Origin of the sequence: Neorhizobium galegae, assembly GCF_021391675.1 — a bacterium.
Taxonomy (GTDB): domain Bacteria; phylum Pseudomonadota; class Alphaproteobacteria; order Rhizobiales; family Rhizobiaceae; genus Neorhizobium; species Neorhizobium galegae_B.
This window is the reverse complement of the sequence record NZ_CP090095.1, coordinates 855,087-912,757: the sequence shown is the minus strand read 5'-3', so window position 1 is coordinate 912,757 and position 57,671 is coordinate 855,087. Positions and strand designations below refer to the sequence as shown.

The 57,671-nt window shown below is 60.9% G+C and carries 48 protein-coding genes, 1 tRNA gene and 1 pseudogene (2 of these 50 cut by a window edge); 20 read left to right on the top strand and 30 right to left on the bottom strand.

Annotated features, from left to right (window positions below; translation table 11 throughout):
- Nucleotides 1–669 carry the 5' portion of a TIGR01459 family HAD-type hydrolase gene (locus LZK81_RS04430; protein ID WP_233955307.1) on the bottom strand. The gene continues 180 nt to the left of window position 1, outside the view, so 669 of the gene's 849 nt are visible here — the first part of the coding sequence; its start codon is at nucleotides 667–669; its stop codon lies beyond the left edge, outside the window.
- A 451-nt stretch (nucleotides 670–1,120) separates the two neighbouring features.
- Here LZK81_RS04430 and groES point away from each other — a divergent pair, with 451 nt between their 5' ends.
- The 3 genes from groES (at nucleotide 1,121) to LZK81_RS04415 (ending at nucleotide 4,792) form a co-directional block, all read left to right on the top strand.
- The gene (gene groES / locus LZK81_RS04425; protein ID WP_007752582.1) at nucleotides 1,121–1,417 is read left to right on the top strand and encodes a co-chaperone GroES; all 297 of its coding nucleotides are present in this window, start codon (nucleotides 1,121–1,123) and stop codon (nucleotides 1,415–1,417) included.
- 59 nt (nucleotides 1,418–1,476) lie between these two features.
- Nucleotides 1,477–3,120 carry a chaperonin GroEL gene (gene groL, locus LZK81_RS04420; protein ID WP_046603363.1) on the top strand — a complete coding sequence of 548 codons (1,644 nt, stop codon included), beginning with the start codon at nucleotides 1,477–1,479 and terminating at the stop codon, nucleotides 3,118–3,120.
- A 130-nt stretch (nucleotides 3,121–3,250) separates the two neighbouring features.
- Nucleotides 3,251–4,792, top strand: a complete 1,542-nt coding sequence (locus LZK81_RS04415; protein WP_233955306.1) for a cation:proton antiporter — start codon at nucleotides 3,251–3,253, stop codon at nucleotides 4,790–4,792.
- 128 nt (nucleotides 4,793–4,920) lie between these two features.
- On the opposite strand, the gene LZK81_RS04410 is transcribed toward LZK81_RS04415, so the two are convergent.
- A complete protein-coding gene (locus tag LZK81_RS04410) occupies nucleotides 4,921–5,235 on the bottom strand; it encodes a hypothetical protein (RefSeq protein ID WP_052758986.1) in 315 nt (104 codons plus the stop codon).
- 271 nt (nucleotides 5,236–5,506) lie between these two features.
- Between LZK81_RS04410 and LZK81_RS04405 the strand changes: the two genes are divergently transcribed.
- Nucleotides 5,507–5,956: a DoxX family protein gene (locus LZK81_RS04405; RefSeq protein WP_046603359.1), complete on the top strand. Its 450-nt coding sequence runs from the start codon at nucleotides 5,507–5,509 to the stop codon at nucleotides 5,954–5,956.
- Between the two features lie 65 nt (nucleotides 5,957–6,021).
- Here the strand turns inward: LZK81_RS04405 and LZK81_RS04400 are convergent, their stop codons facing one another.
- The 4 genes from LZK81_RS04400 to hisS form a co-directional block, all read right to left on the bottom strand.
- Nucleotides 6,022–6,426: a GFA family protein gene (locus LZK81_RS04400; RefSeq protein WP_037085509.1), complete on the bottom strand. Its 405-nt coding sequence runs from the start codon at nucleotides 6,424–6,426 to the stop codon at nucleotides 6,022–6,024.
- A gap of 22 nt (nucleotides 6,427–6,448) precedes the next feature.
- Nucleotides 6,449–7,147, bottom strand: a complete 699-nt coding sequence (gene hisG / locus LZK81_RS04395) for an ATP phosphoribosyltransferase (RefSeq protein WP_233955305.1) — start codon at nucleotides 7,145–7,147, stop codon at nucleotides 6,449–6,451.
- Nucleotides 7,144–8,265, bottom strand: coding sequence for an ATP phosphoribosyltransferase regulatory subunit (locus LZK81_RS04390; protein ID WP_233955303.1), 1,122 nt, complete (start codon nucleotides 8,263–8,265; stop codon nucleotides 7,144–7,146). Before LZK81_RS04390 ends, hisG begins: the two co-directional genes overlap by 4 nt.
- Nucleotides 8,266–8,445: 180 nt before the next feature.
- A complete protein-coding gene (gene hisS, locus LZK81_RS04385) occupies nucleotides 8,446–10,062 on the bottom strand; it encodes a histidine--tRNA ligase (protein WP_233955301.1) in 1,617 nt (538 codons plus the stop codon).
- Between the two features lie 125 nt (nucleotides 10,063–10,187).
- On the opposite strand from hisS, the gene LZK81_RS04380 reads away from it, so the two are divergent.
- Entirely contained in the window at nucleotides 10,188–10,961 is a 774-nt protein-coding gene (locus LZK81_RS04380) for a hypothetical protein (RefSeq protein WP_233956467.1), read from the top strand.
- A gap of 96 nt (nucleotides 10,962–11,057) precedes the next feature.
- Nucleotides 11,058–11,762 (top strand): HAD family hydrolase, encoded by a 705-nt coding sequence (locus tag LZK81_RS04375; RefSeq protein WP_233955300.1) that lies wholly within the window; start codon nucleotides 11,058–11,060, stop codon nucleotides 11,760–11,762.
- Here LZK81_RS04375 and LZK81_RS04370 read toward each other — a convergent pair.
- The gene (locus LZK81_RS04370) at nucleotides 11,749–12,378 is read right to left on the bottom strand and encodes a DNA-3-methyladenine glycosylase I (RefSeq protein WP_233955299.1); all 630 of its coding nucleotides are present in this window, start codon (nucleotides 12,376–12,378) and stop codon (nucleotides 11,749–11,751) included. The two genes, LZK81_RS04375 and LZK81_RS04370, sit on opposite strands and share 14 nt — an antisense overlap.
- Nucleotides 12,379–12,623: 245 nt before the next feature.
- On the opposite strand from LZK81_RS04370, the gene LZK81_RS04365 reads away from it, so the two are divergent.
- The 3 genes from LZK81_RS04365 to LZK81_RS04355 all read left to right on the top strand — a co-directional run bounded on the left by LZK81_RS04365 (nucleotide 12,624) and on the right by LZK81_RS04355 (nucleotide 15,137).
- Nucleotides 12,624–13,379 (top strand): L,D-transpeptidase, encoded by a 756-nt coding sequence (locus LZK81_RS04365; protein WP_418936467.1) that lies wholly within the window; start codon nucleotides 12,624–12,626, stop codon nucleotides 13,377–13,379.
- Between the two features lie 198 nt (nucleotides 13,380–13,577).
- Complete coding sequence (locus tag LZK81_RS04360) at nucleotides 13,578–14,234, top strand: L,D-transpeptidase (RefSeq protein WP_233956465.1); 657 nt, start codon at nucleotides 13,578–13,580, stop codon at nucleotides 14,232–14,234.
- 183 nt (nucleotides 14,235–14,417) lie between these two features.
- Nucleotides 14,418–15,137: an outer membrane protein gene (locus LZK81_RS04355; protein WP_255394893.1), complete on the top strand. Its 720-nt coding sequence runs from the start codon at nucleotides 14,418–14,420 to the stop codon at nucleotides 15,135–15,137.
- Between the two features lie 59 nt (nucleotides 15,138–15,196).
- Here the strand turns inward: LZK81_RS04355 and glcF are convergent, their stop codons facing one another.
- The 3 genes from glcF to LZK81_RS04340 all read right to left on the bottom strand — a co-directional run bounded on the left by glcF (nucleotide 15,197) and on the right by LZK81_RS04340 (nucleotide 19,364).
- Entirely contained in the window at nucleotides 15,197–16,501 is a 1,305-nt protein-coding gene (gene glcF, locus LZK81_RS04350; protein ID WP_233955298.1) for a glycolate oxidase subunit GlcF, read from the bottom strand.
- Between the two features lie 230 nt (nucleotides 16,502–16,731).
- Entirely contained in the window at nucleotides 16,732–17,928 is a 1,197-nt protein-coding gene (locus LZK81_RS04345) for an FAD-binding protein (protein ID WP_046603349.1), read from the bottom strand.
- The gene (locus LZK81_RS04340) at nucleotides 17,925–19,364 is read right to left on the bottom strand and encodes an FAD-linked oxidase C-terminal domain-containing protein (RefSeq protein WP_233955297.1); all 1,440 of its coding nucleotides are present in this window, start codon (nucleotides 19,362–19,364) and stop codon (nucleotides 17,925–17,927) included. Before LZK81_RS04340 ends, LZK81_RS04345 begins: the two co-directional genes overlap by 4 nt.
- 100 nt (nucleotides 19,365–19,464) lie before the next feature.
- On the opposite strand from LZK81_RS04340, the gene LZK81_RS04335 reads away from it, so the two are divergent.
- The 6 genes from LZK81_RS04335 (at nucleotide 19,465) to LZK81_RS04310 (ending at nucleotide 25,954) form a co-directional block, all read left to right on the top strand.
- Complete coding sequence (locus tag LZK81_RS04335) at nucleotides 19,465–20,238, top strand: FadR/GntR family transcriptional regulator (protein WP_233955296.1); 774 nt, start codon at nucleotides 19,465–19,467, stop codon at nucleotides 20,236–20,238.
- 214 nt (nucleotides 20,239–20,452) lie between these two features.
- The gene (locus tag LZK81_RS04330; protein WP_157885071.1) at nucleotides 20,453–20,959 is read left to right on the top strand and encodes an NUDIX hydrolase; all 507 of its coding nucleotides are present in this window, start codon (nucleotides 20,453–20,455) and stop codon (nucleotides 20,957–20,959) included.
- 143 nt (nucleotides 20,960–21,102) lie between these two features.
- Entirely contained in the window at nucleotides 21,103–22,608 is a 1,506-nt protein-coding gene (locus LZK81_RS04325) for an inorganic phosphate transporter (protein ID WP_233955295.1), read from the top strand.
- A 118-nt stretch (nucleotides 22,609–22,726) separates the two neighbouring features.
- Nucleotides 22,727–23,464, top strand: coding sequence for a 16S rRNA (uracil(1498)-N(3))-methyltransferase (locus LZK81_RS04320; protein WP_233955294.1), 738 nt, complete (start codon nucleotides 22,727–22,729; stop codon nucleotides 23,462–23,464).
- A 127-nt stretch (nucleotides 23,465–23,591) separates the two neighbouring features.
- Nucleotides 23,592–24,965 carry a glutamate--cysteine ligase gene (locus tag LZK81_RS04315; protein WP_233955293.1) on the top strand — a complete coding sequence of 458 codons (1,374 nt, stop codon included), beginning with the start codon at nucleotides 23,592–23,594 and terminating at the stop codon, nucleotides 24,963–24,965.
- A gap of 89 nt (nucleotides 24,966–25,054) precedes the next feature.
- Complete coding sequence (locus tag LZK81_RS04310; protein WP_046603344.1) at nucleotides 25,055–25,954, top strand: DUF937 domain-containing protein; 900 nt, start codon at nucleotides 25,055–25,057, stop codon at nucleotides 25,952–25,954.
- 81 nt (nucleotides 25,955–26,035) lie between these two features.
- On the opposite strand, the gene LZK81_RS04305 is transcribed toward LZK81_RS04310, so the two are convergent.
- The gene (locus LZK81_RS04305; RefSeq protein ID WP_052753467.1) at nucleotides 26,036–26,335 is read right to left on the bottom strand and encodes a DUF1127 domain-containing protein; all 300 of its coding nucleotides are present in this window, start codon (nucleotides 26,333–26,335) and stop codon (nucleotides 26,036–26,038) included.
- A gap of 195 nt (nucleotides 26,336–26,530) precedes the next feature.
- On the opposite strand from LZK81_RS04305, the gene LZK81_RS04300 reads away from it, so the two are divergent.
- Genes LZK81_RS04300 through LZK81_RS04290 form a run of 3 tightly spaced genes read left to right on the top strand, consistent with a single transcriptional unit; the run spans nucleotide 26,531 to nucleotide 28,130 of the window.
- Nucleotides 26,531–27,481, top strand: coding sequence for a LysR substrate-binding domain-containing protein (locus tag LZK81_RS04300; RefSeq protein WP_046603343.1), 951 nt, complete (start codon nucleotides 26,531–26,533; stop codon nucleotides 27,479–27,481).
- Nucleotides 27,482–27,537: 56 nt separating this feature from the next.
- The gene (locus LZK81_RS04295; protein ID WP_046603342.1) at nucleotides 27,538–27,816 is read left to right on the top strand and encodes a CopG family ribbon-helix-helix protein; all 279 of its coding nucleotides are present in this window, start codon (nucleotides 27,538–27,540) and stop codon (nucleotides 27,814–27,816) included.
- A complete protein-coding gene (locus LZK81_RS04290) occupies nucleotides 27,816–28,130 on the top strand; it encodes a type II toxin-antitoxin system RelE/ParE family toxin (protein WP_233955292.1) in 315 nt (104 codons plus the stop codon). Before LZK81_RS04295 ends, LZK81_RS04290 begins: the two co-directional genes overlap by 1 nt.
- A 71-nt stretch (nucleotides 28,131–28,201) precedes the next feature.
- Here the strand turns inward: LZK81_RS04290 and LZK81_RS04285 are convergent, their stop codons facing one another.
- From LZK81_RS04285 to LZK81_RS04270, 4 genes are all read right to left on the bottom strand, one after another.
- Nucleotides 28,202–29,086: a dienelactone hydrolase family protein gene (locus LZK81_RS04285; protein WP_233955291.1), complete on the bottom strand. Its 885-nt coding sequence runs from the start codon at nucleotides 29,084–29,086 to the stop codon at nucleotides 28,202–28,204.
- Between the two features lie 248 nt (nucleotides 29,087–29,334).
- Nucleotides 29,335–29,754, bottom strand: a complete 420-nt coding sequence (locus LZK81_RS04280; protein WP_046603339.1) for an MAPEG family protein — start codon at nucleotides 29,752–29,754, stop codon at nucleotides 29,335–29,337.
- A gap of 179 nt (nucleotides 29,755–29,933) precedes the next feature.
- The gene (guaB, locus tag LZK81_RS04275; protein ID WP_046603338.1) at nucleotides 29,934–31,436 is read right to left on the bottom strand and encodes an IMP dehydrogenase; all 1,503 of its coding nucleotides are present in this window, start codon (nucleotides 31,434–31,436) and stop codon (nucleotides 29,934–29,936) included.
- A gap of 180 nt (nucleotides 31,437–31,616) precedes the next feature.
- Nucleotides 31,617–32,606, bottom strand: a complete 990-nt coding sequence (locus tag LZK81_RS04270; protein WP_233955290.1) for an MBL fold metallo-hydrolase — start codon at nucleotides 32,604–32,606, stop codon at nucleotides 31,617–31,619.
- A 195-nt stretch (nucleotides 32,607–32,801) separates the two neighbouring features.
- On the opposite strand from LZK81_RS04270, the gene LZK81_RS04265 reads away from it, so the two are divergent.
- Nucleotides 32,802–34,205, top strand: coding sequence for a DHA2 family efflux MFS transporter permease subunit (locus tag LZK81_RS04265; RefSeq protein ID WP_233955289.1), 1,404 nt, complete (start codon nucleotides 32,802–32,804; stop codon nucleotides 34,203–34,205).
- On the opposite strand, the gene LZK81_RS04260 is transcribed toward LZK81_RS04265, so the two are convergent.
- Nucleotides 34,206–35,015: an RlmE family RNA methyltransferase gene (locus LZK81_RS04260; RefSeq protein WP_233955288.1), complete on the bottom strand. Its 810-nt coding sequence runs from the start codon at nucleotides 35,013–35,015 to the stop codon at nucleotides 34,206–34,208.
- On the bottom strand, nucleotides 35,012–36,595 hold the full coding sequence (locus LZK81_RS04255) for a Ppx/GppA phosphatase family protein (protein WP_233955287.1): 1,584 nt from the start codon (nucleotides 36,593–36,595) through the stop codon (nucleotides 35,012–35,014). The genes LZK81_RS04260 and LZK81_RS04255 overlap by 4 nt, the downstream gene beginning before the upstream one ends.
- Before the next feature lie 277 nt (nucleotides 36,596–36,872).
- On the opposite strand from LZK81_RS04255, the gene LZK81_RS04250 reads away from it, so the two are divergent.
- Nucleotides 36,873–36,946: transfer RNA gene (locus tag LZK81_RS04250), tRNA-Gln, on the top strand.
- A 154-nt stretch (nucleotides 36,947–37,100) separates the two neighbouring features.
- Here LZK81_RS04250 and LZK81_RS04245 read toward each other — a convergent pair.
- The 13 genes and pseudogenes from LZK81_RS04245 to LZK81_RS04185 form a co-directional block, all read right to left on the bottom strand.
- Entirely contained in the window at nucleotides 37,101–40,133 is a 3,033-nt protein-coding gene (locus tag LZK81_RS04245; protein WP_233955286.1) for a helicase-related protein, read from the bottom strand.
- A gap of 29 nt (nucleotides 40,134–40,162) precedes the next feature.
- Nucleotides 40,163–41,278: a phospholipase D family protein gene (locus tag LZK81_RS04240; RefSeq protein WP_233955285.1), complete on the bottom strand. Its 1,116-nt coding sequence runs from the start codon at nucleotides 41,276–41,278 to the stop codon at nucleotides 40,163–40,165.
- Between the two features lie 114 nt (nucleotides 41,279–41,392).
- A complete protein-coding gene (locus LZK81_RS04235; RefSeq protein ID WP_233955284.1) occupies nucleotides 41,393–41,968 on the bottom strand; it encodes a hypothetical protein in 576 nt (191 codons plus the stop codon).
- On the bottom strand, nucleotides 41,965–43,140 hold the full coding sequence (locus tag LZK81_RS04230) for a DUF6361 family protein (RefSeq protein ID WP_233955282.1): 1,176 nt from the start codon (nucleotides 43,138–43,140) through the stop codon (nucleotides 41,965–41,967). The genes LZK81_RS04235 and LZK81_RS04230 overlap by 4 nt, the downstream gene beginning before the upstream one ends.
- Before the next feature lie 405 nt (nucleotides 43,141–43,545).
- Nucleotides 43,546–44,280 carry an IS21-like element helper ATPase IstB gene (gene istB / locus LZK81_RS04225; protein WP_046611191.1) on the bottom strand — a complete coding sequence of 245 codons (735 nt, stop codon included), beginning with the start codon at nucleotides 44,278–44,280 and terminating at the stop codon, nucleotides 43,546–43,548.
- 5 nt (nucleotides 44,281–44,285) lie between these two features.
- A pseudogene (istA, locus tag LZK81_RS04220) lies at nucleotides 44,286–45,779 on the bottom strand (IS21 family transposase); the annotation flags it as partial.
- A gap of 33 nt (nucleotides 45,780–45,812) precedes the next feature.
- On the bottom strand, nucleotides 45,813–46,724 hold the full coding sequence (locus LZK81_RS04215) for a restriction endonuclease (protein WP_233955281.1): 912 nt from the start codon (nucleotides 46,722–46,724) through the stop codon (nucleotides 45,813–45,815).
- Nucleotides 46,725–46,749: 25 nt separating this feature from the next.
- Entirely contained in the window at nucleotides 46,750–49,851 is a 3,102-nt protein-coding gene (locus LZK81_RS04210) for a type III restriction-modification system endonuclease (RefSeq protein ID WP_233955280.1), read from the bottom strand.
- Between the two features lie 64 nt (nucleotides 49,852–49,915).
- On the bottom strand, nucleotides 49,916–51,571 hold the full coding sequence (locus LZK81_RS04205) for an RNA-binding domain-containing protein (RefSeq protein ID WP_233955279.1): 1,656 nt from the start codon (nucleotides 51,569–51,571) through the stop codon (nucleotides 49,916–49,918).
- A gap of 10 nt (nucleotides 51,572–51,581) precedes the next feature.
- Complete coding sequence (locus LZK81_RS04200; RefSeq protein ID WP_233955278.1) at nucleotides 51,582–53,597, bottom strand: site-specific DNA-methyltransferase; 2,016 nt, start codon at nucleotides 53,595–53,597, stop codon at nucleotides 51,582–51,584.
- A 3-nt stretch (nucleotides 53,598–53,600) separates the two neighbouring features.
- On the bottom strand, nucleotides 53,601–53,879 hold the full coding sequence (locus LZK81_RS04195) for a hypothetical protein (RefSeq protein WP_233955277.1): 279 nt from the start codon (nucleotides 53,877–53,879) through the stop codon (nucleotides 53,601–53,603).
- Nucleotides 53,863–54,612, bottom strand: a complete 750-nt coding sequence (locus LZK81_RS04190) for a DUF4391 domain-containing protein (RefSeq protein WP_233955276.1) — start codon at nucleotides 54,610–54,612, stop codon at nucleotides 53,863–53,865. The genes LZK81_RS04195 and LZK81_RS04190 overlap by 17 nt, the downstream gene beginning before the upstream one ends.
- Nucleotides 54,609–57,671, bottom strand: partial view of a helicase-related protein gene (locus LZK81_RS04185; protein WP_233955275.1) — the 3' portion only. 228 nt of this gene lie beyond the right edge of the window; 3,063 of the gene's 3,291 nt are visible here — the last part of the coding sequence; the start codon falls outside the window, past its right edge; its stop codon occupies nucleotides 54,609–54,611. Before LZK81_RS04185 ends, LZK81_RS04190 begins: the two co-directional genes overlap by 4 nt.

The following is a 57,671-nucleotide window of genomic DNA, read 5'->3' as shown; positions in this document are numbered from 1 at the left end:
GCCGATCGCCAGCACCCGGCTCATCGGAAAATCGCCGCGCACTTCGCGGGCAGCCTCGATCGTCGCCTCGTAGATCGGGCGGTGCGGCTTGCCGGCAACGCGGGTCTTGCCGCCGAACTCTTCGTAATAGGCGGCGACCGCGCCGGCGCAGGGGATGATCTTGTGGCCGCGCTCGACGACGAGATCCGGGTTGGCGCAGATGAAGGGAACGTCGCGCTTGGCAAACGCCGCCAGCATGTCGGTATAATCTTCCGGGACTTCCTTCTCGTCGTCGAAGAAACCGGTGCAGACGATGCATTCTGCTTCGTCGGCTGAGACCACCTCGACTCCGAGCCCGTCGAACAGGTTGAGATCGCGGTCGGGGCCGATCAGAAAAACCTTTTTCGGGCCGTCGACGATCAGGTGCTGAGTGACGTCGCCGGATGTGACGATCCGGTCATAGGTGCCGTCGGGCACGCCGAGCGCGCGCATCTGCTCGATGACGCCTGGAGCCGTGCGCGGCGAATTGGTGATCAGCACGACCGTGGCGCCGGCTTCGCGGGCCGCGGCGAGCGCCTTGCAGGAATGCTGGAAAGCCTCGACACCGTTGTGAACCACACCCCAGACGTCGGAAAGGACCACGTCGTAGTCGCCGATCACTTCGCTAAGATTGCCGATGCGCTTTGCCATGTAACCTTCCCGTCTCGCAAGTCCCGGGTCACATGACAAACCCGGTTCAGGATTACAAGAGATATTCGGGAGAAAAGCCGCGACCGCATCGGCGACGTCCGCAAGGGCAACTCTTCGCGCCAGTCCCTGGATCGCAGCCGCGTCGGCGCCATTCTTCCACCAAAGTCCCGTGCAACATGCCGACCGGCGCGAAGGGGTGGCCGAAAGCGAACACCCCGAAGTGGCCGAAGACGGTCGTCAGTTCCGCCGGGCAACAGGCGTTGCGCAGCATCCGTATCGTTAAGCGTATTTCGTATGAGGTTCCGGGCCGTCTCGAAAATTTTACGGCCGTTCTTGACTCATTCGCCGGCCGCCCTTATCTCGACGCGGCTGGCACTCTCCAACCGGGAGTGCTAACAGCACCGAGATACGGGTTTCACCCGTCCATGTCATTTGATCGAGGGATTAGACAATGGCAAGCACCAATTTCCGCCCCCTTCATGACCGCGTCGTCGTTCGTCGCGTCGAATCCGAAGCCAAGACCAAGGGCGGCATCATCATTCCTGATACCGCCAAGGAAAAGCCGCAGGAAGGCGAAATCGTCGCCGTCGGCACCGGCACCCGCGACGACAAGGGCAACATCACCGCTCTCGACGTCAAGGCTGGCGATCGCGTCCTGTTCGGCAAGTGGTCGGGCACCGAAGTCAAGCTCGATGGCGAAGACCTTCTGATCATGAAGGAATCCGACATCATGGGCATCATCGGCTGATTTCCGGCCGTTTGCTCTTCCTCCAAAATCGCTGACACCCCTTTTCAGGAGTTATCAAAATGGCAGCCAAAGAAATCAAGTTCGGCCGCACCGCGCGCGAAAAGATGCTGCGCGGCGTCGACATTCTCGCTGACGCAGTCAAGGTAACGCTCGGCCCGAAGGGCCGTAACGTCATCATCGACAAGTCCTTCGGCGCTCCGCGCATCACCAAGGACGGCGTATCCGTCGCCAAGGAAATCGAACTTGAAGACAAGTTCGAAAACATGGGCGCCCAGATGGTCCGCGAAGTTGCTTCGAAGACCAACGACATCGCCGGCGACGGCACCACGACTGCTACCGTTCTTGCCCAGGCAATCGTTCGCGAAGGCAACAAGGCCGTTGCAGCCGGCATGAACCCGATGGACCTGAAGCGCGGCATCGATCTCGCCGTTGCAGACGTCGTCAAGGATCTCCAGGCCAAGGCCAAGAAGATCTCGACTTCGGAAGAAGTCGCACAGGTCGGCACGATCTCGGCAAACGGCGACAAGCAGGTCGGTCTCGACATTGCTGAAGCCATGCAGAAGGTCGGCAACGAAGGCGTCATCACGGTTGAAGAAGCCAAGACCGCCGAAACCGAACTCGAAGTCGTCGAAGGCATGCAGTTCGACCGCGGCTACCTGTCGCCCTACTTCGTCACCAACCCGGAAAAGATGGTCGCCGACCTCGACGACGCTTTCATTCTCCTCCACGAGAAGAAGCTCTCGAACCTGCAGGCGATGCTCCCGGTTCTCGAAGCCGTCGTCCAGACCGGCAAGCCGCTCCTGATCATCGCTGAAGACGTCGAAGGCGAAGCTCTTGCAACGCTCGTCGTCAACAAGCTGCGTGGCGGCCTCAAGATCGCTGCTGTCAAGGCTCCGGGCTTCGGCGACCGCCGCAAGGCCATGCTCGAAGACATCGCCATCCTGACGGGCGGCACTGTCATCTCCGAAGACCTCGGCATCAAGCTCGAAAATGTCACGCTCGACATGCTCGGCCGCACCAAGAAGGTCTCGATCTCCAAGGAAAACACCACGATCGTCGACGGCGCCGGCTCGAAGGCCGACATCGAAGGCCGCGTTGGTCAGATCAAGGCTCAGATCGAAGAAACCACTTCGGACTACGACCGCGAAAAGCTGCAGGAACGTCTGGCCAAGCTGGCCGGCGGCGTTGCCGTGATCCGCGTCGGCGGCTCGACGGAAGTCGAAGTCAAGGAAAAGAAGGACCGCATCGACGACGCCCTCAACGCGACGCGCGCTGCCGTTCAGGAAGGCATCGTACCGGGCGGCGGCGTTGCCCTGCTGCGTTCCTCCGTCAAGATCACCGCAAAGGGTGCCAACGACGACCAGGAAGCCGGCATCAACATCGTTCGCCGCGCTCTGCAGTCGCTGGTTCGCCAGATCGCTGAAAACGCTGGTGACGAAGCTTCGATCGTGGTCGGCAAGATCCTCGAAAAGAACGAAGACAACTACGGCTACAACGCCCAGACGTCTGAATATGGCGACATGATCGTCATGGGCATCGTCGATCCGCTCAAGGTCGTTCGCACGGCTCTGCAGAACGCAGCTTCGGTTGCTTCGCTGCTGATCACCACCGAAGCCATGATTGCCGAACTTCCGAAGAAGGAATCGGCCGGCGGCGGCATGCCTGGCGGCATGGGCGGAATGGGCGGCATGGACATGATGTAAGACCTCCGGGTCTTCACATCTGAGCCAACCGGTTCAGTTGAGAAAAGGGCGGTCTTCGGATCGCCCTTTTTGTTTGTCTGCGGGATGGAGCCCGGCTGACAAAGACGCAGACCGCAATTACAGTCGGGCCATGAGTTTCTTCGAGAGCCTGCTCGTCCTGCTGCTTGTCGCGATCGTGCTTCTGCAGATCTCGCGCCGGCTTTCCGTGCCCTATCCGTCGATGCTGGCGCTGGCGGGTGCTGCGGTCGCGCTGGTGCCGGGCATGCCCTATATCTCGCTCGATCCGCACACCGCGCTCGCGCTGTTCATCGCGCCGGCGCTGCTCGATGCCGCGTTCGATTTTCCGCTCGGGACGGCCCGCAGGTTCTGGGTTCCGCTGCTTGTCTTTGCGATCGGCGGCGTATGTGCGACGGCGGCCGTCGTCGCCTTTGCGGGATGGGCTTTTGCCGGATTGCCGATTGCAGCGGCGCTGGTGCTCGGTGCGATCGTCGCTCCCCCGGATGCCGCAGCGGCGACGGCGGTGCTGTCGTCGATGTCGATCCCGCGCACCACCGATACGGTCCTTCGGGGCGAGAGCCTGTTCAACGACGCAGCGGCGCTGCTGATATTCGATGCGGCGCTTTCGGTGCAATCGGCCGGCAGCCTCGATACGGGCGTCGCGTTGCATCTTTCCGTCGCGGTCCCGGGTGGCATCCTGCTCGGCGTCCTTGCCGCCTGGGTGGTCCGGCACCTCACGCGCTTCGTTGCCGGCACGCTCGGCGGCATCCTCCTGCAGTTCGTCCAGACCTTTCTTCTGTGGATCGTCGCAGAACGCCTCGGCCTGTCGGCGGTGCTCGCCATCGTCGCCTTCGCGATGACGCTTGCGAGAAGCAGCGAAGCGCGCTCCTCGGCCCGCATGCGGGTGCAATCCTATGCGGTCTGGACCGCGGTCGTGTTCGTGCTCAACGTCATGGCCTTCCTGCTGATGGGCATGCAGGTTCGCGATATCGTCGGCGGGATGCCGGCGGATCACCTTTGGGATGCCGCGCAGTTTTCGCTGATCACCATCGTGATCGTCGTCGTGGTCCGCTTTATCGTCTGCGTCGGATACAATCGCCTCACCGCCTGGCACGAGCGCAGCCGCGGCAGGCCGGAACCCGCGACGACGACGCAGGCGCTGCTGGCCGGCTGGTGCGGCATGCGCGGGCTGGTGACGCTTGCGACCGCCTTTGCCCTGCCGATGGACTTTCCGCAGCGCGACGTGGTGGTGCTGACCGCTTTTTCGGTGGTTCTTGCGACCCTCGTCGTCCAGGGGCTGACGCTCACGCCGATCATCCGCTGGCTCGGCCTCGACCGCCGTGCCGAGGGGCATGGCGAACTCGCCGTCCTGCGCGGCAAGATCGCCCTCGCCGGCCTTTCCAGGCTCGACGGCGCGACCGAGACGGAGGCGGAACTGCTGCGCTCCAAGTTCCGCATCGAGCAGCTGGCCGCCTCCCGTATCGAGGATGCCAACGCGCTCGAGACCTACCGGCGGCTGGCCCTGACGGCGATTGCCGCGCAGCGGGAAGAGTTGGAAAAGCTTCGCTCGGTGCACAAGGTCAATGTCGACGAATACAATCTGCTGCTCGAGGAGATCGACTGGCGCGAACTTTCGGTCCTACCGGAAGACGCGCGCCGGATCGAGGAGAGCTGATCCGCCGTCCCGTCAAGATTTGTGGCGAGCAGCGGAAATGCCGATGCAATCGGCGTTTCAGGTCTTTCTCCTTTACATGCGAAGGGCGGCCCGAAAGCCGCCCCGTGACCCAGGCTCTATAGCCGTAATCAGTAGATATCGCGGCCATTATTGCTCTTGCGGTAGATGTTGCGCGAAGCGCGGTCCTGCATGCGCTCGATCCGCTGACGCTCCCTATAGGAGATGTAGCCATCACGGCCGGCACGGGACTGCGCCCTGTCGATGCGATGTTGCTGGCGGGCGAGGTTGCGCAATTCGCGCGGTGTCAGTTCACCCCGGGCCGTGCCGCGATAGATGCGGTATTCCTGGCGGTTTTCCCGCGCCTCGCTGCGGTAGGTCTGGGCAAGGCTCGGCACGGCGGACGCGACCAGGAGGGCGAGCGCGGTGATGATGATCTTCTTCATGAGGGGCTCCTTTCATCGGCAATGCTCGCATCATGATGGGGAAACGATGAACCTTCGCTGAAGGTTGCGTTCAGCAAAGAGGAGCATCCGTGGAGTTCTCTGCCGTCTGGAGCAGGAGGCGGCGAGCATCGGCCGCGCGAAGGATTGTCTCCTTTTATCGAACAAACCGTCAATCATCGTTCATCTTCCGGATACGGATAAAATGATGCACATAGGTCCCAGAGAATTTAACCCGCGTGTCCAACCAGAGACACTGATCCGGAGATTTGAAATGTCCACCACCGCTACCAATACCCTGCTTCTCGTCGGCCGCGTCCTCCTGTCCGGCATGTTCGTCATGTCCGGTTTCCAGAAGCTGATCGATCCCGCCGGCACCGCCGGCATGATCACCGGTGCCGGCCTTCCGGCTGGCATGCTGCTCGCCTATGTCGCAGGCCTGTTCGAACTGGTCACCGGCCTTGCCGTGCTGACCGGCTTCCAGACGCGCATCGCAGCGCTGCTGCTGGCTCTCTTCTCGGCCTTCACCGCGTTCGTCTTCCATTCCGGCGCCATCAACGTCCCGAACTTCCCGGAGGCCGCCAACGGTCTGCTGACGCTCTTTAACAGCCTGATGATGATGAAGAACCTGACGATTGCCGGTGGCTTCCTGGCTCTTGCCGCCGTCGGCGCCGGTGCATTTTCTGTCGATGCCCGCCGCGGTTCTGTCGCAATCGCTGCCTAAGCTTTCGAAATTCCCTGCCCAAGACTGCCCGCCGGATGAAAAGTCCGGCGGGTATTTTTTTGATCTCAATCGGTCTGAACGGTCGGCAGTTCGCTCATTTCGGGCAGCCAGGAAACGGCCGAGCGACACCAGATCTGGCGCTGCGGCTTCAACTCCGCCCTCTGGTCGATACTGCCCCAGCGGATGCCCCAGATCCTGGCCGCCTCACCTTCGCCATTGACGAAAAGCGGCGAGCCGCATTCGGGGCAGAAATACTGCTGGCGGACGCGGCCGCTCTCGGCCACCTTGCGATAGAGCTTTGGTTCGTGCCCGGTAAGCTTCAGATCGCTTTCCGGGACGACGGCGGTGACACGAAACGGCGAGCCGCTCAGCGTCTGGCAATCGGTGCAATGGCAGATACTGATCCGTTTCGGATCGAGTTCCGCCTCATAGGTCACATAGCCGCAATGGCATCGACCGGTCACGTGCATCGTGCTTCCTCCTCTTCAAAACTCAGAGCGCGGCGCGGACTGCCTCCACGATCCTGGCGATCCGCGGATCCTCTTCGTGAGCCGGCTTGCGGGCCCTGACCAGGCAGGCTTCCGACTTCAGGATCACGCCATCCGACAGGATCTTCAGGTGGTTGGCCCTGAGCGTCGATCCCGTCGAGGTGATATCGACGATGATATCCGCCTGGCCGGCGGCCGGCGCTCCCTCGGTGGCGCCGAGGCTTTCGACGATGCGGTAGAGCTGGATGCCGTGCTGGCTCGAAAAGAACTGCTGGGTGAGCCGCCAGTATTTGGTGGCGATGGCCAGCCGGCGGCCATGACGGGCACGGAAATCCGCCGCCACGTCGCCAAGGTCGGCCATGGTCTCGACGTCGAGCCAGATTTCCGGCACGGCGACGACCACATCCGCCTGGCCGAAGCCGAGGCGGGCGCAGAATTCGACGCGGCCGTCAGCGCCAGCCATGCCTTCGCGCACCAGATCTTCACCGGTGACGCCAAAATCGACGGCGCCGCTGGCAAGCTCGCGGGCAATCTCGGAGGCCGAGAGATAGGCGATCTCGACGCCTTCCATTCCCTCGATGCGGCCTCGATAGGAGCGGTCGTTGCCGACGGCGGAAATGGCAAGCCCGGCGCGCTCGAAAACCTCGGCGGTATCTTCCTTGATACGGCCCTTGGAGGGCAGAGCAATGGTGATCGTGCTCATCTGGATGCCCTCGCAGCTTCGATGCGGTCGAGCCAGAGCGAGAAACCGACCGCCGGGATATGTTCCCTGGCGCCGAGCAGGGTCAGCAGCCGGTCGAAACGGCCGCCGCCGGCGAGCACCGCAGACGACCCCGCCTCGGTCACTTCGAAGACGAGGCCGGTATAATAGTCGAGCGGACGGCCGAAGGCGGCGCGGTAGGTCATGGCCGAGAGATCGGCGCCGGCATTGGCGAGCGCCGCCAGCCGGGCATCGAAGCGGGAAACCGCCGCGCCGAGCTTCAGGCCGGCGGCATCGGCAAAGCCGGCCAGAGCGGCGGGCGCTTCGGCAAGCGGCAATTGCAGTGTCAGGAACTCGCGCAGCAGCAGCAGCGCGGTGCCGTCCAGCCGGGTTTCGGCCAGTTCCAGCTTTTCCTTGAGCCTTCTCGCGATCTCGGTCGGCGAACGGCTGGCATTGGTGGAATAGCCGGTTTCCTGCATGGTGCGGTCGATGCGGGCGACGAGATCCGTCTCGTTGTCCGAAGCAATCAGTTCGGCGATCTGCGGATCGAGGCCGGTGACCGGCTGCGGCCGGGCGAGCCGTTCCAGCAGCGCTTCGAGATGGGCCATGTCGCCGAACGCGTGGATCAGCCGCCGCTGCCAGCCGAACGGCAGGCCGAGCGCCTTGACGACCGCCTCGAACACCGCCTGGTCGCCAAGCGTGAGCGCGAGCTTGCGGCCGGGCAGCAGCGCTTTCAGGATGCCGGTCGCATCGCCGATGGCGCGGGCGTCGGAACTGGCGATATCCTTATTCCCGAGATCCTCGATGCCGGCCTGGTAGAATTCATGGGAACCCTCGCGGCGCTGGCGGAAAACTTCGCCGAGATAGGAATACCGTTTTGGGGTGCCGGTGGCGGTTTCGATGTGGCGCAGGCAGACCGGAATGGTGAATTCCGGGCGCAGGCAAAGATTGGCGCCGGTCTCGCTTTCGGTGAGGAAAATGCGGCGGCGCAGATCCTCGCCGGCCATGTCGAGGAAGGGTTCGGCCGGCTGGATGACCGGCGTGTTGACCCGCTCGGTGCGGCGAGCGGCGAATTCGGCGAGGAGGTCGGTAGAGAAATCGGGCATGTCGATCAGGGGCATGGGATCGCTCCGGAGACAAGTCCCCTCCCCAACCCCTCCCCACAAGGGGGAGGGACTAACCCGCGACACTCGAAGAGCGCGATCACCGACGTCACCGAATGTGGGCGGGCTGATTTGGGCAGGCCAGCGCGGCGCGAAGCCCCTCCCCCTTGTGGGGAGGGGTTGGGGAAGGGTCTACGACTACGCATTGCCCGCCCTTTTCCGATCCTCCGCCTGCGCGGCCAGAATCTCCTTCACCTTGGCCACCAGATCCGCCTCCGGAACGGTTTCCTGCGCTACACGCGCCTCGCGCCAGCTCGCATTGTCCTCGATCTCGCCGGAGAGGCGCTTGCCTTCGATCAGGTCCTTCAGCTGCACGACGCCCTGCGCCCGCTCGTCGCCGCCCTGGATGATGGCGATCGGGCAGCCGCGGCGGTCGGCATATTTCAGCTGGTTGCCGAATTTCTTCCAGTTGCCCTGGTACATTTCGGCACGGATGCCTTCGTTGCGCAGCGCCTGAGTAAAACGCTGGTAACGGCCCATGCTGTCGACATCGCCATCCATCACGGTCACGAGAACCGGGGCTATCACTTGGTCCTGGCCGAGCTTGCCGAGGTTCTTCAGCGCCGTCATCAGGCGGGAAACGCCGATTGAGAAACCCGTCGCCGGGACCGGCTGGCCCATGAAGCGCGACACGAGGCCGTCGTATCGTCCGCCGCCGCCGACGGAACCGAAGACGACCTTTTCGCCTTTTTCATTGGTGACGTCGAAGAGGAGTTCGGCTTCGAAGACCGGGCCGGTGTAGTATTCGAGACCACGGACGACGGATGAATCGAAAAAGATCCGACCTGGACCGTAGCCAGCGGCTCTGCATATCCCAGCCATCAATTCCAGTTCGGCTACACCTTCGGTTCCAACGGAGGAACCTTCCGTGGCTTGACGCCAAAATCCGAACGTCATTGCATCATCGGGAAAAGTGTTTTCTCCCTCAATGTTGGCAATCGGGGACTTTTCGCCTGCAGCTTCCGCTTTCTGCGTTGTCTCGGCTGAGCCGCTTCGAAAGCTTGTACCAAGATACGACGAGAGAAGACGTGTAATCTGATCATCACCGAGGCCCGCGCCCTTGGTGAAGTCTCCCGATTCATCCTTGCGGCCCGCGCCGAGCAACAGCCTGACCCCTTCCGGACCAAACTTATCGAGCTTATCGATGGCACGCAGCACGTTGAGCCGCTGGCCTGCCTTATCCTCGCCGCCAAGCCCGATCGCCTCCATGACGCCGTCCAGAACCTTGCGGTTGTTGACGCGGATCACGTAGTCGCCGCGCTTGATGCCGAGGGCTTCCATCGTGTCCGCCATCATCATGCACATTTCGGCATCCGCCTGGACGCCCGGCGCGCCGACCGTATCGGCGTCGAACTGCATGAACTGGCGGAAACGGCCCGGGCCTGGCTTTTCGTTACGGAAGACGTAGCCGGCGCGGTAGGTGCGGAACGGCAGCTGGATCTCGTTGAAATTCTCTGCGACATGGCGGGCGAGTGGCGCCGTCAGGTCGTAGCGCAGGCTCATCCACTGGTCGTCATCGTCCTGCAGCGAGAACACGCCCTCGTTCGGGCGGTCGCTGTCGGGCAGGAATTTTCCGAGCGCATCGGTATATTCGAACAGCGGCGTCTCGACCGGATCGAAACCGTAGCGCTCGTAGACCTCGCGGATCTTCGCGGTCATCTCGTTGGTGGCATGGATATCGGCGGCGGAACGATCGACGAAGCCGCGCGGCAGACGGGCCTTAAGTTTCTGGGGCTTCTTGCTCTTGTCGTTCATGATCGGAATTCCATTGCCAAAGGCCCCGGAGAGGCCGGATTTGTGTGCGGTTTCTTAGAGGATAGAGGCCGGAGCGGCAAGGGCGGCGGCTGGTGAAGAATCGCTTCGGCTGCTATCCGTGCCCCATGCTCACCGAAGCCATCCAATACGTCGCGACCTCGCTGGTCACGCCGAAGCAATTCCGTCCCTTCATCCGTTCGTCCGTCAGCCTATGGTCGCGGGCCGGGCGGTGCGCGAAGGATTGGGCAGCGCATGAGGAGAACTGCAAGACCTTCATTCGCGAGACGGTCGCCGGGATGAAGCAGCGGCGGACCTGCGTCGTGCTGGGTTCGGGCCTGCTGCGCGACGTGCCGATCGACGATCTTTCGGCAAAATTCGATACGGTGGTGCTGGTCGATCTCGTGCATCTGGCGAGCGTGCGGATGCGGCTGAAGGCGAAGCGGTTCGCGAATGTCCGGCTGATTTCACGCGACCTCTCCGGCTTCGACGATGCGGTCGCTGCCAAAGATCCCGAGCCGCTGTCGTTCCTGCGGCAGGTGCCGTATCTCGATCTCGTCGTTTCGGCCAATATCCTGTCGCAGATCGGGGTGGGTTCGAAACGCCGGCTAGAGGCCGAAAACAGTTCCGCGCGCGAGGAAATCTTGTCCGCGCGCGAGGAAATCTTGCAGCGACTGGTCCGGGCGCATCTCGATGGCCTCATCGCACTGCCCTGCAAAACGGCTCTGATCACCGATACCGCCTATCGCGTCACCGATCGGGCGGGCCAGGTGCTGGAAGAGGCCGACCTGTTCTATGGCGTGCCGGCGCCGGCGGCGAAACGGGCTTGGACCTGGCCGGTCGCGCCTTATGGCGAGCTCAGCAAGGAGTATCAGGCGGTGCACGATGTCATCGCCTTGTGATGTCGGCGCGGTTGATTTCTTTACAGACGCGCCGGGCAGGCTTTCATCTTGCCCGGCGCCCCCTTTTTCGCCATATGAGCGGATGGAGGCAGATCCATGCGCCCTATTACCGCCATCGGCTTCGATGCCGACGATACGCTCTGGCAGAACGAACAGTATTACCGGCTGACGGAGGAGCACTTCGCCAAGCTGCTCGGTGAGTTCGCCGAAGGCACGCATATTGCGGAGCGGCTGCTGGAAGCGGAAAAGCGCAATCTTTCCCATTACGGTTTCGGCATCAAAGGTTTCACCCTGTCGATGATCGAGACGGCGATCGAGATCACCGACGGCAAGGTGCCGACCAGGACGATCAGCGAGATCCTCGATATCGGCCGCGACCTTTTGCGCCATCCGGTCGAGACCCTGCCGCATGTGGAAGAGACGCTTCAAGCTCTGAACGGCGAATATCTGCTGGTGCTGATCACCAAGGGCGACCTGTTCGACCAGGAGCGCAAGCTTGCCCAGTCGGGCCTCGGCGATTTCTTCGATGCGGTCGAGATCGTCAGCGAGAAGAACGCCACCACCTATCGCCGCATCTTCTCGAAAGTGGCGGACGGGCCTGAACGGGCGATGATGGTCGGCAATTCGCTGAAATCCGACATCGTGCCGGCGATCGCGGCCGGGAGCTACGGCGTGTTCGTGCCGCATGCGCTGACCTGGGTTCTGGAACATGTGGACGCGCCGACCACAGCGCCGCGCTTCCGCCAGATCGAACATCTGGGCGAACTGGGATCGGTGCTGTCGGAAATCACGGGCGCCTGAACTTCAGCCTGAGTTCATCGACTTCGCGCCGGCAAAAGCAGCCGTCGAGATGGTCGTTGACCATGCCCATGGCCTGCATGAAGGCGTAGACGGTAGTCGGTCCGACGAAGGACCAGCCGCGCTTCTTCAGGACTTTCGACAATTGTACGGACACGGGCGTGGTGGGGTTAGCCCTCAGCGTCGCGAGATCCATCACGGCCGGACGCAGATGCGGGCCTGGCTCGAAGCTCCAGAAGAACTTGGCGAGCGAGCCAAACTCGTCTCGCAGTTCGATGGCACGGGCGGCGTTGTTGATGGTCGAGACGATCTTGCCGCGATGGCGGATGATGCCGGCATCGGCCAGGCAGCGGGCGATATCCGCCTCGCCGAACCGCGCGACCTCGACGAAATCGAAACCGGCAAAGGCGGTGCGGAAATTCTCGCGCTTCCTCAAGATCGTCAGCCAGGACAGGCCGGACTGGAAACCTTCCAGGCAGATCTTCTCGAACAGGCGGATATCGTCGGTCACCGGCCGGCCCCATTCCTCGTCGTGATAGTGCCGGTAGTCTTCCAGGCCGCCATGCCAGGCGCAACGCCCCTTGCCGTCTTCGCCGACGATGATGCCCGCCTTTTCCATTCCCGATTCCCTTTGACTCGACCCCTGCGATTAACGGGTTTTGGCCGGCTTTAACATTGGTCAACCATGTTTCAAAACCGGGCGGTAACCCTGCCAAAAGGTTTATAGGCCGGCCGGCTTTGAATGTTCCACCCGTTTACCATTCGCTTTCACCTCGCGGTCACCATGTTCGTCAACACCGACGCCAAATTATCCAAGTGTTTGAGGGGCGTCCGGTCGGTGATTTGTAACGTGTGGATCCGATCATGAAGAAAACCCTTTTCCTGGCCTTCGGCCTTGCTGCCGCCTTTTCCAGTTCCGCCGCTCTTGCCCAGGACCGCTATCGCGAGCGCCCGCCCGTGGTCGTCAGCCCCGATCTCGCAGCCCCATGGGTGATGCAGCTTGCCGGGCCGAACGGTCGCCCGGTCGTCTATCCTCGCCAGGCCGCCCAGCAGCGCGCCATCTATCAGCAGCGCGAGCAGCAGCCCGTGGTTCGCCGCGGCATCTTCGACCGCTCCACCGTGCAGCCGGTCGCCATGCGGCCACAGCCGATCCGCGGCCAGATCGAACCGCAGTTCCTGCCCCAGACGGTCGCCTACGACAGCAAGGAAAAGGCCGGCACCATCATCATCGATACCAATAACCGTTTCCTCTATCTGGTCACGGGCAATGGCCAGGCGCGGCGTTACGGCGTCGGCGTCGGCAAGCCGGGCTTCGAATGGGCAGGCGAGCACCGGGTGACCCGCAAGGCCGAGTGGCCGGACTGGACGCCGCCTTCCGAAATGATCCAGCGCGAAGCCGCCAAGGGGCATTACCTGCCGGCGCGCATGGAAGGCGGACCGGAAAATCCACTCGGCGCCCGCGCCATGTATCTCGGCTCGACGCTCTACCGCATCCACGGCACCAACGCCCCCTGGTCGATCGGCAGCGCCGTCTCTTCCGGCTGCATCCGCATGCGCAACGAAGATGTCACCGACCTCTACGAGCGAGTGAACATCGGCACCAAAGTCGTCGTCATGTAACGCCGGCAAATGCCAAAGGTGAGGCGGCGGAGACACAGTACCGCCGCCTTTTTGCCATCACATCTTCTTTATTACATCTATCCCGGCTTGCTTTGATGCCCGAGTCGGTTAGCCTCCGCCGTTCAACAGAGCGGAGAGGATTTGGGAATGAAGACAGGGGGAATGGGGGCAGGCAAGACCTTCGCGATGGCCGTGGGAATGGCTGGCGCGATCTTCTTTAGCGCCGGACATGCAAGCGCAATCAGCCCGGCGGCAACGTCTATCGAACGCCCCGCGGGCGACGTGACACTTGTCGCGATGCCACGGGAAGTTCCCGAACAATTCAAGCGCCGCATGGTGCGCTTCTCGACGACCGAGAAACCCGGCACGATCATCGTCGATACCAACAACAAGTTCCTCTACTATATCGAAGGCCCCAACCGGGCGACCCGCTACGGCATCGGCGTCGGGCGCGAAGGGTTCGGCTGGTCGGGCGTGGTCAATGTGGGCCGCAAGGCTGAGTGGCCCTCCTGGACGCCGCCGGCCGAGATGCGCGTTCGCGAACGCCGCGCCGGCCGCATTCTGCCGGCCGTGCAGGAAGGCGGCATCGACAACCCGCTCGGCGCCCGTGCCATGTATCTCTACAAGGGCGGCCGCGACACGATCTTCCGCATCCACGGCACCAACCAACCCTGGACGATCGGCCTCAACATGTCGTCAGGCTGCATCCGCATGATGAACAAGGATGTCGAGCATCTTTATTCGCGCGCCGACATCGGCACGAAGGTGATCGTCATCGGCCCGGGCAACCGGCAGGGGAACGTCGACTTCAAGGATCGCGGCATCGATATTTTCGGCACGATTTTCGGCGGCTGAGACACCCGGCCAAAGGTCAAAAAGGGCAGCAAAAGCTGCCCTTTTCAGGGGTTTAGACTTCGTTAACCATAAATCGCCTAGCTTCGTCGGTGACTGATGCAGAAAAGGCACAGACCGCCGATGCATCCGCCGCTAAACATTGAGTCATCAAAAAAGCCAACGTTCTTCCCTGCAGGCTGATTCATGCGCAAAATTCTTTCTTTCGCCTTCGCTTCCACGCTTCTCACCGCTGGTCTTGCTTATATTGCTCCGGCTCAAGCGGCAGACATGACCCCCGCGACCCAGGCCTATGTGGCTCCGGTTCACACCGGCGGATTTGAAATCTCCGGTTACGGCGGTTACCAGTTCGCGCCGCACTCCGATGTCGATGTCTCGGACGGACCTGATTTCGCAGCCGGCTGGGATACCAAGCCCTTCGCGATGCCGCCCTACTGGGGCGTCCGCGGCACCTATTGGTTCGATGGCGGTGCCCTCACGAACTGGGGCGTTTCGCTCGATTACACCCACGCCAAGGTTTATGCAGACGACGAAAGCATGGCCAAGGCCGGCGGCTGGAGCGTCTTCGAATTCACCGACGGCCTGAACCTGCTGACGCTCAACGCGCTCTACAAGTTCCCGATCGAAGGCAGCAAGTGGACGCCTTATGTCGGCGCCGGTGTCGGTATCAACGTGCCGCATGTCGAAGTGACCCGCGCTTCCGGCCGCACCTTCGAATACCAGTTCGGTGGCGCGACGATCCAGGCCCAGGCCGGCGTAAAGTACCAGCTCACCGAAAAGTGGTCGATGTTCGCCGAATACAAGGGCAACTACTCGTTCGTGGATGTGGATATCGACAGCGGCGCTTCGCTGAAGACCAACATCCTGACGCACGCCATCAACCTCGGCGTCTCCTACAAGTTCTAAGGCTCAGGCCTTTGACGAAAAAAAGCCGGCGATTTCGCCGGCTTTTTTATTGGGCATATTTATCTGGCCGGGATCTTTTCCGGCTTCGGGCCGCCATAAGCCCAATCCAGAAGCTCCACCGTGTGCAGGATCGGGATCGCTGTTCCGGAGGCGATCTGGGTGATGCAGCCGATATTGCCGGTGGCGATCACGTCCGCCTTGGTGGCCTCGATATTCTTGACCTTGCGAGCCTTCAACTGCTCCGAGATTTCCGGCTGCAGGATATTGTAGGTGCCGGCCGAACCGCAGCAGAGATGCCCCTCCCCCGGATCGCGGACGGTAAAGCCCGCAGCCTTCAGGAGATTCTTGGGTGCCATGGTGATCTTCTGGCCGTGCTGCATCGAACAGGCGGAGTGATAGGCGACGTTGAGCCGCTTCGGCTCCAGCGTCGGCAGGTCGAGCATCGACAGATATTCGGTAATGTCCTTGGCAAGGCTCGAGACCCTTGCCGCCTTGTCCGCATAGGCCGGATCGAGGCGGAGCATGTGGCCGTAATCCTTGATCGTCGTGCCGCAGCCCGACGCGGTGATGATGATCGCATCGAGGCCGCCTTTGTCGATCTCGCGCGTCCAGACATCGACATTGCGGCGGGCAAAATCGAGCGCCTGCTCTTCACGGCCCATATGATGGACGAGCGCGCCGCAGCAGCCCTCGCCTTCCGGTACCACGACTTCGACGCCGAGCCGGGCCAGAAGCCGGAGCGTAGCTTCGTTGATGCCCGGATCGAGGACAGGCTGGGCGCAGCCCGACAGGATTGCGACGCGGCCCCGTTTCTCAGTCTCGGGCGCACGAGTGCCGGGGTTTGCGGCGTCGGAAACCCTGGCGGCGGATTTCGGCGCGAGATCCAGCATGGCACCGAGCGGCTTCAATACAGGGACACGCTTGAGAAGCGGTGCGAAGGGACGGCCGAGCTTTGCGAGACCGAGCGCTGTGCGGAAGCGGGCCGGATAGGGCAGCACGGCGGCGAGCAGGCTGCGAATCAGGCGGTCGACCAGCGGGCGCCGGTAGGTGTTCTCGATATGGATGCGGGCATGATCGACCAGATGCATGTAGTCCACGCCGGAGGGACAGGTGGTGACGCAGGCAAGGCAGGAGAGACAGCGGTCGATATGGGTGACCACTTCCTCATCCGCCGGCCTGCCGTTTTCCAGCATGTCCTTGATCAGGTAGATGCGTCCGCGCGGGCTGTCGAGTTCGTTGCCGAGGGTCACGTAGGTGGGACAGGTGGCGGTGCAGAAGCCGCAATGGACGCAACGGCGGAGGATCTTTTCGGATTCGGCCACATGCGGATCGGCAAGCTGAGCGAGGGTGAAGTTGGTTTGCATTTATTGGGTATCCCTCGCATTTCGGCCGATGGCTTTGCGTTCCGCCAGCCCCCCGCTGTCCTGCCGGACATCTCCCCCACAGGTGGGGAGATCGGCAAGACGCGCGGACATCACTTTATCGGCTACCGTCGAGATGGGCGCAACGTTCCTCCGGGTCGATCTCCCCCCTTGTGGGGGAGATGTCCGGCAGGCCAGAGGGGGGTAAGACCGGAAAACTACCATGGCCGTAATCACCCCATCTTGCCCGGGCAAAAAATGCCGGCCGGGTCAAGCTTCTGTTTGACGCGCGCCGAAAGCGCCGCGACCGCATCCGGCTGCGGCTCGAAAGCCTGCGTCTGCGCGCGCACCGTATCCGATGCCCGCAGAAGTGTCGCGTGGCCGCCACCGAGAGCGCGGATATAGCGGCGCAGCAAATCCGCTTCCGGGTCGGCTTCCATGCGCATCCAGACCAACCCGCCCTGCCAGTCGTAGAAGGCATCGACGCCGGTTTCGAGCCGGAGGGCGGCGACGAGCTGGTGGCCCGCAGATGGAGCGATCGAGACGCGCCAGACGGGTTTCAGGGTCCCATCCGAATAGGGATAGACATCGCGGATCTGGCGCCAGAGCGTTTGGCTCTCCTCCAGGCCGAGCCGGGAGACCGGACCGAATGCCTCCATCACGGCGGAGAGTTTTTCGGCACGCACGGAAACCGACGCGGCAAGGCCTTCGAGGCGCAGGACGGTCGCCTCACCGCTCGGCAATGCGCCGCCGAGGAAACGGAACCGGACGGTCTGCGGCAGGTGGGCGGCGCCCGATACTTCGACCGGCAGCGCCATCGCCGCCGCCATCGCCTTTGCGGCAGCCGCGTCGTCGAGCCCGGAGATGACGATGGTCTCCACCGTCTGCGGCACCGGCAACACCCGGAAGGTCACTTCAGTCAGGAACCCGAGCGTGCCTTGCGAGCCCGCGAGCAGTTTGACGAGATCGAGGCCGGTGACGTTCTTCATCACCCGTCCGCCGGCGCGGATCGCTTCGCCCCGGCCATTGATGAAACGGATGCCGAGCAAGCTGTCGCGGGCGGCGCCAGAGACGAAACGGCGCGGGCCGGACACATTGGCGGCAAACACGCCGCCGATCGTCGGTTCGCCGAGCGTGCCCATGACGCCGCGGTGGTCCATCGGCTCGAAGGCCATCATCTGCCGGTTGGCGGCAAGCGTCGTCTCGATCTCGGCGACCGGCGTACCGGCTTTGACGGTCATCACCATTTCGGCCGGCTCGTAGTCGACGATGCCAGAAAGGCCGGTGGAGTTCATCATTTCGGCAGGCCCGGCGGAGTTGCCGAAACCGGCGCGGGTATTGCCGCCGCACAGCGCAAGCTTCTTGCCGTCGCCGGCGGCATTGCGGATGATATAGGCGGCGTCCGCTTCGGAATTCGGTATCAGCGTCATGCGGCGGGCCGTCCATCCAGCGGGAAAACTTTCGACGGATTGAGGATCCAACCTTCGTCGAACGCGTAACGCACCGCCATTTGCTGGTTGAGATCGGCCTCCGAATACTGATGCCGCATCAGGTCGCGTTTCTCGATGCCGACGCCATGCTCGCCGGTCAGGCAGCCGCCGGCATCGACGCAGAGTTTCAGGATCTCGTTGCCCGCCTCCTCGGCCCTGGCCGCATCCTCGGGATCGTTGGCGTTGAACAGGATCAGCGGATGCATGTTGCCGTCGCCGGCATGAAAGACGTTGGCGACCCTGAGCCCGAAACGCTCGACGATCTCGGAGGTCTTGTTCAGCACATAGGAGAGCTTGCCGAGCGGCACCGTGCCGTCCATGCAGATGTAGTCGGCGATGCGGCCGGTTGCGCCGAAGGCGGATTTGCGGCCTTTCCAGATCAGCGCCGCCTCGGTCGCCGACTGGCTTTCGCGCACCGTCTTGACGCCATGGCGACCGGCGATCTCGACGATCGCCTTCAGCATCGCGTCCATTTCGGCCTCGGAACCTTCGACTTCGACGATCAGCAGCGCTTCCACATCGAGCGGGTAACCCGCATGGGCGAACGCTTCGCAGATCTCGATCGCCGGCTTGTCCATGAATTCGATGGCGACCGGGATGATGCCGGAACCGATGATATCGGCGACGCAGGCGCCCGCATGCTCGGACGTATCGAAGCCGAACAGGACCGGGCGGGCGCCTTCAGGCTTGGCGATCAGCCGCACCACCGCCTCGGTGACGATGCCGAGCTGGCCTTCCGAACCGCAGACGAGGCCGAGCAGGTCGTAACCGGCCGCGTCGAGATGCTTGCCGCCGAGATCGATCACCGTGCCGTCGACCAGCACCATCTTCACGCCGAGCAGATTGTTGGTGGTAACGCCGTATTTCAGGCAGTGGGCGCCGCCGGAATTCATGCCGATATTGCCGCCGATCGTGCAGGCGAGCTGCGAGCTTGGATCCGGCGCATAGAAAAAGCCGTCGATGCCGACCGCTTCGGAAATGTTGAGGTTGGTGACCCCGGCCTGGACGGTGGCGGTGCGGTTGGCGTAGTCGACTTCCAGGATGCGCGACATCTTGGACAAGCCGAGCACGACCGCATCCTCCTGAGGGATGGCGCCGCCGGAAAGCGAGGTTCCGGCCCCGCGCGGCACGACCGGAATGCCGTAGCGATTGCAGTATTTCATCACGGCCGACACCTGCGCCGTGGTCTTCGGCAGCGCGACAGCAAGCGGCAGGCGGCGGTAGGAGACGAAGGCATCGGTCTCGAAAGGCACCAGCTCGCGCGCCTCATGGACCAGGCATTCGGGCGGCAGAAGCTCGATCAGATCGGCAATGATCGCCGCCCGGCGCGACAGCACCGCCTCGCGAGGCTTCAGAAAACTGATCGTATCGGCCACCGGATCCTCCTAAAGACATTCAACTGGTATACTTTTTTTACCAGTGATACAAGAAGCCCGAAACGCCCGGCTGGCATGGCCCGACTTGGAGAGAGCAAAGTTGACGCATGAGCTTTTCGCGCCGGTGCCGCATGGTCGAACTGCGGACGAAGTCATTCTTCAGATCGAAAGCCTGATCCTGAACGGCGTGCTGCGCGACGGCGACCGCCTGCCCGGCGAGCGCGAGCTGGCGCAGAGGTTCGACGTTTCCCGGCCGATCCTGCGGGAGGCGCTGAAAGAGCTGGAGGCACGTGGGCTGCTGGTGAGCCAACATGGCGGCGGCACTTACGTGGCCGATATCGTCGGCCAGATCTTCTCGCCGCCGCTGGTCGCCCTGATCCGGCGGCACCAGCGGGCGGTTCACGACTATCTGGAATATCGTCGCCAGCTCGAAGGCATGACGGCGGAGCTTGCGGCCGAACGAGCGACGGACACCGACAAGCAACTCATCGAGCGCATCCTGGAGACGATGCGCCGCGCGCATCGGGACGGGCGTTTCGAAGACGAGCTGACATCTGACGTCGAATTCCACAATGCCGTCGGCGATGCGGCGCATAACATCATTCTCATGCACACCCTGCGCGCCTGCTACCGGCTGCTCAGCGACGGGATCTTTTACAACCGCCGCATCATCTTCAATGTCGGTGGCGCCCATGATGCCGTGATGACGCAACACGAGGCGATCGGCCAGGCCATACTGGACGGTGATCCTGCCAAAGCCCGAAAGGCGGCGGAAGATCATATCGACTTCATCTCCAAGGTCACCAACGAGGCCGAACGCACGGGAGAATGGAGCCGAATCGCACAACTCAGGATGATTCAGACCAAGATCTGAGGCCCCTTCTGCGGATGGCCGGACGTCATGCACAATTACAATTGAACACCTGTGCAAATTTCTATTGACCTGAAACCAAGTGGCCTCACAATGGTTATCGCTTCGATGGTCGTTATCCACTGTGATTCTTGTCAAAAGAAGCCGCTGAGGGTCGTTAATCCTCGCGCAAGCATTATATTAGTAAATTACCATTTGCTGGAGGACGAAACAGAAATTGGGCTTGATGGATCGGGTTACGAGCAATCTCAGGTTGATGCTGCAGCGGCCTCCGCGGCAGCAATATGCTGCGCTTTGCTACCGGATAAAAAAGAAGCCGGGACAACTCGAGGTTCTCGTTGCGACCAGCCGCGATACCGGCCGCTGGGTCGTGCCAAAGGGCTGGCCGATGACCGACAAGAAAGCTCACCAGGTCGCCGAACGCGAAGCGTTCGAAGAGGTTGGCGTCAAGGGCAAGGTAGAGAAGGAACCGCTGGGTTTCTATCACTACCGCAAGACCCTCGATAACGGCCTGAAGATTCCTGTGCGGGTGCAGGTCCACGCGCTCGAAGTGGAAGAATGCCTCAAAAGCTATCCGGAAAAGGGCTCTCGAACACTGGAATGGGTTTCCTGTGAAGAGGCGGCGATGCGCGTCAATGAACCGGAACTGAAGATTCTCTTCCTGCAGTTCGCCGAACGAATGCAGCCGCGCGTTCCGCAGCTTGCAATCAAGGCTGCAAGTTAGAGCGCTTCGAAGCACCTTCGCAATTCCGCAATATTGCCTTCGCCTACGCACGCTATTAAGCGATAGGCCTTGATTTCTTCCAGGAGGCGGAGACGGCAGGCAGTTCCGTTCTCGCGCCTCACTTTTCACCCAAGGATGGAGATATGGGCCAGAGAAGGCCGCGCCTGGCGAAGCCGACGCTCGACAAGGATCTGGAGAAATTCTCCTCCGTGGAGGAAGCCGCCCGACAGATGTCGCGCGGGCTTGCCGCACCGGGAACGGCACTGCTGTTCATCATCCTCGTCGCCATCTTTGCGGCCGCCTATGTGACGGGCAAACCCGGCGCCGTCGTCGTCATCGCCGCCTCCGGCCTTGCTGCCTACATGGCGATGAACATCGGCGCCAATGACGTCACCAACAATATCGGCGCGGCCGTCGGCGCCCGCGCCATGACCATGACCTTCGGTCTCGGGCTCGCGGCCATCTTCGAAGTGGCAGGTGCCGTGATCGCCGGCCGAGGTGTCGCCAACACGATCGCCAACGGCATCATGCAGGGCGGCATGATCACCAGCCCCGACGTGTTGATATGGGCGATGATGGCAGCGCTCCTCTCGGCCGCGGTGCTGATCAATGTCGCGACCTGGCTCGGCGCACCGATTTCCACCACCCATTCGATCGTCGGCGGGGTCATGGGCGCCGGGATCGCGGCAGCCGGACTTTCCGCGGTCAACTGGGGAACGATTGCGGGCATCACCGCAAGCTGGGTCCTTTCGCCGATCCTTGGCGCCGTCATCGCTGCCGCCTTCCTGTTCTTCGTCAAGGAAACCATCATCTACCGCGAGGACAAGATCGCCGCGGCGAAAAAATGGGTGCCGGTGTTGATCGGCGTGATGACCGGCGCCTTTGCAGGCTATCTGGCGCTGCTCGGGCTGGGGGAACTGGTGGACGTTTCGGCGCCGGTTGCGACGCTGGTCGCCCTCTTCGCGGGCGTCGCCGCCTGGCGCCTGCTGATCCCGGTGATCGCCCGGCAAGCCGAAGGGCTCGAAAACCGCAATCAGTCGCTTCGCACGCTCTTCCGTATTCCGCTCATCCTTTCTGCGGCCCTGCTCTCGTTCGCGCATGGCGCCAACGACGTTTCCAACGCCATCGGTCCGCTTGCGGCGATCGTTTCTGCGGCCCAACGGGGCATTTCGACCGGCGTGCGCATCCCGCTCTGGGAACTGATCATCGGCGGCCTCGGAATCTCGCTGGGCCTGCTGCTCTATGGCCCGAAGCTGGTCCGGCTGGTCGGCGCCGAGATCACCAAGCTCAATCCGATGCGCGCCTATTGCGTCTCGCTGTCGACGGCGCTGACGGTGATCGTTGCCTCCTGGATCGGGCTGCCGGTCTCCTCGACCCATATCGCCGTCGGTGCGGTGTTCGGCGTCGGCTTCTTCCGCGAATGGTACACCCGCCATTCCCGGCGGCGCTTCGAATACATGCGGGTGCGGGCCGGCAAGAATCTCGATACCACCGAGCCCTTCGAGCGCAATGACGACGAACTGAAACGGCGTTACCTGGTGCGGCGCTCGCATTTTCTCAGCATCATCGCGGCCTGGATGATCACCCTTCCGGCGGCCGCAACCCTTGCGGCGCTGATCGCCACGGTTATGTTCGCGCTGTTCGTCTAAAGCGTCGGGATCTTTGAGATCTCGCCGGTGACGCTTTAGATTCGTGTTTTTTTCGCATGTCGTCGTCACAAAACCGCTGCACACTTTTGCGCGACATGCTCTGGGCTTCGAGGTTTCCATGCGCGCCAATTTCCGGATGCAGAGGCTGTTCATCGAGGCGCCGCTCGGCGCCGGTGCCCGCCATGAGGTTTCGTCGGAGCAGTTCAACTATCTCGCCAACGTGCTGAGGATGGAGGAAGGTTCGGCAATCCTGCTCTTCAACGGCCGCGACGGCGAATGGAAGGCGAAAATCACCTATCCGACCCGCAAGAAGATCGTGCTGGAGGCGATCGAGGAAACCCGGCAGCAGCCGCCTGCCTCCGACCTGCATTATCTCTTCGCGCCGCTGAAGGTCGGCCGTCTCGACTATCTGGTGCAGAAGGCGGTCGAGATGGGCGCAGGGTTCATCCAGCCGGTCATGACCCAGCATGTGCAAGGCAAGATCACCAGCATGGATCGGCTTCAGGCGAACGTGGTGGAGGCCGCCGAGCAGTGCGGCATTTTGTCGGTGCCTGAGGTGGCGTCGCCGAAGAAACTCGGCGACCTGCTCGACACCTGGCCCCGAGATCGGCGCATCATCTTCTGCGACGAAGGCGACGAGGGTCAGAACCCGCTGCCGATCCTCTCGGCGATCAAAGAGAGCAGGCTGGCGCTGCTGGTAGGCCCGGAGGGCGGATTTTCGGACGAGGAAAGGGAAAGGCTGCGTTCGCTTTCCTTCGTCACCGCGATACCGCTCGGGCCCCGGATATTAAGGGCGGATACGGCCGCGGTTGCAGCGCTTGCGGTCATCCAGGCCGCGGTCGGCGACTGGCGGTGACCCGCTTGACATGACGGTCTTGAAATTCTGAATCTATCTTGAAAGAAATTCACTTGCAGCGCACATCAATCCGGTCCAATCAGCCGGCTATCCGTCCATATCAGGCATTCCGAGCAAGGTAATTTTCATGGCCCGCGATACGACCGACCAGACACCGCTTACCTCGGTGTCCGAGCTTTCCGCCTACCTGGCGAAGGGACCTCGGCCGAAGGAAGATTTCCGCATCGGCACGGAGCATGAGAAATTCGCCTTTTTCCGGGCGGACAACAGCCCGGTCCCCTATTTCGGCGATGCCAGCATTTCCGCGCTGCTGAAAGGCATGGAAAAGAAGCTCGGCTGGGAGCCGATCCTCGACGGCGAGAACATCATCGGGCTCGGCGAACAGTCCGGCATGGGCGCGATCTCCATCGAGCCAGGCGGCCAGTTCGAGCTTTCCGGCGCGCCGGTCGAGAGCATCCACCAAACCTGTCGGGAATCGAACCACCATCTCGCGGTCTTGCGCGAAATCGCCGAACCGATGGGCATACGCTTCCTCGGCATCGGCGGCAGCCCGAAATGGACGCTCGCGGAAACCCCGCGTATGCCGAAATCCCGCTACGACATCATGACGGGCTACATGCCCAAGGTCGGTTCCAAGGGCCTCGACATGATGTACCGCACCTGCACGATCCAGGTGAACCTCGACTTCTCCTCGGAAGCGGATATGGCCGCCAAGATGCGCGTGTCGATGAAGCTGCAGTCGATCGCGACCGCGCTGTTTGCGTCCTCTCCATTCACCGAAGGCAAGCCGAACGGGCTGGTCTCCTGGCGCGGCGACATCTGGCGCGACACCGACAACCAGCGCTCCGGCGTGCTGCCCTTTGTGTTCAGGCCAGATTTCGGCTTTGCCGACTATGTGGAATGGGCGCTCGACGTGCCGATGTATTTCGTCGTCCGCGACGGCAAGTATCACGACTGCACGCATGTCACCTTCCGCCAGTTCATGAACGGTGCGCTGAAAGGCGAGATCAAGGACTGGGAGCCCACCATGGGCGACTGGACCAACCACCTTTCCACCCTCTTCCCCGACGTTCGCCTGAAGCGCTTCCTCGAAATGCGCGGCGCCGACGGCGGTCCCTGGCGGCGGATCTGCGCGCTGCCGGCCTTCTGGGTCGGCCTGCTTTATGACGATACGGCGCTTGCCGACGCCGAAACGCTGACCGCCGACTGGACGGTCGAGGACGTCATCGCCATGCGCGATGCCGTGCCGGCGAAGGGCCTGAAGGCCGAAATCAAGGGCAGGTCGGTGCTCGACGTCGCCCGCGAGGCGGTGGCGATCTCCAAGGCAGGCTTGAAGGCGCGGGCGCGGCTGAACGGCGAAGGACAGGACGAAAGCATCTTCCTGCAACCGCTCGACGAAGTGCTCGCCAGGAAGACGACCATGGCGGACGAGATGCTGTCTCTCTATCATGGCCGCTGGAACGGTTCGGTCGAGCCGGTGTTCGAGGAATACCAATACTGATGGGAGATTGAGATCGGCTCTAAAAACCGGTTTCCGTTCAGCACTTTCCGGATATAGTGGTGCATCACCCGAACCGGAAAGGAATCTCCATGCTGCCACTGTTCGACATGATGCTCAGAGCTCAGGACGGCGCAGGCATGGAGGCGATCGCCAAGCAGTTCAACCTGGCTCAGGAACAGGCCACCCAGGCCATGGCGGCGCTGATGCCCGCCTTTTCCTCCGGGTTCAAGCGCACCAGCGCCAATCCTTACGACCTCACCTCGCTGATGAACAGCATGGTGTCCGGCGCCTATGCCAAATATTTCGAGGATCTGACCAAGGCTTTTACACCGCAGGGCACGATGGACGGCAATGCCGTGCTCGAAAAGCTGTTCGGCTCGAAGGAAGTCTCCCGCGCGATCGCCGCGCAGGCCGAACAACTCACAGGGATCGGCCAGGAAGTCTTCAAGAAGATGATGCCGGCCATGGCCGACACATTGATGGGCGGGCTGTTCAAGCAGATGAGCGGTCAGATGACCGGCGCCAACGAGACGTTCGCCGCCTCCCCCGTCGGCCAGATGCAGCAGCAATGGCTGGAAAGCATGGGCCTGCAGCCCAAGGCGAAGCCGCAGACCGCTGCCAATCCCTTCGACAATCCCTTCGCCCAGGCGATGCGTTCCATGTGGGGGCTCGACAAGCCGGAACAGCCGCAGCCTTCGAGCGGCAACCCGTTCGCGGACAATCCCTTTGCCAAGGCTTTCCAGGACATGATGGGCGGCGCCTTCGCAAGTCCCAGCCCGGCGACAGCCCCGACGCCTGAGAAACCTAAGGAAGCGCCGGCGGACGAACCCAATCCCTATCGCGACGTGCTGAACAACATGTTCGACAGCGGGCTGGAAGTGCAGAAGAGCTACCAGAAGAACATGGAAGCGATCTTCGACACCTATCTGCGCAATGGCACAGGCGCCAATGCCGAGGCGGCGCCTGCCGCGCCAAAGCCTTCCAAATAAAAAAAGCCCGGCGCGGATCGACCGGCCGGGCAAGCAGCAGGGCTATTGGCTATCACCCTGCGGGGAAAAGGTCAGGCAAGATCAGCGATTGGCCGGTCTTGCAAAGCGGTGCCGCGCACGCTCGCGAGCGGAGCGAGACAGAAGCAGCGACGGATCATCCAGTACGCCGGACCGATCGAGCGCCATCACCACATCATGCCGTGTGATGCCGATATCGTTGAGCTGGCGGTCGTCGAGATCATGGAGGCGATTGCTCGCCATACGATTGCGAAAGGCACGCCACACGGATTTCGTTCGCAGCATCACGACAGCCAGACGGCCTTGCGTGCCGCGCTCCTCATGAACCAGATCGAGTTCAGTTCCGCAGTCGGTCGTGCTCATTGGTCTATCCTTTCGCAGGCACGAGAAAGGCCGTCCCTTCCGTGGAGGTCCGACGGAAAGGCTGCCCGGATTGGGCGCTCAGGGAAGAAGCACCCTTCGATTTTGATTTGCGATCTCCTTATCGCGTAAAACCTATTGATCAGTCCAACGAATGTTTCTAATGATTAGCATCAACCTCTCTGATGGATCATTCCCATGTCCGCACCCCTCGATATCGATCAGTTGCATACTTTCATTTCAATCGTGGACACCGGCAGCTTCACCAAGGCGGCGGACCGCGTGTTCAAGACCCAGTCCGCCGTGTCGATGCAGATGCGCCGTCTCGAGGAACGGATCGGCAAGCAGCTCTTCGCCAAGGACGGCCGCGGCAACCGGCTGACGGCGGAGGGCGAGAAGCTCCTGAACTATGCGCGGCGCATCATCCGCCTCAACAACGAGGCGATCGCCGCCTTCGACGACAACCGTCTCGAGGGCACGCTCAGGATCGGCACGCCGGACGATTACGCCGACCGGTACATGCCCGAGATCATCGGCCGTTTCGCCAAGACCCATCCGAATGTCGAACTCTATATCGTCTGCGAGCCCTCGGTCAGCCTTGCCGAGAAGATGGCGCGCGGCGAGCTGGATATCGCGCTCGTCACCCATAACCCGCGCCAGCGGATTTCCGACGTGGTTCGCACGGAGCCGCTCTGCTGGGTCGGCTCGGCCAATCATCCGCTGAAGGACGACGCGCCGGTGCCGCTCGCCGTCGGGCGTCGCGACTGCCTGTGGCGGCAGCTTGCCTGCTCGGCGCTCGACGCGGACGGACGCGAATACCAGGTCCTGTTCACGAGCTGGTCCTCGACCGTCGTCGCAGCCGCGGTGCTTGCCGGCATGGCCGTGTCGGTGCTGCCGGAATCGGCGCTGCGCACCGGCATGAAGGTGCTGTCGTCCGCCGACGGCTTCCCGCCGCTGCCGCCGGTGCAGATCGGCCTGATGAAGCGGCCGGGGCTTTCGCCGTCGCTGATGAACGCCATCACCGACCACATCACCGCCTGCCTCGACAACATCTCGCCGGCCGTGATGCCCGACGATCTCGACGGCGAGGTCAAAGGGTTCCAGCGCATGCCGCGGGCCCGGGCGGCGCAGGTGATGCCGGGGTGGTGATTGACTTTGGTTAGCATGGGTTGCACTGTGATGCGCTGTCTTACAGGGAGCTTCCCATGCTGACGCAGGACAAATCGCAAATATCCCTTCGACTTCCGACAGAACTCGTGAGCGAGTACGATCGTATTGCGACCACGCTCGATCGCGATCGGACTTGGGTGATGCTTCGCGCGCTTACCCAGTATCTTGAACAGGAAGGCGCCGAACTGCTTCAGGATGCAGAAGGATTTGCCGAACTGGATGAAGGCAAAGGCGTCGATCTGGATGACGTGCTGAGCAAAGCCTCGTCGATCATCGAGGCAGCCGAGGCAAAGCGCTCTAAACGAGCCGGTTGATGCCACGCGCCACAGTTCGGCTTTCGCCAAGTGCCGAGCACTGGTTTCTCATTTACATCGCCGAGCTTGCGGCGCAGAACCCGGCCGCCGCGCGCAAGATCCTTGCTCGGCTGGCGAAACTGAAAGAGGGACTTGCTCGATTTCCGGAAATGACGGAACGTGGCTTGATCCCTGGCTCTCGCCGGATCGTCATGCGGCCACTGATATTGACGGCACGTGTACGCAAGGGCGTCGTGGAGATTGCATCCATCCGGCATGAACGGCAGAAAGACGCGCAAGCACCTTCAGACTTCAAGAGCGGCGGCGAAACCTAGCTATCCAACAAAAAGCCGGGGCAGGTCCCCGACTTCCTGTCGCAGCCGAACAGATATTCGCCAAATATCCGTCAGGCCAGGTTCTTCTTGAAGAACGCCACCGAGCGGCTCCAGGCGAGATCGGCGGCGGCCTTGTCGTAGCGGGCCGACGAGGTATCGTTGTTGAAGGCGTGGTTGGCGCCGTCGTAGACGAAGATCTCGAAGGTCTTGCCGCCTTTTTCAAGCGCCGCCTTGAAAGCCGGAATGCCGGCATTGATGCGCTCGTCGAGACCGCCGTAATGCAGCATCAGCGGCGCCTTGATGGCGGGCACGTCCTCGGCCTTCGGCTGGGCGCCGTAATAGGCGACGCCCGCATTGAGGCTGGGTGACTTCACAGCAAGATTGTTGACCGCGCCGCCACCCCAGCAGAAGCCGATCGCACCGACCTTGCGGTTCGCGCCGCTGATGCCGGCGAGATAGGCGCGGCTTGCTTCGCCATTGGCCGAAACCTCTTCGGGCTTCAGCGAAGAGAACATCTGCCGGGCCTGCTCTTCATCCGCCGGCGTACCACCCTGGGGCGCCAGGAAATCGACGGCGAGCGCATTGAAGCCCTCGAGCGCCATACGGCGGGCGACGTCCTTGATATGGGCATTGAGGCCGCGGTTTTCATGGATGACGAGGACGCCGCCGCGCGTGCCGGAGGCATTCTTGGGTTTTACGAGATAGCCCTTCATCGTCACGCCGTTGGCGCCCGGATAGGTAACCTCCTCCGTGGTCAGACGTTCGTCATTGGCCGGAATGATCTCCGCCATGGCGGAACTGGCGCCGATCAGGGGCGCGATTGCCGCGGCAGCCGCACCGGAGCCCGCAAGCTGGGTCAGCTTCTCCATGAAGCGGCGGCGGTCCAAAGTCAGATGGGTGTACTCATCGTAGGCGTCGATCATCGCCTGGGTGATCTTCGGTGTCTCGTTGTCCATGGCTATTCCTCCGTAGCAGACCGTGTGACGGAGAAATCTATACCGAGGACCTGCAGCTTGCAGATGAAACACTGAGTGATCCAAGTGCCCGATATTACACTTGTTCGTGAGGCCGGTTGATCGGCCTCTCCGCCAGAGTTGTGGCGGAAGCCGCAAGCGCCGCTCTGTTTCGTGACTCCGCCGGCATCGGCACGGGTGCGAAGGTCGAGGCGGGCGCCGGCTTTGGAACCCATCTGGCGCTGGCCAGGCTAGTTCAAAACCAGCCAGGCCGCGAGCCAGGCCCACATTGCCATCACCGCAAAAAAGCCGACCATGAAGATCGGGCGGCGATAGCGGAGCCGGTTGCTGGTGAGATGCACGTAGGAATGCGCATAGCGGGAAAGCACGAATATCCAGGCAAGAGCAACCGAGCCCCAATTGTCTGCAGTCGATACATAAAGGACGAGGCAAACGGCGTAGAACAGGATCGGTAGCTCGAACTGGTTCTTGAGGTTGTTGTGGACAACCAGGCTTTCGCGCGGCTCCTCCCGGTTTTCACGGAACTGACCGGCCTCGGCGCTGCCGGACTTCACAGCCATGTACCGTTTCTTCGACAGGAGCCAGTAGAGAAAGAAGACCAGCGCGGCATGCGCTATCATCGGCCAGAGCGTCGCGTCGGTGGAAAGCATCGGTTCTCCTCACTCGTCAGGGGGACCCAGTAACACGGGTTCTCCGATGCACAATGGCACGCGCCGTCCGAGCGGCGCCACAGTCTCACCGCTGCCTGCAGGCCACCAAGGTCGCAGGCATCCAACCAACTATTTCCGAGATTGAGGAGGAGGCACGCGACCTCCTCCGATCAGAAACGTCAGGCGCCGGCACCCGGATAGTTGGGGCTCTCGCGGGTGATCGTTACGTCATGCGCATGGCTTTCGCGCAGGCCCGCGCCGGAGATGCGCACGAAGGTGGCGCGCTCCTGGAATTCCTTGAGATTGGCGCCGCCGACATAACCCATGGCCGCCTTCAGGCCGCCGCCAAGCTGATGCAGCACACCCGAAACCGGACCCTTGTAGGGGACCTGGCCTTCGATGCCTTCGGGAACCAGCTTCAGCGTATCGCGCACTTCCGCCTGGAAGTAACGGTCGGCGGAACCCCGCGCCATGGCGCCAACCGAGCCCATGCCGCGATAGGCTTTGAACGAGCGGCCCTGGTAAAGATAGACTTCGCCCGGGCTTTCGTCCGTGCCGGCGAGCAGCGAGCCGATCATCACCGCGGAAGCGCCAGCGGCAATCGCCTTGGCGAGGTCGCCCGAGAACTTGATGCCGCCATCGGCGATGACGGGAATGTTCTGGGCGCGCGCGGCTTCGACGGCCGACATGATCGCTGCAAGCTGCGGCACGCCGACGCCGGCGACGATGCGGGTAGTGCAGATCGAGCCCGGGCCGATACCGACCTTGACCGCATCCGCACCGGCATCGATCAGCGCCTTGGTACCGTCGGAGGTCGCGACATTGCCGGCCATGACACGTACGTGGTTGGAGATGCGCTTGACGCGGGCGACGGCGTCGAGCACGCGCTGCGAATGGCCGTGGGCCGTATCGACGACCAGCAGATCGACGCCGGCCTCGATGAGACGTTCGGCACGCTCGAAACCATCGTCGCCGACGCTGATCGCAGCGGCCGCCCGCAGGCGCCCTTGCGCATCCTTCGAGGCGTTCGGGTTGAGCTGGGTCTTTTCGATATCCTTGACGGTGATGAGACCGACGCAGCGGCCTTCGCCATCGACGACCAGCAGCTTCTCGATGCGATGCTTGTGAAGAAGGCGCTTGGCCTCGGTCTGATCGACGCTGCTTTCCTTGACGGTGATCAGGTTCTCGCGGGTCATCAGCTCATAGATCTTCTGAGCCGGATCCGAGGCGAACCGGACGTCACGGTTGGTGAGAATACCGACCAGCCGGCCCGGAACGTGACCGCCGCCGTTTTCGACGACCGGAATGCCGGAAATGCTGTAGGACTTCATCAACGACAGCGCGTCGGCAAGCGTCGCATCAGGGCCTATCGTCACCGGGTTGACGACCATGCCGCTTTCGAACTTCTTGACCTGGCGGACCTGTTCGGCCTGTTCGATCGGGGTCAGGTTGCGGTGGATGACGCCGATGCCGCCTGCCTGCGACATGGCGATGGCGAGCCGGCTTTCGGTCACCGTATCCATGGCCGAGGAGATGATCGGCAGGTTGAGGTCGATATCCTGGGCGATGGTCGTGGCGATATTCGTCTGGCCCGGCATGACTTCGGAATGGCCGGGCTGCAGGAGCACGTCGTCGAAGGTAAGCGCGTCCGCGCCGGTTGCGGTTTCAATGATGCGTGCCATTGCCAAATTCCTTCGATCTAGAAAATGCGGGATGCGCTCAGGAACGACTCTATACGTCCCGACGCTCCTGCAACAATTGCTTGGAAGTTGGCGAGGGCTGGTAACACGTTCATGACAAGAAGGGAATAGCAAAAACCCGAGAGAGGCTTCTCCCGGGTTTTGATCGCTTTTCAACAACAATCAGATGTCGAACTGATAGGTCTTCGGCACGAACCGGTAGCTGGTGCCCTGCTTTTCGACGAAACCGACCGCCGGGAAGGGCATGTGATAGCCGAGGAAAGCGACCTTGTCCGTGGCGACCATGTCGAGGACCTTCTTGCGGGTGGCCGCCCCCTGCGCCTTGTCCATGTCGAAACGTACCTCCCATTCGGGACGCTGAAGCGACAGGACGTAGTGGTTGACCGTATCGGCGGCGAGGATCAGGCGCTTGCCTTGCGATTCGACATTGAAATTCAGCATGCCGGGCGTATGGCCCGGCGCCAACATGGCGGTGATGCCGGAGACGACTTCGCCGCCATCCTTCAGGAAGGTCATCTTTTCGGCAAGCGGCTTCACATTGGCGAGCACGCTCTTCTGGTTGCCCTCTGCGGGCGTGCCGGCGCGGGCGGCATCGGTCCAGAAGTCGTATTCCACCTGGCCCGTGATGTAACGGGCTTTCGGGAAGGCCGGCTTGCCGTCTTCCATGAGGCCGCCGATATGGTCGCCATGCATGTGGGTGATGACGACGATCGAGATATCCTCCGGCATGTAGCCAGCGGCTGCCAAACCTTCGATCAGGCGTCCGACGCCCTGGGCGCGGCCCGGTTTGCCGAGGCCGGTATCGAACAGGATCACGTTGCTGCCGGTATCGATCAGCGTCGGTGAGAAGCTGTTGACGAACTGCTCCGTCGGCAGAAAGTTCTGGGTCAGCAGCGCTGCAAGCGTTTCGGGCGGCTGGTTGAGGCCGAAGGTTTCGCCGGGAGCACCGGAGGGGCGTGCACCGTCCTTCACCGCCAGAACCTGGAAACCGCCGAGCTTGAATTTGTGGATATCCGGCGGGATCACATGATCGATAGCCAGCTTCTGCGTCTCCTGGGCGAAAGCCCCGGCATTGATGATCGCCGGAGCAGCGAGAATGCCCAAACCGGCTGTGCCGATAAGGGTGCGCCGTCCGATACCTGAATTCGTCATGATGTCGCTGCCTCCTGGAATTGGGCCGGACCGTCAAAATCGGGTCCTATCCGGTGGAACATAACCGCGCTCCCTGCCGAGGAAATCCGATCTCACGCAGACGTGACCCAAAATCGGAAATGGTGAGATTCCGCAATTGGCAGACGGGACCAAGAGGTCTATGGACGGGCCAATTCCCGCCATTGCAGGCTCCCCATGAACCGCATCGTTCCGCTCATACTCGCCGTCGCCCTTTTCATGGAGCAGATGGACTCCACCGTCATTGCGACCGCACTTCCGGCGATCGCCGCCGACCTCAATGTCGGCCCGATCACGCTCAAACTGGCGCTGACCTCCTACATGGTGGCGCTCGCCATGTTCATCCCGATCAGCGGCTGGATGGCGGACCGCTTCGGTGCCAAGAAGATCTTTCGCGTCGCGATCTTCGTCTTTGTCATCGGCTCGATCTGCTGCGCGTTCTCCTCCGATCTCCTCCAGTTCGTGCTGTCGCGCTTCCTGCAGGGCATGGGCGGAGCCATGATGACGCCGGTTGCCCGCCTGGTTCTCTTGCGCACCACGAAACGCAGCGAGCTCGTCTCGGCCATGGCGCTGCTCACCATTCCGGCGCTGGTCGGGCCCCTCACCGGCCCGCCGATCGGCGGTTTCATCACCACCTATTTCACCTGGCACTGGATCTTCCTGATCAACGTGCCGGTCGGCGTGCTCGGCATCTATCTTGCGACCATCTTCCTGCCGGAAATCGAGACCACCAATCCTCCTTCGATCGACTGGTGGGGGTTCTTCCTGACCTCTGTTACCGCCGCCGGTACGGTGTTCGGACTTTCGGTCGTCGGCCTTCCGGCGCTACCGCCGGCCGCCGGCATCACGGCGACGGCATTGGGGCTCGCGGCCGGCGTCGCCTATGTCGTCCATGCGCGCAGCCACCCCGCCCCGATCCTCAACCTGCGGCTCTTCAAGGACGATGCGTTCCGGGCCGCCAGCAGCAGCGGAACGCTGTTCCGCATCTCGACAGGCGCCATTCCATTCCTGATGCCGCTGATGCTGCAGCTCGGTTTCGGCCTCAACCCTTTCCAGTCCGGCCTCATCACGTTTGCGGGCGCGCTCGGCGCGCTGATCGTGAAATTCGCCGCCCGCCGCGTCTTTGCGATGACCGGGTTCAAGATGACGCTGATCGTCGCGGGCGTGCTCGGCGCGGCGACCACTGCGGCAAACGGCTTTTTCACGCCGGAAACCTCCCACGCGCTGATTATCGCCTTCCTGCTGATGTCGGGCGTCTGCCGTTCCTTCTTCTTCACCGGATCGAACGCGCTCAGCTATTCCGAGATCAGCGACGAACAGGCGAGCCAGGCGACCTCGATCGCCTCCGTCCTGCAGCAGATCAGCATGGCGCTCGGCGTCGCCTTTGCGGCCTTCATCCTCGAGGCGTCGGCGGCGGTCACCGGCACGCATCTGCAGCTCTTCGACTTCCACCTGGCTTTCTTCCTGGTGGCCGCCCTTTCGCTTCTGGCGGTCATGCCCCTGCTGAAACTGGACCCGATGACGGGCGCCGCCGTTTCTGGCCACGGAGCCTCCAAGATTCAACCGGAAGCCGGCGAGTAATCAGGCCCGATCATCCAGGTCGGAGTCTTCGGCTTCGGCGTATTCCACGTCCGCATCCTCCATCTCGGGCTCCTCCATCTCGGAACCCGGGGCAGTCTCGCCGGCCCTGCGGCCCTTGAAATGCTTGGCGAGCAGGAACATCTCGACCGATTCCTGGCGCGATGCGCCCGGCTTCACGTGGACGACCTGCTTGAAATTCTGCTTCAGCATGTTGAGCAGGTCGCGTTCGGTGCCGCCCTGGAAGGTCTTGGCCAGGAAATGGCCGCCCTCGCCGAGCACCTCGACCGCGAAATACGCCGCCACCTCGCACAGATGCATGGTGCGCAGGTGATCGGTCTTCTGGTGGCCGGTGGTCGGCGCCGCCATGTCCGAGATGACCACGTCCGGCGTGCCGCCGATCGCTTCCATCAACAGGCGCGGCGCTTCCGGATCGAGGAAGTCGAGCTGCAGGATCTTGACGCCGGCGAGCGGCGCCATTTCCAGGAAATCGATCGCCGCGACGCGGATATCATCGTCGGTCGAACCGGTGACATTGGCGGCGATCTGCGACCAGCTTCCCGGTGCGGCACCCAGATCGATGATGCGGCGGGCGCCTTTGAGGATCTGATGTTTCTCGTCGATCTCCAGAAGCTTGAAGGCCGCGCGGGCGCGATATCCTTCGAGCTTGGCCCGCTGGACGTAGGGGTCGTTGATATGGCGCTCGAGCCAGCGCCGCGACGACGCCTTGAGCTTGCCCTTCTTGACCTTCTGGCCGAGCTTGCGGCCGGTGCGATTGCCGCTGCCCGGGGATTTTGAGGGTGGTTTCGTCATCGCCTTGCTCCAGCCTCATCCTGTCCACCGGCACCTTGACTGCCCGTCTGGCGGCGCGGCCGCACCCGGCGCCACACGCCGTCATCGGCCATCATATCCGTCAGCAGGCCCTCGCGCAGGCCCCGGTCGGCCACCCGCATGCGCTGGCTCGGCCAGCGACGACGGATCGCCTCCAGAATGGCGCAGCCGGCCAGCACCAGATCGGCCCGGTCCGGACCGATGCAGGGATTGGCGGCGCGGCCGGCAAAATCCCAGGAGAGCAGCTTTGCCTGCATGGCGGAGACTTCCGCATCCGACAGCCACAGGCCATCGACCTTGCGGCGGTCGTAGCGCGGCAGGTCGAGATGCACGCCGGCAAGCGTGGTGACCGTGCCCGACGTGCCGATCAGGTGGAAATCCTCGGCGCCCTGACGGCGGAAGGCGGCAAGCGGCGGGCAATCGAAACCGGCCAGCATGCCTTCGACTTCCGTCACCATGGCGCTGAACACTTCCGGCGTCACGTCGCGCCCGCCATGCCGTTCCGACAGCGTCACGACGCCGACCGGAAGCGAGGTCCAATGGGTGATGTGATTGGCAAGCCGGCTCGACCGGCTGTCATCGATGCGGATGACGGCGATTTCCGACGACCCGCCGCCGATATCGAAGAGAACGACCGAGCGCGCCTCACGGCCGACCAGCGACGAGCATCCCGACACCGCAAGCCGCGCCTCGGTCTCGCGATCGATGATTTCCAGCTCCAGCCCGGTTTCCGCGATGACGCGGGCCAAAAACTCCTCGCCGTTCTCGGCAGCCCGGCAGGCTTCGGTTGCGATCAGCCGCATGCGGCGGATCGGCCGGTTGGCGAGCTTTGTGGCGCAGATGCGCAACGCCTCGACGGCGCGGTCCATGGCATCCTGCGACAGCCGGCGGCTGGTGCCGAGCCCTTCGCCGAGACGGACGATCCGCGAAAACGCATCGACGACGCGAAACTGGCCCGGCCTTGTCGGCTGGGCGATCAGCAGGCGGCAATTGTTGGTGCCGAGGTCGAGCGCCGCATAGAGATCGTTGACGTAGGAGAATTTTTCGCCGCGCTGCTCTGCGCCCAGGCTTTCGGCTCCGGCCCTGCCGCGGACATCCTTGGAGGAAACCTGGCCCGAACCAGCAGGCGCTGGAGCCTTGGCCACACCGGGCGCCACCTTGGCAGGTGTCAGCGGCCGGCCCTGCAGGCCGCGACCGCCTCTGTTCTTCTTGCGCCGATTGCGCGACGACGACTTGGCCGAGTGCGGCTGTTGCCCGCCCTCGGCACGAACCGGAATCTGCTGTGCTGCGGGTGCGGCGTTCGCCCCCTGTACCGGCTGCTGGGCGCCCGCGGATTTCGCGCGGCGCCGCTTGCGCTTGCGCGCCGACGGGTTGGGTTCCTGGCTGTTGGGACGTCCGGCAGAGGCGGGCGAATCGACCGCTTCCGAATTGGTTACAGGCGCCGCGTCACGACGTTTGCCGTTCCGCTTCGCCTTCCGACGCCTCGAGGATTTACCCTCTCCGCGCGGTACCGCCGACGCCCCGCCTTCCGGCGGCTTTGCGCCGCTATCGGGGTCCATCACTTATATGTCCATCTCGCCGCGCAAGGCCTCTTGAAGGTATGCCGCTGGCGTCTGATTGTTTCGTTGGTGCAAAGATAACAGGCGGTGGCGATTTCGCCAACGGCTTTTTGCCGACCCCCGTCATCGCCCTGTCATCAGCCGACTTTTGAGCTTTTCCGCGCCTGAGACGAGAAAGCCTACGCAGTGTCGATTTTTTTTCGAAATCGGTATTTGCAATCCGTCCGCTTTTGTTTATAAGCGCCGCACACCGGCCCGGGCATTCACCGGCGCGCCCTGCTGGGGAATAGTTCAACGGTAGAACGACGGACTCTGACTCCGTTAATCTTGGTTCGAATCCAGGTTCCCCAGCCAGTCTACTTTTTCCATTACAAATCAATGGTTTAGACTCCGGCCTCTTGGGTCTACCGGAACAGTTTTCCGCTCCACCGTTCCGGTCCATTCCGCCTCTAGCGCCCGCCTTGAGATCACTTTTAGCATGTAGGACGTGGGCCACGTCGCCCGCCCCTTACGCACCTCTACCGCTCGGAGCGGCCTTGGCAGCCTTTTTTTGCGCGAGGCGGAATGGGCAGAGGTCGAGGGTTAGCTCTTGGAGTACGGGGAGGACCTCAGGATCACTTTTGGCCAGTATCTCAAGAAGGTCTTCTTGGTTCGGCTGACCAAGCGCCAGCCGATATAGGAAGCGCTGCTCTCGAAGCACCTGGTAGCGATGAACGTCACGGCCAAAGGGGCGGTCAAATACCTCGCGCGTCACTCGTGCCTCGGGTAGAATCCACCACGGGCTCAGTCCCCCCTTCTCAGCCAATCGCGCCTCGGCGATGCTGGCGAGGCGACGCCAGGGCGATGCTGCGGCCTTACAATCGGCGAACACGTCGTCTCTCATCACCGAACCTAGTCGACGCCGAATGGAGAGGCCGCCATAGCGCTGGATCCGTCCTTCCCGCTGCTCCAGGTCGAGCGGATTGGAGGGTAGATCCCAATGAACCACTCGCGAACACCAAGTGTGAAAATCTAGCCCCTCCTGGCCGACAGACGTAGTCGCTAGAATATAGGGCCAGAATGGTGAGTTGAAGCTCTGACGGATCTCGTCAGGTCGGACTGGACCGAGATCCTCCTCAATCTCTGGGGCTGGGGCGCCAGCCTTAAGGGGCGGGGCCGCCTCAGCGTCGCCAAATGGCATCGCGGCATGGCAGCGAAGGCGCAATCGCTCGGATTCGCCGAGCGCATGGAAGCTGAAACCGCCGGTGACGAGACGGAGCGACGATTGCAGGTCTTTGGCCAGCGCCTCGACGCCTTCTTGGGAGGAACTCCGGATCCAGAGGTGCTCGTCGAGCACGCTCTCCAAATTCCCAGCGAAGGTCGCCGCCAAGATACCATCGACGGCGCTGGCGCCACCAATCGCAGACAATAATATCGGATTGTCGAGGTAAGGGCGCAAGCCCTGCCAACTCAGTCGAACCACGCAAGGGTACGTGTCAATGTTGAGCGTGTCTGCCGCGTGACGCCACAGCGCCCGCCCGACAATGACGCCAGGCGCGGCGATGGCGTAGGTGACGAGATCCTCGAGTTCACGGGGCGATATCCAGTTCACGGGCTCCGCCTCGCGCCAAGCCTGGACAGAGGTCTTGGCCATCCGGTCATGCTCGACAACGACCGCCCATGCATTTGCGGAGCGCTCGGTCAAACCGGCGCGTTGCTCGATCCCGGAGAGAACACGGCCGATGGATCGACGCCGCTTGCGTTTTTTCACGCTCGAGCGGACGACGTCTATCCTGAGCGCACGCAGCGCCTCTTTTAACGTCTTCCGCACCCAGCGACGCACGCCCGCGCCAGACAGATCGGGAGCGGTCGCTGGGTCGGTGTTTCGAATAAGCCAGATCGAGGGATGGAAGGCGGCCATAACTGGACCAGGCGGGCCTGACAATTTAATCTTCCGTCGAGCGTACGCCTTCTCATAACCTCCGCGCCGGTCGATCCACCGCGCTTCGACACCGAAGCTCAACAAGCTGGCGACGGCTGGTGGGGTCGCCTTAAATCGGCTGAACAACAGAAGCTTGGTCTCTTGGTTTTGCTCAGCCCATGCACCGCTCAAATCCCACCATGGGAGTGACGGCGCGATCCACGGCAGGGCGAGCTTCTCGGCCGGCGCTGTAGCCGCCAAGGCCCTCAATTTCGCATCCGGCCACTTTACAGGGGCCAGCTGGTCACGCCGCCGTCGCGTCAACGCTGTCAAGCCGCGCATGGGTTTGAAGATGCGATCCCGAGAAATTGCATACCGCCGACCGAGGGCCTGAGCCGGTAGCGGCACGGAGGACCAGTATGCTAAGGCGTCCGCTTTGCGCTTCGGCTCGCTCGAGCGAACGAGGTGGCGATAAACTGCGACGTCAGCGACCTCTGAAGCGGCCGGCAGGCGACGGAGGTTCGGTTCAAGGTTGCCGTGACCACGCGTGAAGCCGTCGCGTTCCGTCCGCCCGATCACTGGCGAAAGAAGCGCCTGAAGTTGGTCTCGTAAAGCGGCCGCCTCTACGATAAGCGGCGTGCGCTCTGCTGAGGGGGCCTGCACAAGAAGCCGGAGATTATCGCCGAAGGCTTTGAAGCGCGCTTGCGCCTCGACCTTGACTTCGTCGCCCGCCAGAAAATCGACCAATTCGAAAAACTCTCGGTGGGCCTGAACACCCTGGCTTTCTTCCCACCGCGACGCAAACAGTCTGTAAGGCGTCGCCGACAATAGCAGGAGCGCCGGCGGCCTCTTGCCGTTGCCCTTCAACAGCTGCGCCATCAGCGGATCGACAGACTCTTCGCGCTCAAGTAGATCGCGATACTTCTGAAACTCGTCCAAAATGATGATGTCTGGCGGCTGATGGATCAGACACGCGAGGCAAAGTGCCCGGCGAAGACGACCTATGAAAGCCCGTTGATTGAGCAAAGCCAGATCGACAAGGCGGCCGGCGAAGGATGGCGCCGCTCCCGAAATCTTCAGTTCTGCGAACTCTCGTTGGAGCGCGTCCCGATACCGGGCGACAAGACCCGGCGGCGCATCGTCGATCCGTTTACGCGCGACCGCTAAGGCGCCATACCATCCTGAGGTCGCTTGCAGCTGAAGGAAGTTCGTCGGCAGCTTGGGAAGCACGGACGGGTAGGCTCTTTGAAGCAACTGACCGACGAAGGCGCGCTCGACCGCCTTTCCTCCGCTCAGGCTCGACCGACTATTCCGCGGAAACGAAGTGTCGGGCGACAAGGCGTATATGGCGACCGACGCGTCTGGCGGCGTACTAACCGCAACCAGCGAAAGGCGGTCTGGCGTTCGAACCGCCTTCTTCATCTCAGCTTTCTCAAGAAACTCAACGAGGCGAGGTTTGTTCTGGTGAGCAACCGCTGAGCCATTGGCAATGTAGTAGACAACCAAGGGGCGACCGGCCTTACGGCTTAATGCTTCAACCACATCGCGCGCGACAACGGTTTTGCCCAAGCCGACTTCATCGGCCACCAGATAGCGGCGGCGGCTCCCTTTGGTAGCGAAGGCGGCAAGCGCAGCGTTCACGGTCGCGGTCTGGAACTCCCGCGCCAACCTCACAGCGGCGCCCCCAAACCTTGTTCGCACACGGCCCACATCTGGGCGAACAACAGCAGTTGCGTGTGGCCATCAGGATCCATGGTTCGCGTATGCTCGAGAAGCACCGGTAGATATCTGCTGACTCGGTGCTGAATCGTTTTGTAGATAACGGGGGACCGGGACCAGGTGGCGAAAACCTCTTCTTGGGTCGGCAAATCAGCCATCCAAGTCGGCGGCGCCTTAGTAGGCCGGCTTCGCGAGGGATCGTCGTTTGTCCAATCCGGTTCATCTGGCGGAGCAGAGGCGCCGCGCATGGTGTCAGCCACCCAAAGCAAGAACTCACGTGCGCCCATCGAACTCATAAAGGCTGCTCGGTCTCGCTCGGCGCCGAACGGAGGCGTGGCCGGCGCTTGCATGATCCACTCGCAGCTTGCGTCGCCCAATGTCAGCCGTAGCTGGACAAGTTCGGTCAGGTCCGCCGTCTGGTAGGGGCCGAGATCAAGTTCGGTTTCACCGGCAGGCCAAGTCTCCAAACCGCCGGTGATTAGCCCGGCCTCCAGGTGGATGCGGGTGTCTGAAGGGTGGAGAATGGATGAGTGGCGCAATCGAATGCTTTCTTTGTCCCACACGATCTCGCCCTTCCAATGAGCGGAAACCTCGACGCGTGCGCGTTCAAGCTCATCCTTCTGGGCCTCAACATCTTTCAGCGCAGTGCCGTCTTCCCACCGGATCGGCCGCGCCTCTGCGACAAGGCTCATGAGGCCAGCCTCGACCGACTCGTCGATGGAAAGCTCGGCGATGATCTCGACGTTGCGCCCGGACCAGGCGCGTTGAGTAGCGTTCGCGCTACCCATCCAAAGACGTCGCCGATCGCCTTGGCGGATGTGCAAGAGTTTGGCGTGCAGGCCGCGGCCGAGCTCCTCGCCCTCCTCTGCCGCAGAGGCGGGCGTTGGATGGACAAGATCCGATGACTCAAACGCGCTCGGCGGATAATCAGGCGCATCCAGCGCCAAAGAGTCTCCGAATATTCGGCAGGTCGCCGCGAGCCGTTCGATTTCAAATCGAGTCGAGAGCAGTTGGCGCCCGCTACGTGAGGCGGTCTTGGCCACATGGCGAAGAAAGCCAGCATCCAAGAATGGGCTCACAACTGTGAGCGCGTCGACTGCTTTGGGCAGGCTCGGCAAAGCCCACTCGCTCTTCCCGGTGCTGATTTGGAGGCGGTCTACCCGAACGCCCGGTGGAGCCTTCTACTTGAGTGTGGCGATCTCAGCGACTAGCCGGCGCGCTGAAACGCCGGGAAGCACTGCGCGTTCGGCCAAAGCAGCAGCAATGTTGTCAATGCCCGGGATCCGGCGCCCCTGTTCGCCGGGCCGTGCGACCAGTACAAAGCCGAGATCGCGGTTCTCCTGGGCCGTGAGGTTGCGACTGCCGATCCACAAGCGCCACTCGACGTGCTTATCTAAAGAGACCTTCACCAGAGCGGTTTTAGGATGCCAGCTTTGGTGGCGCTCGTCGAAGGCGACGTCTCGCAAAAACTGGTCCAAGATCCCCGTTAGACGGGGTGTTCGCGCCATCTTACCGAGGCGGCCCCTCTGAATGACAACTCGGAATTTGTCCCTTGCAGCTTCGATCGCATCGGCGAGATCACGACGAGCAGCCGGACGATCCTCATCGTCGCGCCCCACAAGGGCGAGCAAGGCCGCGACGATTGAAATCGGATCGGCTGAATACGAGGCGATGATCGCTAGGTCCGCCTGCCAACTCGGTTGTGGACGCAGCGCGTCCAGATAACTGGTCACCTGCCAAGCCGCTGCTCCGCTCATGGACGCGGCCCGCGAAGATCAGACAGCAGTCCGCTCACCGTGCCCCAGCGATAGTGGAGTGGGTAGCCGACGGGATGGTCGCTGGATTCCCACTCGGCGCGTCGGGCTCGCGCGCTCGCGGTATCGGGTAGTCGTGAGCGCAAGCCTTTGCGGCCCTCAGCCGCTTCATAGGCGTCGACCAGAACCGACGGGTCAGTCGCTCCCTCGTGGACCCAATCCAGCGTCTCAGCGAGCAAGGTGCGAAGTCGAGGCGGCAAGAGGCCGATATCATCCTCGACCAGATGTAGATTGGCGCTGTTCAGCTCAGAGGTCGCGCGTGGGCCATGGTCCTTGAGCAGCCGCTCAAGTTGGGCGCGGTGCAGCCGCGGCGTCTCACGACGATCCAAATGCTCGCGGCGATCCTCGACAAGGGCTGCATATACACCGCGACCAATCGCGGCGAGGGCGGCCATCGCGCGCGCTCGCCTGAGAGGCGCAGCGTCCGGACCGGCAAGTTGGATGATCGTCTTATGCCAAAGAGACGACGGTGGGTCGATCTCGTGGAGGGCCAGCTGACTGAAAAGGGACATGTGTTTGAAAGGCTCAGGCGCCGGGATTTTGCTTAATCGATCGCGGAGAAACTCACGCTCGACGTCTCTTAGATTGAAGGATAGAGGCGCATCGGCCGACCAGTTCTTGGGGGGGTGGGGCAGACCGACGAACGGCGCCTCGACATCGATGAGCGGGCGGTGCTCGTCATCTAATGTGGGACGTAAGGCAGAGAGGCGGGTGTGAACGGTCCCACGGTTTGGAACGCGATTGCGTCCGTCGCGCCGCAAAATGCCCCAGGCGCCCAAAGCGGACCAGTAGGTGCTGGAAGGCGGTTGATCCGCCAAACGAGGCCACGTGAGACCGCCGATGACACCATGTTCCCCACTATTCTTCAGCCGTTTTGCGAGGCCGATCTCAGCCCGCTTCATCGCATCTTGGGCGCTCGATGAAGATTTGCCAGATTGGTCCAGAAACTGCCACGGTACGAAAAGCGCGTATCGTAGGCGGGTGTGCAACACCGAGGTGCCTGGAAAGAAACGGTCAGCGTATTGCTGGTGGAGATGTAGAAAACCCACTTCGTCGCGTATGCCTTGACCTTTTTCGTTCAGCTGCGCGCGGGCCCGAGCTAAAGCCTTGGGCATAAGACTTACCCAACCAAATGCTGGCTCCAATCCTCTGCCCTCCCCGACTAGCGCTATTGAGTTGCATGCTCGATTCGCACAACGTGCAGTCTAAGGCCTGGACTGTAACATTTACCAGAGCGCATCGGTGCCTGAGGCTGACCCGTTGGCCGCTTCTGATGAGGTTGTTCGCATTGGCGATAACGCAGCTCTCTTTGCGCCAATGTGGATCGGTTGCCAGCAAGCCGAGCATCGCATGCGCGCCTTTGAGAACGCGAACAGCTAGCTGTCAATCGGCGTCCAAAATTCCCCCCTTATCGGCATCCAATTTTGCCCCCCTGGTGGTGTAGATCAGCGCTTGGCCTGCCCGGCGCTGGCCGGGGTTGCAGAGGGTAGGCCAAGTGCGGGTGATGATCGTCTTCGGCTTTAGCCTTGAGAGCGGTTCTTGAAGCGCCAGGACTCGTTTCCGGTTTCGACAATCTCGCAATGATGGGTCAGACGGTCCAGAAGTGCTGTCGTCATTTTGGCGTCCCCGAACACTGATGGCCATTCGCCGAACGCCAGGTTCGTGGTGACGATGATCGACGTGCGCTCGTAGAGCCTGCTGATCAGATGGAACAGGAGCTGACCTCCGGCCTGGGCGAAAGGCAGGTATCCGAGTTCGTCGAGGATGATGAAGTCGAGACGGTTGAGATAGTCGGCCGTCCGCCCTTGCTTGCCGCTACGCGTTTCCGTTTCCAACCGATTGACCAGATCGACGACGTTGAAGAAGCGCCCGCGTGTTCCGTTGCGGATCAACGCACGGGCAATTGCGATGGCGAGGTGGCTCTTTCCGGTTCCCGTGCCGCCGACGAGAACGACATTGCGCTGATCGGCGACGAAGGTGCCGGTTGCCAGCTCCCGCACCAGGGATTCATTGACGGGCGTATCGGCGAAGTCGAAGTCATCGATGTCCTTGGCGAGCGGCAGCTTGGCGATGCTGAGCTGGTAGCGAATGGAGCGTGCCTGCTTCTCGGCGATCTCCGATTGCAAGAGATCGCCGACGATGCGCGGCGGTTCGTGCTGCCGTTTGATGCCGTTGCCCATGACCTCGTCGTAGGCGCTGCGCATTCCATAGAGCTTCAGCGTGCTCATCAGTTCGAGAACTTGCGTGCGTTCCATCAGCTTGCCCTCCTGAGGCTGTCATAGCGTGCGCAATCGGCGACCGGTTCATGGGTCAGACGCAGCGCATCCGGGGTTTGCAGGGTTGCGGCCGGAGCCGGATCACGGCTGCGGGCCAGAATGTTGATGATCACCGAGGCTGAGCAGACGCCGTGATCCAAAGCCTCCTGGCAGGCAGCATCGACAGCCGCCAGACCGTCGGTGGGAACACAGCCGAGGATGGTGACCATCTGCCGATCACCATCATGGACGCTCTTCAGCCGCCGGCGCACTTTCTCCATCGCTGCGGGTAAGACCCATTCCCGGAACGGCGCACCATTGCGCAAAGCACCGGGTTTACGAGCCAGAACAGGGACGTAATGCCAGGGATCGTAGATCGCCTCGCCACGGCCAAAGCAACGAGGATGCTCACCGACGTTCACGCCGTCCTGCCTGATGACGATCTTCTCGGCATAGGCGTGAACCTCAACAGGGCGGCCGACCGCCGTCGATAGGACCGAGTATTTGTTGTTGTCGAAGCGGACCGTGCAGGTCTTCGACACCGAGGCGGGAACGCAGTGGAAGCCATCGAACGGTCCAACGTAGTGCACCAGGCTGCCGCGCTCCTCCTCGAAAATCTGCCAGATCATCCGCTCGGTCTGCTCGGGATGGCGGTGTGCCTTGGCGTAGGCGACGCATTTGTCGAGCAGCCAGACGTTCAGCTCCTCCAGGCTTTTGACCCGTAGGCGTGGCGTGAAGAAGCGCTCGCGCACGAGACCGACCTGGTTCTCGACCTGTCCCTTCTCCCATCCGGATGCGGGCGTGCAGGCAACGGGATGGACCAGATAGTGGCTGCACATCTGCAGGAAGCGGCGATTGTATTGTCGCTCCTTGCCGACGAACACCGCCTCGACCGCAGTCTTCATGTTATCGTAGATGCCGCGCGTGCAGGTGCCACGGAAGAAGGCGAAGGCCTTGTCATGGGCATCGAACACCATCTCCTGGCTCTCACGCATATAGGCTCGGGCGAACATCATCCGGCTGTGGCAGAGCCGGACGTGCGCGACCTTCACGGTCGTTGTCACCCCGTTGACCAGAATGATCTCGTGGCTCCAGTCGAACTGGTAGGCTTCTCCTGGCGCGTAATAGAGGGGCACATAGGCTTCCGCCGTCACGGCTCCCCGGTTCTTCGCCCAGGTCTTGGCGTATCGCCGGATCGCGTCATAACTGCCATCGTAGCCGAGTGCCCGAACCTCCTCGTAAATCCGGATCAGCGTTAGCCGTTCACGCGACGGCTTGCCCTCATTGGCAACCAGAAACCGCTCGATCTCGGCCTTCCAGGCTCCGACCCTCGGCAGCGGTTGTCGCTCGCGTTCATAGGCAAAATCGGTCTCGTCGGAACGCAGAATCTTGCGAACCGTGTTGCGCGACACGTGGAGTTCCCGGACAATCTTCTTCACCGACCAGCCCTGCACATGGAAGGCCCGTCGAACACGCGCAATCGTATCCACTCGCTTCAACTCCCGCTCCATCCGCCGTCAAAAGCCGGATGGTCAGATGAAATCTGAGGGGGGGCAAAATTGGACGCCGATTACCCCGCCAACGGGGTCAAATTTGCACGCCGGAACACAGCCCAGTTCCTGGCCGTCGATGAGAATGATCCGCTGAGCGAGATGCTTGACGTAATCACGCGCCGGCTGACTGAACGTGGAGGTGGTAACGAATACGCCCTTGCTGGCACCGAGGCCGACGAGACTTCCGACGAACCCATTTACATCCGGTCGGCCAACTGGATTGCCAGGCGCGTAACGTTTGGCTTGGACGTAGATGCGATCGAGGCCGAGACGATCCTCGTTCACGATGCCATCCACACCACCGTCGCCGGAGCGACCGAGCTGGGCAGCAGCGTCCTTGTGGCTGCCGCCATACCCCATGGCAACCAGGAGGTCGACGATCAGTTGCTCGAAGAAGGCCGGGCTGTTGGCGATGATACGCTGAAGCAGGTCGTCGCGGAGAGCTGCTTGCAGTGCCGCGTGGGCAGCGTCGATCTGCTCCTCCGGTGTTGTCCGGGATGAAGCGGTATCGAGCGACTTCGCGATGAAGGCCTCCTGCTCTGCGCCTCCACCTTCATTCCTGTAAAACTCGCGAAACTCAGGGTGCCGCATAAGGACAGCAACGTCGATACGCTCCGGCGAGGTCGCTAAAAGTGTCTTTCCCTTTTCTGTCGCAACGAAACGTCCCCGCGCTGGCGAGGCAATCAGTCCGGCTTTGCTCATATAGAACTTCGCCCAATGAATGCGATTGTGGAGCACGCGCTGGCGGCCGCTTGGCAACAATTCGTCGCGCTCCTCTGGGGTCAACCCCATGTCATCGGCAAGGCGCTCGGCGACGTCAGCAACGCGGGTTTCACCCACGGCAGCGAGACGCAGCACAGGCAGCATTAGGCTCTGGTAATCCGGGATCAACGGTCAACCTCCTCGATAGCTGACGTCACGCGCTCCTCACAACATCCATCAGCCGCGAGTAATCGGTGACTACGTCATACTTTACCTGGTCAGTTGTCATCGAGTTTCCGATCTTCTCGAAGAACCTGCGGGCACATTCGATCTTCGTGCTCTCAAATTCGCGCAACTTCAGCGATGACAAGGTGCCCTTGGTCTCAGCGACGAAATAGATATGTCGGACCGAACCTTCCTTGAACGAGATCGCCCAATCCGGGTTGTAATCGCCGACAGGCGTGGGGATCGAGAAGCCTCTGGGAAGTTTCGCGTAGACGACGATTTCGTTGCTCGTATCCAACTTCTCCACGAATTTGCGCTCGGTGTCCGAATCGAGGAGGGCATAGTCGTAGACGTGCTTCTTCAGCTTCTCGCTCGCCCTGGAGAAGTCTTGAACGGTCTGGCTCGCGGTGAAGATATTCGTCTCGTACCGCTCCGATACGGCATCGTAAGTCAATCGCTCAATGACCATCGTCGCCTTCTGCTCGATGATCAGACGGGACGCCTCGCTGATGAAATGTTCCGGGTTCTGCTGGAATTGGGCAAACACCCCCGGCTGGATTTTCGACAAGATCTCCGCGATTGTATGCCGCGTGAGTTGCGTGCCCTCGGCAAGCTTGGCAAGCAGATCGTACTTCACCAGTGAAGTGACGGTTTGCGCCTGGTAGGTTGCCTGCTCTTTCTCGCGGAAACTCTTGCCGTCTCCGATCGCATCGTAGGTCAATCCGTCCTGTTGGATACCGCTCGTCACGGTATACTGCAGCGGCGTCACGCGAAGGTGACTGTCGAGCGCGCTGACACTCTTGCGGACCAGCTCACCAGGATCGAACTCTACCCGATAGACGGCCTTTTGGTTGATCCTGCCCCAAAGCTCCTGGAACTCTTTACGGTGAAAGTTGTCGTTCAGGGGATTGGTCTTGGAACGGCGGTCATCCTGCAGCTTCGGCAACTGCCGTTCGTTGAAGACACCATCGACAAGGACCAGGATCTGGTCTGTATAGGGTTTCAAATCATCGGGCAGTTCTGCAATCGTACCGCTTTGACGGGCGTTCTGGTACTTTTCGGTGATGTTCTTCTGCCGATCCACATATCCGTTCTGCACCAGGTAGAACTCGATACCTGCGGCCATGTCCGGCGATACCTCGACGCCTCTGTCCTCGGTCTGCAGCACCTTGCCCTTGAAATATTCTTCATTCGCCTGGCGCGGGCGTGCCGTGAGAGCTTCGATCATCTCCTTCTGCAAGGCGTCGACGAAGTTCCTATAGCTCTCGCTGGCGACGACCGTCAGGACGTTGATGTCGTGGACCGTTGCAGGGCTGTCCATCCGATCGCCGTTCTGATCGACGCTCAAGCGCAGTCCACGGCCGACTTCCTGTCGACGTGAGATCTCGTGGTTGCTATGCTTCAGCATACACATCACGAAGACGTTCGGGTTGTCCCACCCCTCGCGCAATGCCGAGTGCGAGAAGATAAAGCGCGTGGGCTCAGTGAACGACAGCAGCCGTTCCTTGTCTTTCAGGATGAGGTCGTAGGCGTCCGGGTCCTCGGACTGCCCTTTGTTATCGCCGGCCTTGGCAATGTCCGGGTCTCTCAGGCGGTTGGTTTTCTTATCGATCGAGAAATAACCGTTGTGGGTGGCCGCCGCGTCGATACCGGCCAGATACTTCCGGTAAGCCTCGTTGTCGATCGCCAGTTCCGACAGGTATTCCTCCTTCAGAAGCTTGTATTCCTCCTCGAAGACGCGAGCATACTCGCCCTTCTCGTCTGCTTGAGCGTAATCTCGGTATTTCGCCACTTCATCGATGAAGAACAGCGAAAGCACTTTGATGCCACGAGAGAAGAGCTGCTTCTCCTTGTCGAAATGCGCCTTGATGGTCTCGCGGATCTGGATGCGGCGAATATCGCGCTCGGAGACGTTGCCATTGGCCTCTCCAGCCTTAAGTACGACGCCATTCGTGAACTCGACTGTTTCGCTGACGGCATCGATCTGGCTGATCGTAAATCCGTGATATTGATCAAGGCCGCTGGATCGGGAGAAAAGATCATCCTTAAACTCCAGGCGCCGAAGTTGCCGCTTGATCTCCCCGGAGGCCAGCTTTACCTCCAGTTCGATGCGGGCGACCGGCGCCTTCTTGGATATATCAATGCCTTCGAGATAGAGGTAGGCATTGGTGCCGGCCATCCCGCGCGTATGGATGCCGCGCACGGCGATCTTTTTCACCAGCTTCTGGTTATAGGCATCGAGTGCGTCGAGCCGGTGGATGCGGCTGTGCTGCGTCTTGTGGGTGGCCGAGTAGCGCAAGATCATCAGCGGCTTGAACTTAGGCAGCGCCTCCATCGTCGCCGCGCCTTCCATCTTCTGCGGTTCGTCGAGAATGATGATGGGCCGATTTGACGCGATGACGTCGATCGGCTTGCGCGACTGGAAGTCGTCCAACTCGTCATAGATACGGCGATTGTCAGCACCGCGCGCATTGAACGCCTGGATATTGATGATCATCACGTTGATGCCGGCGTCGGACGAGAAGCTCTCCAGCTCATGAAGGCGCTTGGAATTGTAGATAAAGAACCGGGCCTTCTTGCCATAGCTTTCGGTGAAATGGTCGGCAGTGATCTCCAGTGATTTGGCGACACCCTCGCGGATCGCAATGGACGGCACCATAATGATGAACTTTGACCAGCCATAGCGCTTGTTCATCTCGAAGATGGTCTTGATGTAGCAGTAGGTCTTGCCCGTACCGGTTTCCATCTCTACGTCGAGGTGGACGCGGGTCGCGGCAAGCGCGTCCTTCTTGTAAGCCCCAGCCACGGCTACGCGCTCACCACGGTTGTTGAAGCTGGTGAAATCGGTCAGGGATTGCGACAGAGGCAAGTTCTGGCGCCGTTGAACTTTTTGAATGTTCTCCAAGACCTGCGGCTCACTGAGAGCAAAGTCGGCGTTCTTGAACCCCTCTTCGAATGCACTTGTCTGTGCCCTACGACCTGGATCGATCCGATAGGATAGGCTATCGTTCTTGGGCTGGCCCGCGAAGCAATCGACGACGGCATCGACGGCGTTGGTCTGGTACGGCTGAACCTTGAATTTGAGCTTCATCGGACTTCGGCTTTCTTAGATTTCTTTCTTAGCTCTCGTAGCGCTTTCGTGAAATGTTCACTGTTTAGTCCATAAGGCGCCATTCGGGGGCAGCTTTAGATCCGATGTTGTGGATCCGACCCTTAATCCTCAAGCCGCTCAAAAGATTGCCTATTTTGCTTTTCTTTTGCGAATCGTTCAACGCTTCGCTGAGCTTATTGCGCAAAAGGTCGTCGATTTCCTTTCTTGAGGCCTGACCAAACTCTCTTAGAAATCCAACAATCATTTCCTCGTAATGGTGGTCATCAAACGCCCGCGTCCTGATGTAACGAGCCTTCTGCGAAGTCGCATTCGCAACGCTGGCAGATATGAAAAAATTCGGCTTCCGACCTTCGATCAGATGCTTTTGCTTCAGGTGGCGGATCGCATCGTCCGTGATCGGCAACTGCTTCTGAACCCTGTCCAGGGCAAGGACATCTACCAGTGGCAGCCCGGTCTGTTGCATGAGAAGCTGGCTGTACGCGGCATCGACAATGCGGCCGTGAATGGTCAGGCGGACAACATTGGGCTCGCTGAGGTCGTAGTCCGGCAACGGAAAGAAGCGCTGGCGCTGACGGCGATAGATATCCTGAATGCCGTAACCCATATGGTCGATCATGTTCAGCTCGGTCATTGCCTGAATCAGGAACGGATTGCGATAGCGCCGTGGCACGTGGTCGTGCAGAACATAATCCTCGGGCTGCCCTTCGAAGAAACCACCCTCATTCTCCATAATTAATCGATCCGGTCGCTCCGTCACGATCACGCGCGCCAGGCGGGCATAGTCCTGATGGGCTATGCAGTTGTGTAGCGCTTCCAGGACGACCTTTTGATCGTATTTCGCCACCTCGTGGGCCAACAGTTCGTTTTCCGGCAGAAGTCGGAGCTGAACATTGCGGATACGGGCGAAGACCTGTGACGATGTCAGCAGGAAGGGCGGGCCAAAGTGCTCGTAGGCGCGCTCTTCTCCTTCGAGCTTCCAGGTCATCTCCACCGGATGGGGGTTGAGCCTCGAGGCAGATTCGGATTTGCCCAGCAACAGCAGGGCGGCCCGCGTCATCGCGCCATCCTGCGTCAGCTTTGCCCTGTTGAGAAATGTCGCATCGCTCCAGCCGGCGATCTCATCTGCAATGGAGCGGTTCGCATGCTTGGCAGCGAAACGCTCGCGCGCGACTCTTAGCGCCTGCGGATCGAGATCGGCTAGCGTGGCCCCTTCGACAACTTGAGCCGTCCAGTCTGTAGCAAGCGTCTGTGCGCGTATCTCGTCCAGCTTGTCGAGACCCAGCGGCACAAGGCTCTCATTGGCCCGGCCATAGTAGTGGCCGTTCCAGTTGATCGCCATGCCGCGCGGCGCAGCCGGGATCTCGAAAAGAACGACCCGGCCGTCCTTGTGGTTCAGCACATAGATATCACGAACCGTGAAGCTGCCCGTGCCGTTGATGATCTGCATCTTATCGGCCTGCAGGTGAGCGGGGTTCTCCTTGTAGGAGGTGCCCACCACGACCCGTGTCTCGTCCTCGACACCGAACACCAACCAGGCGCGCTCACGCACCCGCAGATTGGCCTCGTTTGCCAGCGCCGAAACATATTTACCGAGTTCACTGCTCGAAAACGCATCTTTTCCACGCTTGAACTCCACCACCTCGCTCTCCCAGTTCGAGATGAGTTGGTCGAGCAGTGTTGCGAGTTCGGCTTGATGCATCGTCGCGACCTCAGATCGCTTTGATGTCGGTGGTCGGGGAAAGCTGGCGGAAAATCTGCTCCACATTGATCTTCACGGCGTCCGAGATGAAACCGCTGTCGCGGAAGACGACGCGCAGCGGCTCGTGCTTTGCCAGTTCCTTGACCAGATCCTCGGACACGCCCTTATCGAAGCAGGCGACCAGAGCGTTGTCATCCACGAAGAACACGGTCTTGCCCTGTAGCGTCTCGCGGCGGATTGGCAGAGTGAGATCCACGCCCCAATCGACCAGAACCTGGAACAGCAAGTCCTCGGCCGTCCGGCCTTCCTTGACGTTGTCGACCATGTCTAGGAGGTCACTCTGCTTCAGTTGGTCTGGCCGGTAGTAGACGTCCTTCATGTTCGACGTATCTACGTTGAGCATCCGGAAGCCCACGTCTCGGTTCCAATCGGGGTGGCAATCGCTTTCGAGGATTTTCTTCCCGGCACGGCGGACACGTTCCGCCGACAGAGCAGCAATTGATTTGTAACCTTCCTTCGCTGCGTCCGATTTCTGATCTGGAACTTCATCCAACTGCACTAAGATGAATTTACGATTGAAGCCATCTTCTGCATTTGCCTCCAGGACCGCATGCGCGGTCGTGCCTGAGCCGGCAAAGAAGTCGAGGACAATACCGTGCTTGGTATTATTTGCCCATTTCATAAGTTGCTTAATTAATCGAACCGGCTTCTTTCCGTTCGAGAAAGCAATATCGCCCTCTTTGGCGACGTTTCCCATGTCTTGGTGAAATCCCTTCCATAGGTCTCCTCGAATAACAGTTCTTCCAAATCGTGGTTTATAGTCATCTGACATTCGATAATTCAGAGACAATGGCATCAATGCCTGAAGGCTTCCGTTTGCCAGGGTCGTCAGGAAATATGTTCTGTGATCTGCCTCATAGGCTTTCCAACGTCCAACCTCGGTAGATTGGCCTGCTGTTGAGACCGGCGGCCTGTCCACACGTGCAATTTTTCCCAAGTTCTTATCGATAAATGCTTTTGCGGCATCTGAGACCGCCAGCAACCTATCAATGTTATTTATACTGAAGTTATTCCGGCTACCGAAGCCATAGCGCTGGATATCAGCACCCACCAATGCGTCGTCCATCATCTTGTCGGCGAGGGTGCTGAGTGTTCCATCTTCGTTCATCCAAACAGTATAATGGGTGTCGAATGAGGCTATACCATCCAGCAACGGAGTATGGCGTATTTTGTCAAACTCTGCAGTTTTCCTGAATACGTGGACGAACTCAACATTTTTCACAATCGTGCCCTGCTGAGCATTAACAGTCTTGGGGCCGGAGGTGGTGGACATTTCCACTGCGATTGTCTCGATAAAATTCTGCTCTCCGAAAACTTCATCCAATAGCCTTCTGATGTTGGCCGATTCTTCATCACTGATTGAGACAAATATTACTCCGTCATCCGAAAGTAAATTTCGCGCCAACTTTATACGAGGATAAATCATCGTCAGCCAGTCGGAGTGGAATCGACCATTTGCTTCCGTGTTGGCAACCAACCTTATCCCGCCATCCATTTTTTGATTTGACTTCACAAGATATTCCTCTGAAGATTCGGAAAAATCATCATTGTAAATGAAGTCACTTCCCGTGTTATAGGGAGGATCTATGTATATCATCTTGACTTTACCTAGAAAAGTCGCCTGAAGAAGCTTTAGGGCCTCCAGATTGTCCCCATTAATAAACAGGTTCCCTGTTTCATCAAATTTCAAGCTGCCTTGGTAGTCAGGGATCAGTGTCTTCGCGACAGGTGCGTTCGCGAGCAGCAACGCCTCGCGTTTCCCCGGCCAATCCAGCCTATATCGCTCCTGCGGCCCCTCGACGATGCTATCGCTCAACTCCTGCCGAAGCTGATCGAAGTCCACGGCGAGACGCAATTGCCCGGTCGCCTCGTCGCGCGCCTCGGTGACGCAGCCGGGAAAAAGATCGCGGATCTTGGTGATGTTATCCTGGCTCAGATCGAGGCTATGCATCTTCAGTTTTTCCATGAATCACTTCTCTCTAATTTCTACCACTTCGAACTTCCAACCAAAGTAGCTGTAAAGGAAGTCACCGGAGCCTTCGCGGTCGGTCAGCTTCGCGCGTATCCTGAACACAGTGCCCACGGGATAATTGCGGCTTAGGCTCTTCGAACATTCGACATGCATTGTGGTCGGAAAACCCTGTCCGTGGTGAGGACGGATGTGGACGTCCCCGTGCAGACCAGGTGTACTGTCTGGGCGATAGCTTTCTACCAAAACCAACTGATAAGATTCATTCGGCTTCGCCATCCCTGTCTCCGCTCAATCTTTTCAACTCTTCCTTGGCAGCGCGCAGCTCGGCATTGATCGCCACGCGCTTGTTGAACTGTCTCTCGCGACTGAGCCGCGCCTTGATCCGGTTGACCTCGCGGGTCGTGGCCTTTATCGCCTCCGCCAGGGCGATCTTGGTCTCCAGCGACAGTGGCTGCATATCAGGCGCCGCGAATGACGACTGCGAGGCCTCCGCAAAGCCGGTTTGCGCGCCGGGGACCAACCGGGCGGTCTGCTCCTCGACTAACGGGCTGATGAGCTGCTCGTAAAGCGCGCCCATGTTCAACGCCACGGGCAGTGCCGACCGTCGCCCACCCTCTGGAAGCCACTCGCTCTCGAAATAGTCTCCCAACACCCATTTCATGCTGTCTGCGTCGCTCGGGCGCTTATAAGCAGCGGCGAGCTTGATCTTGCCGCCATGCGACAGTTCGAAAAGCAATGGAAACGGGATTGCACGATCGATGGCACGCAGCGCTTCAGTACTGAGGGTTTTTTCCCGTTGCGTGATCCGAAACACCTGGATTTCAGCCACCGACTTCGTCGCGGGCAGATTGATCGTTTCCGGTGCCAGCTTGTGCGACCAGATAATCTGGTCCACCTCGCGTACGAACAGGTCCTTGAGCGCGGTATTGACACCCGCATGTTCATAGATCTTGTTCTTGGGGATGACCCGTCCGAAGGCACTGGCGCGGGGCCAGTCGTAAAGCGTCACGACACGCTCCCTTCGATGCGCTGGCCTCCTTCGACGCGCAGGAAGGCGATTAGCTCGAAATCATCCAGGCCCTTGATCGTGTGCGTCAGGGCGGTCGTGCGACCACCGCTGAACAGGCTATCGATGTCCTTCTCTTCCTTCACCTCGATCATCGAACGGATCGCCTGGCTGAGCAGATCGGAATAGCGTCCCATCTGACGACCGTTCTCCGTCCGCTCGTTGAAGAGGCGGCAGACATCCGGGATCGGATCGGCGCGACCCTTGCAACTGCTGCGGATCAGGTCAAGCAGCCGCTTCACCTCGGTATGATCTGCGATAATCTCGCCATCGTCATCGATGTAAACGAGGTAGAAGGGATGAAGCCTGTTCTGCTGGTTGATGTTGACGCTACGATGCACGTTCTTCAACGCGAAGATCACGCCGGGCCGCAGCCCAAGCTCGTGCGCCGCCGGCACGACGGCGTGCATGCCGAACGGCGCCGTCTCCAGATCGCCATGTTCCTTGACGTAGTTAAGCAGGTCCATGCGAAAATCGTTGAGGCCGAGGTCGGTAATCGAGATGCCGGCCTTCACGTCTTCCAGCTCGATCACCTCTTCCTGCATCCGCTTGAGTTGTTCCTTGCGGTAGGCAATATCGCTGGACTTGGCGGTCAGCACATTGTCGTCGCCGGTCGCGGTGACATCGGCGATCACCATGCGGTTTTCAACACGCTCCTTGAGATTGATGTATTCGTCCAGCGTGATGTCCGGCCAGTAGTTGACGAGCTGGATCTGGTCATTGGGCGAACCTATGCGGTCGATACGACCGAAGCGCTGGATGATTCTCACTGGGTTCCAGTGAATGTCGTAATTGACCAGGAAATCGCAATCCTGCAGGTTCTGGCCTTCCGAGATGCAATCGGTTCCGATCAGGATATCCAGTTCGGCTGTCTCATGAGGCAGAACGACCGACCTTTCCTTCGAGCGGGGTGAGAACAGCGTCAGCACACTCTGGAAGTCGTAGGACTTTTTGAGCGTGGTTTTCGGGGAGCTCGAGCCTGTGACCTGGCCCACATGCAGGCCTAGGCCATCAGCAAACGGCGCCAGATTTTCATAAAGATAGTTCGCGGTGTCGGCGAAGGCAGTGAATACAATAACCTTCCGGTTGCCGGGATTGAGCGGCTCCTCGATTTTTTGCTTGAGCAAAGAAAGCAGATGCTGAAGCTTGGCATCGTCCTCTGGCGCCACCTTCCGCATGGACGCAACCAAGCCGTCGATCAGGGCACGGTCCCCCGCGAGATCATGCTTCCACGAGGGCAAGTCCATATCGCCGAGGCTGATCTGCATCTTCTTGCCGACGGTAAACTCATCGAGCCCGGAGAGGTCATCGTCTTCCGGGTCGAAATCACTCATATCCTCCAGATGGTCGCTGATGCTTTCACCACGCCCGGTCGTCTCGTACTCGGCGATGGCGTCAAGCGCCCGCGTGATGTTGCCGCCCAGAGCAAGCAAAGTCAGGCGGAAGGCCGCAACCGAGCTTTCGAGGCGCTTAAGGAGATTGGTGGTCATCAGCGCCTGAAGACTGCGCTCGCGGTCAGCCTGCCGAAGTTTTCCACGGCCACCCTCTACCTGGGTGTCGTAGATCTCCTCGTACTTCCTGAGCCGGCTTGGCAGGATGTAGCTGATCGGAGCATAGACTGCGAGCTTCAATACCGACAACTGTCCGAAGATTTCGTTCAAGCCCATCACATCCGCTCGCTGCGTGATCGGGCAGTGGAACGACAGCGGTTTGCGGCGCTGAGGGAATTTGCCGATGTCCTTCGTGTCGTAGAATGTCTCGATATGCTTGCGCGACCGCGCGATGGTCACGGCATCGAGCAGCTCGAAGAAGTCGAAGTCCAGCGTCCTTAGAATCGTTGCAGCCGTCCGTTCGTCCGGAGGCAGCACTGACCATTCGTTGAAAGCCTTCTGCGCGCGCCGGAAGATTTCCTCAATGCTGGTTTGCGATTTTAGGCTCTTGCTGAGCGCATCCGATTGGCCTTCATAGGCTAGTGCGAGCTGGTTGCGCAGATCGTTGAAGCGGTTGTTCACGGGCGTTGCCGAGAGCATCAGCACCTTAGTCTTCACGCCGGCGCGGATGACCTTGTTCATCAGCTTTTGATAACGGGTCTCGCGATCCTTGAAGACGTCGTTATTTCGGAAATTGTGGGATTCATCGATCACCACGAGATCGTAATTGCCCCAGTTCACCCGGTTCAGCGGAATGCCGAACGACTCACCCGACGTGCGCGACAGATCGGTGTGGCAGAGCACGTCATAATTGAAGCGATCCTTGGCGAAGATATTGGTGGTGAGGTTGCTGTTATAGTTCCGCCAGTTGTCGGCCAGCTTCTTCGGGCAGAGCACCAGCACCGACTTGTTGCGAAGCTCGTAATATTTGACGACCGCTAGGGCGGTGAAGGTCTTCCCCAGGCCGACGGAGTCTGCAAGGATACAGCCGTTATATGTCTCGAGCTTGTTGATGATCCCGGTCGCAGCGTCCCGCTGATAGTTGAACAGCTTGTTCCAGACGATACTCTCCTGGTAGCCGGTTCGGTCATTCGGCAGCACGTCCTCATTGATGTCCTCAAGGAACTCGCGGAATATATTGTAGAGCATCAGAAAGTAGACACGCTCGGGCGCGTTCTCCTGGTAGACGGACTCGATGTGATCGCAGACGGCGTCGGTAACGTCCTTCAACTTGTCAGCATCGTTCCAGATTTGATTGAAAAGTTGGAGATAGATCCCGGCATGTGCCTGCTCGTCCATCCGTGTCACGAAGTTGGAGACTGCATTACCCTTCTGATAGCCTAGATCTACCGCAGTGAAGCCGCTGATCGGCATGTACGCAACGCCGGCCCCGTTGGTCTCCACATGCGCAAACGGCTGCATCGCAGCCTGGGTAGCGTTGGACTTGAACCGAGCCTTTTCGCGAATCCATTCGGCGCATTCCCTCGCCACCGCTCGCTGCGTCAGCTTATTCCGCAGCTGGATCTCGAACTCGGTGCCATAGAGGCTGCTCTCCCGCCCCGGCTTGGGGAT

Bases quoted from the DNA above. Each gene is read 5' to 3' on its own strand.
- LZK81_RS04260 (WP_233955288.1), bottom strand. From the start codon at position 35,015: ATGACGAAACCACCCTCAAAATCCCCGGGCAGCGGCAATCGCACCGGC.
- LZK81_RS04375 (WP_233955300.1), top strand. From the start codon at position 11,058: ATGCGCCCTATTACCGCCATCGGCTTCGATGCCGACGATACGCTCTGG.
- glcF (WP_233955298.1), bottom strand. From the start codon at position 16,501: ATGCAAACCAACTTCACCCTCGCTCAGCTTGCCGATCCGCATGTGGCC.
- LZK81_RS04210 (WP_233955280.1), bottom strand. From the start codon at position 49,851: ATGAAGCTCAAATTCAAGGTTCAGCCGTACCAGACCAACGCCGTCGAT.
- istB (WP_046611191.1), bottom strand. From the start codon at position 44,280: ATGGAACGCACGCAAGTTCTCGAACTGATGAGCACGCTGAAGCTCTAT.
- LZK81_RS04410 (WP_052758986.1), bottom strand. From the start codon at position 5,235: ATGAAGAAGATCATCATCACCGCGCTCGCCCTCCTGGTCGCGTCCGCC.
- LZK81_RS04200 (WP_233955278.1), bottom strand. From the start codon at position 53,597: ATGGAAAAACTGAAGATGCATAGCCTCGATCTGAGCCAGGATAACATC.
- LZK81_RS04285 (WP_233955291.1), bottom strand. From the start codon at position 29,086: ATGGACAACGAGACACCGAAGATCACCCAGGCGATGATCGACGCCTAC.
- LZK81_RS04345 (WP_046603349.1), bottom strand. From the start codon at position 17,928: ATGACGCTGATACCGAATTCCGAAGCGGACGCCGCCTATATCATCCGC.
- LZK81_RS04320 (WP_233955294.1), top strand. From the start codon at position 22,727: ATGCGCGCCAATTTCCGGATGCAGAGGCTGTTCATCGAGGCGCCGCTC.
- LZK81_RS04365 (WP_418936467.1), top strand. From the start codon at position 12,624: ATGAAGAAAACCCTTTTCCTGGCCTTCGGCCTTGCTGCCGCCTTTTCC.
- LZK81_RS04360 (WP_233956465.1), top strand. From the start codon at position 13,578: ATGGCTGGCGCGATCTTCTTTAGCGCCGGACATGCAAGCGCAATCAGC.
- LZK81_RS04370 (WP_233955299.1), bottom strand. From the start codon at position 12,378: ATGGAAAAGGCGGGCATCATCGTCGGCGAAGACGGCAAGGGGCGTTGC.
- LZK81_RS04295 (WP_046603342.1), top strand. From the start codon at position 27,538: ATGCTGACGCAGGACAAATCGCAAATATCCCTTCGACTTCCGACAGAA.
- LZK81_RS04325 (WP_233955295.1), top strand. From the start codon at position 21,103: ATGGGCCAGAGAAGGCCGCGCCTGGCGAAGCCGACGCTCGACAAGGAT.
- LZK81_RS04280 (WP_046603339.1), bottom strand. From the start codon at position 29,754: ATGCTTTCCACCGACGCGACGCTCTGGCCGATGATAGCGCATGCCGCG.
- LZK81_RS04195 (WP_233955277.1), bottom strand. From the start codon at position 53,879: ATGGCGAAGCCGAATGAATCTTATCAGTTGGTTTTGGTAGAAAGCTAT.
- groL (WP_046603363.1), top strand. From the start codon at position 1,477: ATGGCAGCCAAAGAAATCAAGTTCGGCCGCACCGCGCGCGAAAAGATG.
- LZK81_RS04235 (WP_233955284.1), bottom strand. From the start codon at position 41,968: ATGAGCGGAGCAGCGGCTTGGCAGGTGACCAGTTATCTGGACGCGCTG.
- LZK81_RS04290 (WP_233955292.1), top strand. From the start codon at position 27,816: ATGCCACGCGCCACAGTTCGGCTTTCGCCAAGTGCCGAGCACTGGTTT.
- LZK81_RS04265 (WP_233955289.1), top strand. From the start codon at position 32,802: ATGAACCGCATCGTTCCGCTCATACTCGCCGTCGCCCTTTTCATGGAG.
- LZK81_RS04270 (WP_233955290.1), bottom strand. From the start codon at position 32,606: ATGACGAATTCAGGTATCGGACGGCGCACCCTTATCGGCACAGCCGGT.
- LZK81_RS04390 (WP_233955303.1), bottom strand. From the start codon at position 8,265: ATGCCCCTGATCGACATGCCCGATTTCTCTACCGACCTCCTCGCCGAA.
- hisG (WP_233955305.1), bottom strand. From the start codon at position 7,147: ATGAGCACGATCACCATTGCTCTGCCCTCCAAGGGCCGTATCAAGGAA.
- LZK81_RS04400 (WP_037085509.1), bottom strand. From the start codon at position 6,426: ATGCACGTGACCGGTCGATGCCATTGCGGCTATGTGACCTATGAGGCG.
- LZK81_RS04380 (WP_233956467.1), top strand. From the start codon at position 10,188: ATGCTCACCGAAGCCATCCAATACGTCGCGACCTCGCTGGTCACGCCG.
- hisS (WP_233955301.1), bottom strand. From the start codon at position 10,062: ATGAACGACAAGAGCAAGAAGCCCCAGAAACTTAAGGCCCGTCTGCCG.
- LZK81_RS04415 (WP_233955306.1), top strand. From the start codon at position 3,251: ATGAGTTTCTTCGAGAGCCTGCTCGTCCTGCTGCTTGTCGCGATCGTG.
- guaB (WP_046603338.1), bottom strand. From the start codon at position 31,436: ATGGCACGCATCATTGAAACCGCAACCGGCGCGGACGCGCTTACCTTC.
- LZK81_RS04315 (WP_233955293.1), top strand. From the start codon at position 23,592: ATGGCCCGCGATACGACCGACCAGACACCGCTTACCTCGGTGTCCGAG.
- LZK81_RS04305 (WP_052753467.1), bottom strand. From the start codon at position 26,335: ATGAGCACGACCGACTGCGGAACTGAACTCGATCTGGTTCATGAGGAG.
- LZK81_RS04230 (WP_233955282.1), bottom strand. From the start codon at position 43,140: ATGCCCAAGGCTTTAGCTCGGGCCCGCGCGCAGCTGAACGAAAAAGGT.
- LZK81_RS04310 (WP_046603344.1), top strand. From the start codon at position 25,055: ATGCTGCCACTGTTCGACATGATGCTCAGAGCTCAGGACGGCGCAGGC.
- LZK81_RS04300 (WP_046603343.1), top strand. From the start codon at position 26,531: ATGTCCGCACCCCTCGATATCGATCAGTTGCATACTTTCATTTCAATC.
- LZK81_RS04405 (WP_046603359.1), top strand. From the start codon at position 5,507: ATGTCCACCACCGCTACCAATACCCTGCTTCTCGTCGGCCGCGTCCTC.
- LZK81_RS04205 (WP_233955279.1), bottom strand. From the start codon at position 51,571: ATGCATCAAGCCGAACTCGCAACACTGCTCGACCAACTCATCTCGAAC.
- groES (WP_007752582.1), top strand. From the start codon at position 1,121: ATGGCAAGCACCAATTTCCGCCCCCTTCATGACCGCGTCGTCGTTCGT.
- LZK81_RS04355 (WP_255394893.1), top strand. From the start codon at position 14,418: ATGCGCAAAATTCTTTCTTTCGCCTTCGCTTCCACGCTTCTCACCGCT.